44 protein-coding genes (2 of these 44 cut by a window edge) are annotated in these 57,671 nt (G+C 36.3%); 16 read left to right on the top strand and 28 right to left on the bottom strand.

What is annotated here, in order from left to right; translation table 11 throughout:
- Window positions 1-1,062, top strand: the 3' portion of a protein-coding gene (locus DU508_RS22765; RefSeq protein WP_115404971.1) for a hypothetical protein. The gene continues 315 nt to the left of window position 1, outside the view; only the last 1,062 of its 1,377 coding nucleotides appear in the window; its start codon lies off the left edge, out of view; the stop codon is at window positions 1,060-1,062.
- Between the two features lie 266 nt (window positions 1,063-1,328).
- Here DU508_RS22765 and glyA read toward each other — a convergent pair whose 3' ends face one another.
- Complete coding sequence (gene glyA / locus DU508_RS22760) at window positions 1,329-2,600, bottom strand: serine hydroxymethyltransferase (RefSeq protein ID WP_115404970.1); 1,272 nt, start codon at window positions 2,598-2,600, stop codon at window positions 1,329-1,331.
- 227 nt (window positions 2,601-2,827) lie between these two features.
- Window positions 2,828-3,571: a segregation and condensation protein A gene (locus DU508_RS22755; RefSeq protein WP_115404969.1), complete on the bottom strand. Its 744-nt coding sequence runs from the start codon at window positions 3,569-3,571 to the stop codon at window positions 2,828-2,830.
- A gap of 548 nt (window positions 3,572-4,119) precedes the next feature.
- On the opposite strand from DU508_RS22755, the gene dxs reads away from it, so the two are divergent.
- From dxs to DU508_RS22710, 9 genes are all read left to right on the top strand, one after another.
- Window positions 4,120-6,048: a 1-deoxy-D-xylulose-5-phosphate synthase gene (dxs, locus tag DU508_RS22745; RefSeq protein WP_115404967.1), complete on the top strand. Its 1,929-nt coding sequence runs from the start codon at window positions 4,120-4,122 to the stop codon at window positions 6,046-6,048.
- 220 nt (window positions 6,049-6,268) lie between these two features.
- A complete protein-coding gene (locus tag DU508_RS24280; protein ID WP_317047860.1) occupies window positions 6,269-6,910 on the top strand; it encodes a mannose-1-phosphate guanylyltransferase in 642 nt (213 codons plus the stop codon).
- Between the two features lie 124 nt (window positions 6,911-7,034).
- Window positions 7,035-7,352, top strand: coding sequence for a hypothetical protein (locus DU508_RS24275; RefSeq protein WP_317047859.1), 318 nt, complete (start codon window positions 7,035-7,037; stop codon window positions 7,350-7,352).
- 130 nt (window positions 7,353-7,482) lie between these two features.
- Entirely contained in the window at window positions 7,483-8,595 is a 1,113-nt protein-coding gene (gene gmd, locus DU508_RS22735; protein WP_115404966.1) for a GDP-mannose 4,6-dehydratase, read from the top strand.
- Between the two features lie 19 nt (window positions 8,596-8,614).
- Complete coding sequence (locus tag DU508_RS22730) at window positions 8,615-9,559, top strand: GDP-L-fucose synthase family protein (RefSeq protein ID WP_115404965.1); 945 nt, start codon at window positions 8,615-8,617, stop codon at window positions 9,557-9,559.
- A gap of 107 nt (window positions 9,560-9,666) precedes the next feature.
- Complete coding sequence (locus DU508_RS22725) at window positions 9,667-10,656, top strand: UDP-glucuronic acid decarboxylase family protein (protein ID WP_115404964.1); 990 nt, start codon at window positions 9,667-9,669, stop codon at window positions 10,654-10,656.
- 288 nt (window positions 10,657-10,944) lie between these two features.
- Entirely contained in the window at window positions 10,945-11,685 is a 741-nt protein-coding gene (locus DU508_RS22720; RefSeq protein WP_115404963.1) for a WecB/TagA/CpsF family glycosyltransferase, read from the top strand.
- A 1-nt stretch (window position 11,686) separates the two neighbouring features.
- Entirely contained in the window at window positions 11,687-12,691 is a 1,005-nt protein-coding gene (locus DU508_RS22715) for a Gfo/Idh/MocA family protein (protein WP_115404962.1), read from the top strand.
- A gap of 4 nt (window positions 12,692-12,695) precedes the next feature.
- Window positions 12,696-13,580 (top strand): aldo-keto reductase family protein, encoded by an 885-nt coding sequence (locus DU508_RS22710; RefSeq protein WP_115404961.1) that lies wholly within the window; start codon window positions 12,696-12,698, stop codon window positions 13,578-13,580.
- Window positions 13,581-13,854: 274 nt separating this feature from the next.
- Here DU508_RS22710 and DU508_RS22705 read toward each other — a convergent pair whose 3' ends face one another.
- From DU508_RS22705 to DU508_RS22655, 11 genes are all read right to left on the bottom strand, one after another.
- Entirely contained in the window at window positions 13,855-18,966 is a 5,112-nt protein-coding gene (locus tag DU508_RS22705; protein WP_158542237.1) for a right-handed parallel beta-helix repeat-containing protein, read from the bottom strand.
- A gap of 272 nt (window positions 18,967-19,238) precedes the next feature.
- Window positions 19,239-20,381, bottom strand: coding sequence for a glycosyltransferase family 4 protein (locus DU508_RS22700; RefSeq protein WP_115404959.1), 1,143 nt, complete (start codon window positions 20,379-20,381; stop codon window positions 19,239-19,241).
- A 3-nt stretch (window positions 20,382-20,384) separates the two neighbouring features.
- Window positions 20,385-21,509 carry a glycosyltransferase family 4 protein gene (locus DU508_RS22695; protein WP_115404958.1) on the bottom strand — a complete coding sequence of 375 codons (1,125 nt, stop codon included), beginning with the start codon at window positions 21,507-21,509 and terminating at the stop codon, window positions 20,385-20,387.
- A 7-nt stretch (window positions 21,510-21,516) separates the two neighbouring features.
- Entirely contained in the window at window positions 21,517-22,374 is an 858-nt protein-coding gene (locus DU508_RS22690; RefSeq protein WP_115404957.1) for a glycosyltransferase family 2 protein, read from the bottom strand.
- Window positions 22,371-23,849 (bottom strand): O-antigen ligase family protein, encoded by a 1,479-nt coding sequence (locus DU508_RS22685; RefSeq protein WP_115404956.1) that lies wholly within the window; start codon window positions 23,847-23,849, stop codon window positions 22,371-22,373. The genes DU508_RS22690 and DU508_RS22685 overlap by 4 nt, the downstream gene beginning before the upstream one ends.
- A 2-nt stretch (window positions 23,850-23,851) precedes the next feature.
- Entirely contained in the window at window positions 23,852-25,075 is a 1,224-nt protein-coding gene (locus tag DU508_RS22680; RefSeq protein ID WP_115404955.1) for a glycosyltransferase, read from the bottom strand.
- Between the two features lie 3 nt (window positions 25,076-25,078).
- Window positions 25,079-26,020: a hypothetical protein gene (locus DU508_RS22675; protein ID WP_115404954.1), complete on the bottom strand. Its 942-nt coding sequence runs from the start codon at window positions 26,018-26,020 to the stop codon at window positions 25,079-25,081.
- 10 nt (window positions 26,021-26,030) lie between these two features.
- On the bottom strand, window positions 26,031-27,338 hold the full coding sequence (locus DU508_RS22670) for a lipopolysaccharide biosynthesis protein (protein ID WP_115404953.1): 1,308 nt from the start codon (window positions 27,336-27,338) through the stop codon (window positions 26,031-26,033).
- Window positions 27,331-28,260, bottom strand: a complete 930-nt coding sequence (locus DU508_RS22665) for a glycosyltransferase (protein WP_115404952.1) — start codon at window positions 28,258-28,260, stop codon at window positions 27,331-27,333. The genes DU508_RS22670 and DU508_RS22665 overlap by 8 nt, the downstream gene beginning before the upstream one ends.
- Window positions 28,261-28,293: 33 nt before the next feature.
- Window positions 28,294-30,678, bottom strand: a complete 2,385-nt coding sequence (locus tag DU508_RS22660; protein ID WP_115404951.1) for a GumC family protein — start codon at window positions 30,676-30,678, stop codon at window positions 28,294-28,296.
- A gap of 5 nt (window positions 30,679-30,683) precedes the next feature.
- Window positions 30,684-31,433 (bottom strand): polysaccharide biosynthesis/export family protein, encoded by a 750-nt coding sequence (locus tag DU508_RS22655; protein ID WP_115404950.1) that lies wholly within the window; start codon window positions 31,431-31,433, stop codon window positions 30,684-30,686.
- A gap of 840 nt (window positions 31,434-32,273) precedes the next feature.
- Here DU508_RS22655 and DU508_RS22650 point away from each other — a divergent pair.
- From DU508_RS22650 to DU508_RS22630, 5 genes are all read left to right on the top strand, one after another.
- Complete coding sequence (locus tag DU508_RS22650; RefSeq protein WP_115404949.1) at window positions 32,274-33,380, top strand: glycosyltransferase; 1,107 nt, start codon at window positions 32,274-32,276, stop codon at window positions 33,378-33,380.
- 503 nt (window positions 33,381-33,883) lie between these two features.
- Window positions 33,884-34,702 (top strand): glucose-1-phosphate cytidylyltransferase, encoded by an 819-nt coding sequence (gene rfbF / locus DU508_RS22645; RefSeq protein WP_115404948.1) that lies wholly within the window; start codon window positions 33,884-33,886, stop codon window positions 34,700-34,702.
- A gap of 27 nt (window positions 34,703-34,729) precedes the next feature.
- Window positions 34,730-35,818 (top strand): NAD-dependent epimerase/dehydratase family protein, encoded by a 1,089-nt coding sequence (locus DU508_RS22640; RefSeq protein ID WP_115404947.1) that lies wholly within the window; start codon window positions 34,730-34,732, stop codon window positions 35,816-35,818.
- Window positions 35,819-35,828: 10 nt separating this feature from the next.
- Complete coding sequence (gene rfbC / locus DU508_RS22635; RefSeq protein ID WP_115404946.1) at window positions 35,829-36,380, top strand: dTDP-4-dehydrorhamnose 3,5-epimerase; 552 nt, start codon at window positions 35,829-35,831, stop codon at window positions 36,378-36,380.
- A gap of 23 nt (window positions 36,381-36,403) precedes the next feature.
- Entirely contained in the window at window positions 36,404-37,747 is a 1,344-nt protein-coding gene (locus tag DU508_RS22630; RefSeq protein ID WP_115404945.1) for an NAD(P)H-dependent oxidoreductase, read from the top strand.
- Window positions 37,748-38,343: 596 nt separating this feature from the next.
- On the opposite strand, the gene DU508_RS22625 is transcribed toward DU508_RS22630, so the two are convergent.
- On the bottom strand, window positions 38,344-39,750 hold the full coding sequence (locus DU508_RS22625; protein WP_115404944.1) for an exopolysaccharide biosynthesis polyprenyl glycosylphosphotransferase: 1,407 nt from the start codon (window positions 39,748-39,750) through the stop codon (window positions 38,344-38,346).
- Window positions 39,751-39,890: 140 nt separating this feature from the next.
- Window positions 39,891-40,541: a response regulator gene (locus DU508_RS22620; RefSeq protein ID WP_115404943.1), complete on the bottom strand. Its 651-nt coding sequence runs from the start codon at window positions 40,539-40,541 to the stop codon at window positions 39,891-39,893.
- 353 nt (window positions 40,542-40,894) lie between these two features.
- On the opposite strand from DU508_RS22620, the gene DU508_RS22615 reads away from it, so the two are divergent.
- The gene (locus DU508_RS22615) at window positions 40,895-41,701 is read left to right on the top strand and encodes a sensor histidine kinase (protein ID WP_115404942.1); all 807 of its coding nucleotides are present in this window, start codon (window positions 40,895-40,897) and stop codon (window positions 41,699-41,701) included.
- A gap of 33 nt (window positions 41,702-41,734) precedes the next feature.
- On the opposite strand, the gene DU508_RS22610 is transcribed toward DU508_RS22615, so the two are convergent.
- The 13 genes from DU508_RS22610 to DU508_RS22550 all read right to left on the bottom strand — a co-directional run.
- Window positions 41,735-42,301, bottom strand: coding sequence for a serine acetyltransferase (locus DU508_RS22610; protein WP_115404941.1), 567 nt, complete (start codon window positions 42,299-42,301; stop codon window positions 41,735-41,737).
- The gene (locus tag DU508_RS22605; RefSeq protein ID WP_115404940.1) at window positions 42,298-43,455 is read right to left on the bottom strand and encodes a DUF1972 domain-containing protein; all 1,158 of its coding nucleotides are present in this window, start codon (window positions 43,453-43,455) and stop codon (window positions 42,298-42,300) included. Before DU508_RS22605 ends, DU508_RS22610 begins: the two co-directional genes overlap by 4 nt.
- 646 nt (window positions 43,456-44,101) lie before the next feature.
- The gene (locus tag DU508_RS22600; protein ID WP_115404939.1) at window positions 44,102-45,715 is read right to left on the bottom strand and encodes a gliding motility protein RemB; all 1,614 of its coding nucleotides are present in this window, start codon (window positions 45,713-45,715) and stop codon (window positions 44,102-44,104) included.
- Between the two features lie 5 nt (window positions 45,716-45,720).
- Complete coding sequence (locus tag DU508_RS22595; RefSeq protein ID WP_199562769.1) at window positions 45,721-47,661, bottom strand: nucleoside-diphosphate sugar epimerase/dehydratase; 1,941 nt, start codon at window positions 47,659-47,661, stop codon at window positions 45,721-45,723.
- A gap of 109 nt (window positions 47,662-47,770) precedes the next feature.
- A complete protein-coding gene (locus DU508_RS22590; RefSeq protein WP_115404937.1) occupies window positions 47,771-48,679 on the bottom strand; it encodes a nucleotidyltransferase family protein in 909 nt (302 codons plus the stop codon).
- Between the two features lie 1,054 nt (window positions 48,680-49,733).
- Window positions 49,734-51,149, bottom strand: a complete 1,416-nt coding sequence (locus DU508_RS22585) for an undecaprenyl-phosphate glucose phosphotransferase (RefSeq protein ID WP_115404936.1) — start codon at window positions 51,147-51,149, stop codon at window positions 49,734-49,736.
- 205 nt (window positions 51,150-51,354) lie between these two features.
- Entirely contained in the window at window positions 51,355-52,749 is a 1,395-nt protein-coding gene (locus tag DU508_RS22580) for a nucleotide sugar dehydrogenase (protein ID WP_115404935.1), read from the bottom strand.
- Window positions 52,750-52,766: 17 nt separating this feature from the next.
- Window positions 52,767-53,843: a mannose-1-phosphate guanylyltransferase gene (locus DU508_RS22575; protein ID WP_233509712.1), complete on the bottom strand. Its 1,077-nt coding sequence runs from the start codon at window positions 53,841-53,843 to the stop codon at window positions 52,767-52,769.
- Between the two features lie 364 nt (window positions 53,844-54,207).
- The gene (locus DU508_RS22570; protein WP_115404933.1) at window positions 54,208-54,681 is read right to left on the bottom strand and encodes a glycosyltransferase; all 474 of its coding nucleotides are present in this window, start codon (window positions 54,679-54,681) and stop codon (window positions 54,208-54,210) included.
- A gap of 17 nt (window positions 54,682-54,698) precedes the next feature.
- Complete coding sequence (locus DU508_RS22565; RefSeq protein WP_115404932.1) at window positions 54,699-55,160, bottom strand: glycosyltransferase family protein; 462 nt, start codon at window positions 55,158-55,160, stop codon at window positions 54,699-54,701.
- Window positions 55,161-55,282: 122 nt separating this feature from the next.
- Window positions 55,283-56,299, bottom strand: a complete 1,017-nt coding sequence (locus DU508_RS22560) for a glycosyltransferase (RefSeq protein ID WP_115404931.1) — start codon at window positions 56,297-56,299, stop codon at window positions 55,283-55,285.
- 8 nt (window positions 56,300-56,307) lie between these two features.
- The gene (locus DU508_RS22555; RefSeq protein ID WP_115404930.1) at window positions 56,308-57,456 is read right to left on the bottom strand and encodes an EpsG family protein; all 1,149 of its coding nucleotides are present in this window, start codon (window positions 57,454-57,456) and stop codon (window positions 56,308-56,310) included.
- 34 nt (window positions 57,457-57,490) lie between these two features.
- Window positions 57,491-57,671 carry the 3' end of an alginate lyase family protein gene (locus DU508_RS22550; protein ID WP_147273674.1) on the bottom strand. Its footprint extends 1,052 nt past the window's final position, so the window shows 181 of its 1,233 coding nt (coding positions 1,053-1,233); the start codon falls outside the window, past its right edge; its stop codon occupies window positions 57,491-57,493.

Below are 57,671 nucleotides of genomic sequence, written 5' to 3'. Positions count from 1 at the left end.
TTCGTTAAGGTTACCATTAATCCAAACACAAACGGATTACCTTTCATTGTGCAAGATTCGATCATATTCAACACGAATGGAAACAGGCAGGTTATTCAATTGGCTGCTTATGGACAAAATGCTGTTTTCATTAATGGTTCATCAATCAATACCAATACCACCTGGACAGATGATCTACCATATATCATTAATGGGGCGGTAACGGTTAGAAGCAACTCATCATTAACGGTACAGCCTGGTGCCCGGCTTTATTTCCATAAAGATGCAAGCTTGAACATTGAGGGCAATCTAATCGCCAATGGATCGATTAATAAGCCTATATTATTTTGTAGTGATAGGCTGGAAAGCTTATATAGTAATGAGCCGGGACAATGGAAAGGAATCTTTTTAAAAAGAACCGGTAGCGGTGAGATCAAATACGCTACCATCAAGAATGCATCAGTAGGTATAACCTCAGATTCACTTTCAATAAACGCAAATCCGAAGTTGATCCTGAGTAATACAATTATAAAAAACATGCAGGTTGCTGCATACATAGGATATCACTCAGAGTTATTAGCTTTTAATAACCTGTTTTACAATTGTGGTAATTACTTAATATATGCTGTTGGGGGTGGCCATTATAATTTGAAGCAAAACACCTTTGCGGGTTATAATTTGAATTTTCCACGTAAAACCGCAGCGCTGAGCTTTTCAGATTACTTATCTACAAAAGCCTACAACAATCTTAGCCTGGATTTAACCAATAATATTATCTGGGGTTCATTAAGTAATGAGTTAGATATCCAGCAAAAAACTTCAGCCATTGTTCAGAGCAATATTTGGAATAATCTAATCAAGACCACAGTTACCACTTATGCCAGCAATGACAATATTTTAAACACAGACCCGGCATTTGTATCGCAGCGCTTAGAAAATTTTGAGTTAACAAGTGGTAGTCCGGCTTTAAAAAAAGGATATGACCTTAGTACCGATGTTTATTTTAACAGCTATCTTAACAGGGATATAAAAAATATGACCAGATTTTTTCCTTCGTCGCTAGGTTGTTATGAGAAAAATTAATTTTTTTTCATTTCTCTCAAAACAATTTCTGTCTGAAGCCGTTTATATATTCGAGAGCGTTAATTTAGATGGTAAGGGTCGATATTTCTTCAAAAGAATATCGGCCCTTTACTTTTAGACCAGGATTTTAAGATTGTAGGATTACCATGATCTGTTCAATAGTAGGATCATTTGCAAAAAGGACTTAACACTTCTTTTGTGCACAAAAAAGCAGCTACAAACTAATGTAACTGCTTTCTTTATGTATCTAAAGTATATATATAATATTATTTATAAAGTGGAAATGCACCAACCAGATTGATCACTTCTGCTTTAACTGCATTGATATTTGCTTCATCTTCAGGATTTGTTAAAACCTGATCGATCAAATCAACGATTTTCTCCATTTCAGCTTCTTTTAAACCGCGGGTAGTAATTGCAGCAGTGCCTACGCGAATACCGGAAGTAACAAATGGCGACTTATCATCAAACGGAACCATATTCTTATTAACGGTGATTTCAGCTCTTTCCAAAGCATTCTCTGCAACTTTTCCGGTGATGTTTTTATTTCTAAGATCAATAAGCATTAAATGGTTATCAGTTCCGCCAGAAATAATTCCGTAACCTTTTGCCACAAAAGCTTTAGCCATTGCTTGCGCATTAGCTGCTACCTGTTTAATATAAGTACCGTATTCATCAGTTAATGCTTCTCCAAAAGCAATTGCTTTTGCTGCTATGATATGCTCTAATGGACCACCCTGAGTTCCAGGAAAAACAGCCATATCCAATAGATTACTCATCATACGGGTTTCGCCTTTAGGCGTTTTCAATCCCCATGGGTTTTCAAAATCTTTGCCCATCATAATCATCCCACCACGAGGGCCACGTAAAGTTTTATGTGTAGTAGTTGTAACAATATGACAATGTGGAAGTGGGTTGGCCAATAAACCCTTAGCGATTAAACCCGCCGGATGTGAAATATCTGCCAACACCAAAGCACCAATTTTATCGGCTACAGAACGGATAAAAGCGTAATCCCACTCACGTGAATATGCTGATGCACCGCAGATAATTAATTTTGGTTTCTCTGCTAATGCAACCTCTTCTAATTTTTTATAATCAATTAATCCGGTTTCTTTCTCTACCCCATAAAATAATGGTTGGTATAATTTACCCGAAAAGTTAACCGGCGAACCATGTGTTAAGTGACCTCCGTGAGAAAGATCGAAGCCTAAAATTTTATCTCCGGGTTGAAGAACAGCTAACATAACCGCTGCATTTGCCTGCGCGCCAGAGTGAGGTTGAACATTAACCCACGCTGCTCCAAATAACTCTTTTGCTCTATCAATTGCAATTTGTTCCACTACATCCACCACCTGACAACCACCATAGTAACGTTTACCTGGTAATCCCTCTGCATATTTATTAGTGAGTACAGAACCAGCAGCTTCCATTACCTGCCTGCTTACAAAGTTTTCAGATGCGATAAGCTCTAATCCGTGCTCCTGGCGGTTAAGTTCTTTATCAATAAGTTCAAAAATTTGGGTGTCGCGTTTCATCCTTATATAGGTTTGTATTTTTTTGGCAAAAGTAAGAAATTAATCGCTAATACAGGGGTTGAATATGAGTTAATTACAAGGAGTGTCGGAAGTCAGGTGTCAGATGCCCGATGTTTTGGGATTTGATTATCTATCCTTGTTCGGTAGCTTACCAAACAGATCAATCAAGCTAGGCCTGTAAATAGTTGGTAAAACCTGTAAATGGTTGGTAAGCCACTACCATGAAGTTATGTTAGCGATTTCACTTTGAAATTATTGAATCCGCTACCTATGGTTATCTCTACGATCTGCTGTTGCAGCATTTCTAAAATCGCTAAGAAATTATAAACGAAATGTACTTTATTCTCTGAATTCTTAAGCACCAGGGCAAAATCAATCTGCTTATTAATATCAAGTAAATTCGCTATAAAATGTTTTTGTTGTTCAATGGTATAAGGGTATTGAACAACGGTATGTTTAACCTCCTCACTTCGCAGTTCATATTTTTGCATTGTTCGGTGATAAACCGTTAAAAGTTTATATAAGTCAAGCGACAAAAGTTCATCTTGATGTGAAGAGGATTCAGCAGCCAATGTTAAATCGTATTCAATGTTACCTCTTCGCTCCTGTTTCATCCTTGCTTCCTCAAAAACCTTCATTTCTTCAGCAGCAGATTTGAATTGTTTATAAGCGATCAGTCTGGCGATCAAATCCTGCTCCGGGTTAATTTCATTTCCTGCCTCATCAACCTCAATCCGAGGCAAAAGCATTTTAGATTTTATTCGCATTAAGGTAGCAGCAACGAGAATGAACTCGCTTGCCACTTCTACGTTTAGAGCCAGGAGTTGATGGATATAAGCCAGGAAATCATTGGTGATCTTTGCAATTTCGATATCTTGAATATTTAGTTCATCACGCTCAATAAAGAACAAAAGTAAATCGAAGGGGCCTTCGAAAACCGGAAGTTTAATTTCAAAATTCTCTGACTGCATTTATACAAAAATAAAAAAAAGCCAGAAAGAAACAGTGATAATGAAAACATTACACTGTTTGATAAGATTTTCGAAGATTAATTACTTCCAGTTAATATATAAATTGTTTGATTCGTATCTAATTGAAATAGATATTCCTTCAAGTCGTTAATTACTGCTTTTCTAATTTTCACAACTTTTCCAGAAGAATAGTAGTCATCAATGATCTCATCACCAATTTTTACACTGTTAAGTTTTCGTATCGGAGTGTTTTGCGTTAAATTTATCATACTTCTAAATTGAGCTTTTATAAATAAAATTATAAACAAAGTAGATTAGCGCCGAACACTAGTCGAAAAAGCAAACAAGATAATAGATAAAGAGATACCAAAATCTAAATTTAAGTAGTATTAATAATACATGATTATTGCTTGTAAATATGCTTTAATCAATTTAATTTATTTGGACATGGCTTGCTCCGGAGCTAGCTGAATTTAGCCTCAAGATTTTTTTTTGTATTAAAACAAAAATACCTTACTTTGTATCTTATTTTTTTACCCAACCACTGAATGCAAGTTAAAGCTGGCCCCCTATTATCTAAAATCAACTATCCTGCTGACTTAAAGCAACATAGAGAATCTGACTTAGAACAAATAAGCCAAGAATTACGTCAATACATTATTGATGTTGTGAGTGTGAATGGAGGCCATTTTGGCTCCAGTTTAGGTGTTGTTGAATTAACAGTTGCCCTGCATTACGCACTGAATACCCCATATGATAAATTGGTTTGGGACGTGGGGCACCAGGCTTATGGACACAAAATCCTTACTGGCCGCAGAGATTTATTTCATACCAACCGTATTTATAAAGGTATAAGTGGGTTTCCGAAAATTTCAGAAAGTGAATACGACACCTTTGGTGTGGGTCATTCTTCAACTTCTATTTCCGCAGCTTTAGGAATGGCTGTTGCGTCTCAGTTAAAGGGAGAAACAGACCGGCAGCATGTTGCAGTAATTGGAGATGGCGCAATGACTGCTGGTTTGGCTTTTGAAGGATTGAATCATGCTGGTATTGAAAACAGTAATGTGCTGGTTATTTTGAATGACAATTGCATGTCGATTGATCCAAATGTTGGTGCATTAAAAGAATATTTAACGAGCATTACCATCTCAAAATCCTATAACCGGTTTCGCGATGATATTTCAAATGTATTGGCTGGCCTTTCCAAGCTTGGTCCTAACGCACACAAATACGTTAAAAAAATTGAGAAAAGTATAAAAGGCACGCTTTTAAAACAAAGCAATTTATTCGAAGCATTAAACTTTAGATATTTCGGGCCCGTTGATGGCCACGATGTTAAACGTTTAGCACAAACGATAAAAGATTTATCTGCTATTCCGGGTCCGAAATTATTGCATTGTATTACTGTAAAAGGCAAAGGATTTGCATTAGCTGAAAAAGATCAAACAAAATGGCATGCGCCAGGTCTTTTTGATAAGATAACAGGCGAAATTAAGAAGAGCGTGCCTGATAAACCTCAGCCACCCAAATATCAGGATGTTTTCGGGCATACCATGGTGGAATTGGCAGAGGCAAACGATAAAATTGTTGGGATTACACCTGCCATGCCTTCAGGTTCATCACTAAATATCATGATGAAAGCGATGCCAAAGCGTGCTTTTGACGTGGGTATTGCTGAACAACATGCAGTAACCTTTTCTGCAGGTTTGGCTGCACAAGGTTTAGTGCCTTTTTGTAATATCTACTCTAGTTTTATGCAAAGGGCCTATGATCAGGTAATACATGATGTTGCCATACAAAAACTAAATGTTGTTTTCTGTTTAGATAGAGCAGGTTTGGCTGGTGCAGATGGTGCAACACACCATGGTGCTTATGATATTGCTTATATGCGATGCATTCCAAATTTGGTGGTTTCTTCTCCAATGAATGAAGAAGAACTACGCAACCTTATGTTTACTGCACAGCAAGAGAATATTGGACCATTCGTGATCCGCTATCCTCGCGGCAATGGTGTAATGCCTGACTGGAAAAGACCTTTCAAAGCGTTAGAAATTGGAAAGGGACGAAAGATATGCGACGGTGATGATGTGGCCTTGTTAACCTTAGGCCATGTAGGTAATTTTGCTGTTGAAGCACGTACTGAATTAAATAGTGAAGGGATTTATCCGGCACACTACGATTTAAGATTCGTGAAACCACTGGATGAAGAAATGCTGCATGAAGTATTTTCAAAGTATAAACATGTGATTACTGTTGAAGATGGATCACTCCAGGGTGGAGTTGGTTCAGCTGTGCTGGAGTTTATGGCTGATAACGGTTATTCAACAAATGTAATTCGCCTTGGTATTCCTGATCAATTTGTTGAGCATGGAGAACAACCTGAGTTATGGGCAGAATGTGGGTACGATAAGGATTCAATTATAGAAACGGTAAGAAAAGTAGGATTTAAAAGAGTAACGGATAGTATGGTGGGTTAATCTGAGATTCAATCTTCTAAAAAAGGCAATAACTTAAGTGTTATTGCCTTTTTTTATTGCACATAGAGTTTACTTTTTTGGGCAATGCTTAGTCATAAAGGGCCATTGCCAGGCCCGTTAAATTAATGGTTCTTTGTAAAAAGATGAAACTGTGATCAATAAAAAATGTAATTCAACAACAAACCGTTTTACATCATATCACAAGATTTAAACTCATAAGATGCAGACACAAGATAAAAACACTTATGTTTTAATTATGGCAGGTGGCGTTGGGAGTAGATTTTGGCCAAAAAGCAGAAATAATTTTCCCAAGCAGTTTATCGATATTTTGGGTAGTGGCAAATCTTTACTTCAATTGACTTACCAGCGATTTTTAAAAATCTGTCCAAGTGAAAATATTTACATTTTAACGAATGAGATTTATACAGATATTATTGAAGAGCAAATTGGTATCCAGGCAATTAAAAATATTATCTCCGAACCCTGCAGAAGAAATACAGCCCCATGTATAACCTATGCAACATTCAAAATTGAAGCCTTAAATCCTGATGCAAATATTATTATTGCACCATCCGATCATCTGATATTAAATGAAGAGGTTTTCATATCCAGCTTAGAAAAAGCTGTTGATTTTGCCACTCATAATGATGCACTAATAACTTTAGGGATTACCCCTACCAGGCCAGATACAGGATATGGCTATATTAAATTCGAGCCAGGTAATGGAGATGTTTATAAGGTAGCAGAATTTTTGGAGAAACCCGCTTTGGAAAAAGCCACTGCGTTTGTAAAAAGCGGAAAATACGTTTGGAATGCAGGGATATTCATTTGGAATGTAAAAATCAATCCTTTCAGCTATTGAAAAATATGCTGAAGAACTTTTTACAATTTTCAATCAGAAAAACATCTACAATACTGATAATGAACATGAATTCATTGCTAAGAACTATCCCCTTTCAAGCGATATCTCTATTGATTATGCTGTTATGGAAAAGGCTGACAATGTTTATACCATTACGGGCGATTTTGGCTGGTCGGATTTAGGCACTTGGGCATCTTTACATGAAGTAATGGAAAAAGATTTAAATAGTAATACATTTTCGGGGAAAGCCTCAGTGCTGGAAGATACTCAAAATTGTCTCATTCAATTACCAAATCAAAAAATTGCAGTGGTAAAAGGCTTAAGCAACTTTATTGTTGTTGATGATGGACATGTGTTACTAATATATCCTAAGCCCATGGAGCAAGAAATAAAAAAGATTTCTAATGCAGTGGTTGCTAAACTGGGTTCAGATTACCAATAAAATCAAGTCATAATTAACTGAACGTAAACCACATAGTAACAAAGGGCTATTGTTCGATTTATAAACTATAAATACTTTAGTTTTCTAAATAAAGGCCTTCAACAAAAAACCAAAAAAATTATCTCATAAAATGAAAAAAGCGCTTATTACAGGAATTACCGGTCAGGATGGAGCATATTTAGCTGAACTGTTATTGAAAAAAGGATACGAGGTGCATGGTATTAAACGTAGAAGTTCAATGTTTAATACTGATCGTATCGATCATCTTTATCAAGACCCTCATGAAATCAATATCAGATTCAAACTACACTACGGCGACCTTAGTGATTCAACAAATCTAATTCGCATCGTTCAAGAAGTTCAACCAGATGAGATTTATAATCTTGGAGCGATGAGCCATGTAAAAGTTAGTTTTGATACTCCTGAATATACTGCAAATGCAGATGGTATTGGAACATTACGTCTCTTAGAGGCTTTACGCATTCTTGGATTAGAAAAGAAAACACGTATCTATCAGGCATCAACTTCCGAATTGTACGGTTTAGTTCAAGCAGTTCCACAAAGTGAAACCACACCTTTTTACCCTCGCTCGCCTTACGCTGTAGCCAAAATGTATGCTTACTGGATTACTGTGAACTATCGTGAAGCCTATGGAATGTTTGCTTGTAATGGAATACTTTTCAACCACGAAAGTCCGTTAAGGGGTGAAACATTTGTGACACGAAAAATCACAAGAGCAGTTTCTAAAATAGCCCTTGGCCTTCAGGATAAATTATTTCTGGGAAACCTTGATGCAAGAAGAGATTGGGGACATGCAAAAGATTACGTTGAAGCAATGTGGCTGATTTTACAACAAGAAACTGCTGAAGATTATGTAATTGCAACTGGTGTAACCACAACGGTTAGAGATTTTGTGAAAATGTCTTTCCGGGAGGTTGGTGTTGAATTGGAATTTATTGGAGAGGGTGTAGATGAAAAAGCTTACGTAGTGTCTTGCTCAAACATAGATTTCCAACTGGAAATTGGTAAAGAAGTAGTGGCAGTAGATGCCGCTTATTTTCGCCCTACAGAAGTGGATCTTTTAATTGGCGACCCTACCAAATCCAAAACAAAATTGGGTTGGGAACCAAAATATGATTTACCTGCTCTGGTTAAAGAAATGATGACTTCAGATGTTGAGCATTTTCAAAAAGAACTGATGCTTAAAGATGCAGGCTACCAGGTAAAAAATCAATTCGAATAAAACCATTAAGCACTTAACTTTGGAAAAGAACGCAAAAATATATATTGCTGGTCATCGTGGTATGGTTGGGTCAGCCATCTACCGCAAACTTGAAAGAGAAGGTTACAGTAATATAATCACAAGGACATCACTTGAACTTGATTTACGCAATCAGCAACTCGTTACTGATTTTTTCGAGCAGGAAAAGCCTGACTATGTATTTTTAGCAGCGGCAAAGGTTGGCGGCATTGTTGCAAACAATACGTACAGGGCAGATTTTCTATATGAAAATTTAGCTATCCAAAATAACATTATTCATCAATCTTATTTAAATAAGGTTAAAAAACTGATGTTTTTGGGATCAAGCTGCATATACCCAAAATTAGCACCACAACCTTTAAAGGAAGATTATTTACTAACCGGTTTGCTTGAAGAAACAAATGAACCATATGCTATTGCTAAAATTGCCGGAATAAAATTATGCGAGGCATACAGGGCGCAATATGGCTGTAATTTTATATCAGTAATGCCAACAAATTTGTACGGATATAACGATAATTACCACCCAGAAAATTCTCATGTTCTGCCAGCGCTGATTAGAAAATTTGATGAGGCTAAGAAAAACAATTATGATGCAGTGGAGATTTGGGGTTCTGGAAAACCAATGAGGGAATTCCTTTTTGCTGATGACTTAGCCGATGCCTGTTTCTTCCTGATGCAAAATTACAATGAGGCTGGCCTGGTAAATGTTGGCACTGGAGAGGATTTGACAATTAAAGACCTTGCCCTATCCATAAAAGAAGTGATTGGTTTTGAGGGGGAGTTAAAATTTAATGCATCAAAACCAGACGGCACACCGAGGAAACTGATGGATGTGAGTAAGCTTCATGGTTTAGGTTGGAAACATAAAACAGACTTAAGTAAAGGTTTAGCCTTAGCGTATGCTGACTATATCTCTGGAAATGAGATTATGAAAACAGCATAACGCTTAATCAAAAGTAATATTTGATGATCCGGATCTTTATAATCTCTAAAAGATGATTGACCGAGCTCATTTTTATAACAGCATTGGCAGAAAATTAATAGATTAACATGAATCGAAAAAGAATTTTAATTACAGGAGCTGCAGGTTTTTTAGGCTCACACCTTTGCGATCGTTTCATTGACGAAGGCTACGATGTTATCGGTATGGATAATCTAATTACCGGTAACCTGGCTAATATCGAACATCTTTTCAAATTAGAAAACTTCGAATTTTATCACCACGATGTTTCTAAGTTCGTACACATTCCAGGGGATTTAGACTACATCCTGCATTTTGCTTCACCGGCAAGCCCCATTGATTACTTAAAAATCCCCATACAAACGCTAAAAGTTGGATCTTTAGGCACCCATAACCTATTAGGATTAGCCCGAAACAAAGGCGCAAGAATGCTGATTGCTTCTACCTCTGAAGTTTATGGCGACCCGAGCGTAAACCCACAGCCAGAAGAATATTGGGGAAATGTAAATCCAGTAGGACCTCGCGGAGTATATGATGAAGCCAAACGCTTTCAGGAAGCAATGACAATGGCCTACCACACTTTCCATGGTGTTGAAACTCGTATCGTTCGTATTTTCAACACTTATGGCCCAAGGATGCGTCTAAATGATGGACGGGTTTTACCTGCCTTCATCGGTCAGGCATTGAGGGGTGAGGATTTAACGGTTTTTGGAGATGGCAACCAAACGCGTTCATTCTGCTATGTTGATGATTTGATTGAAGGTATCTATCGTTTATTGATGAGCGACTATGCACAGCCCATGAATATTGGTAATCCTGACGAAATTACGATTAAGCAATTTTGCGAAGAAATTATCAAATTAACCGGAACTTCTCAAAAAATAGTGTATAAAGAGTTACCTCAAGACGACCCCAAACAACGCAGGCCAGATATTACAAAAGCAAAAGTCATTTTAGATTGGGAACCAAAGGTTGACCGTGCTGAAGGTTTAAAAATAACTTATAATTACTTCAGGTCGTTGCCTGAAAATGATTTAGCTAAAATTGAGCATAAAGATTTTGCAATATATAACCGTTGAACCAAATATTCCTATTAATATTAAGAAATAACCTGGTTGAAAAATCAGGTTTTTCTTTTTAATGGCTTATCCTTAAAAGAGTATTTTAAAAGGTAAAACAGATTATTGACAAAAAACCACATCAGCCAAATAAAAAACTATTAATCAACAAGTTAATCAAAATAAAAACAAATTATAGCCCTATGGGGCTATTGTATTGCGATGTAAATAGTAAGACTTTAGTACTTAATAAGAGCAATGATTTATTGTTCTTGCAAACCTCTTGGGATTACCAAATATTAAAAATAAATGAACACGCCACTATTTGTAGATGTCTTAGATTTTAGAGTTTTTTCTGACGATTTGAATGCTATTGCAATTGGTAGTGATAAATGTCGGACGATTAATACGATCAGCCCAAATTCTTATGGCTTATCATTAAAAGATCAAGCCTTTAAAGCGGCTCTTAAAAAAACAGATTATTTGGTTCTGGATGGTGTTTATTTCGCATTCGCATCTCTAATGCTGAAAGGAAAAAATATTAAGAAAAACCAGGGACCCGATGTTTTTTATCATTTTATGGAGCGAGTGAACAAAAAAGGTGGAAAGGTCTTTTTTTTAGGATCAAGTCCTCAAACGCTTCAAAAAATGGAGAATCGTGTAAAAACAGATTATCTCAATATTGAATCCAAAAGCTATTCTCCTCCATTTAAGGAAAATTTTAGTGATGCAGATAACCAAGCGATGCTTGATGCCGTAAACGAGTTTAAGCCAGAGATATTATTTGTAGGCATGACTTGCCCTAAACAGGAAAAATGGGCTACAGAATTTAGAGGTAAAATTAACGCTGGCTTAGTGATTAGCATCGGAAATGTTTTCGATTGGTTCGCAGGTACGCAAAAAGCAATTCATCCTTTTTGGTTTAAGATTAGAATGGCCTGGCTAATCAGAATTTTTTACCGGCCTGAGATTTTCCGCAGGAATATTAAAAACCAAATGACCTTTTTCGGAGATGTAATAATGATTTTTTTAAAATTAAAGAGAATATAAAATGATAAAAGTTGCATTAGTAGGTGCAGGCAAAATGGGTGTTTCCCACTTGTCTATTCTTGGCGCCCACCCAGAAGTTGAAGTTGTTGGAGTTTGCGATACTTCTAAGATAGTTACCAATTTCTTAGAGCGCTACTCAAAGTTGAATTGTTATGCCGATTTTGAAAAAATGCTTGATCGGGTTAAACCTGACGCTGTATTTGTAGCCGTCCCAACCAAGTTCCATTATAAGCTTATCAAAATGGCAATGGATAAAAACATTCACGTGTTTGCTGAAAAACCTTTTTGCCTTAACACAACAGAAGGCGAAGAATTAATTGCTTTGGCAGCCAAAAAACAATTGATAAATCAAGTTGGCTATCACAACAAGTTCGTTGGCACTTTCAAAGAAGTGAAAAGAATTATCAAATCAGGAATGATCGGTAATGTGTATCATTTTGTTGCTGAATCTTACGGGCCGGTGGTAACCAAGTCCAAGCAAAGTTCATGGAGATCAAAACCAGAAGAAGGTGGTGGTTGCTTAATGGATTATGCTTCTCATGTAATCGACCTGGTAAATGATATCGTTTCACCAATAACCTCAGTTAAAGGTGCTACACTTGAATCTATTTATTCCAATACAGTAGAAGATGCAGTGTATTCGGTTATGAGTACCAATAGTAATGTGAGCGGAATTTTATCTGTTAACTGGAGTGAAGAAACCTACCGGAAGATGTCAACTACTGTTACCATTCTGGGTTCGAAAGGCAAAATAATTTCCGATGCAAATGAGTTAAAATTATACCTCAAAGATGAAAATAAAGAAGATTATACCAAAGGCTGGAATGTAAAATACATTACTGATTTAACTGATCAGGTAAACTTCAATTTAAGAGGGGAGGAATATTCGGCGCAGGTAGATTACTTCATTGACGCCGTAATGAAAAGAAAGCCCAATACCATAAATACCTTTCAGCAAGCTTGGGAAACCGATAAAGTGATTGAATTACTTAAACAACATAGATAACATTATGGATAGAATATTATTTGGCGATAACCAGTTCTTCGCCGTCAACCACATATCAGACGAAAAATCGCGTGCACAGTCTATACAATTTAAAAGTGACAATGCTATCATTAAAACCTTAGATAGCGCTCGTGAAGCCGGTTTAAATACTTTTATGTGTACCACCCATGACAGGATTATTGGGATCTGTGATGTGATTCGTAATAATCCTGAGAAATATGAGCATTACAAGATTTATCCCTGTATGCCATATGCACATAAGTATGCAAATGCAGCTACAGAATTGGGCATAGCAGGAACGATCAAACAATATGTTCCGGGTAATGTGTTCGGTTCCTTGTTTAAAGGCGGAATGGCTGTTCTAACCAAAGATTATATTTCATTGATTGAGCTGATGATCGATGCTGAAATGAAAATGTTTAAAGGCATCAATACACCAGTTATTTTTCTTCAAAATGTAATTACCGATTTATTAATTGGCTTAAGGGCCGAAGAAATTTTAATGGCTTTCTACAATCACGTAAAGAAAAAGTATAATGCCGAACCTGGTTTTATTACCATGTGTATGCCAAAACTTTATGAAATATTAGAAAGAAATGGCGTTGAGAATCCAATCATCTGCTCATCTATCAATAAAGTGGGTTTCAGAATGTCTGGAAGTAAAGAAGCATACGAAGAAGTATTAAGAACAAAAAGAGGTAGATTTATTGCCATGCAAGTTCTTGCAGGCGGAGCAATACCACCTGAAGAAGCCATTGAATACATTTGTGGTTTACCAAATATTGAATCCATTCTTTTCGGGGCATCCTCACAAAGAAATATCGAGAGTACGGTGTCTTACATACATAAATTTGATGAATTACAATTGACTACCGCTTTGGCAAGCTAGTTAGGGAACCGATCTTTAATACTATGGCAATGAATGTTAAAAAAGTGGCCTCAAATCAGTCATGACCGAAGATTTTTTTTCGACTTTTCATTAAAACAAATCTCAATATGTAAAATAAATAAATATCTGATTATAAGATATTTATTTATTTTAAATTAACATCTAGTTATATAAAATCAACAAGATATGGCAATATTTAAGACCAGTGCAAAACAACTACTCAAATCTTAGTCCACGTCATCCAACCCATGATGCAATTAAAGCTACATGAATGTTATTCTATTTTTATAAAGGTCTTTGCTAATTTGGTCATTCCATCAATAAAAATAAGAATAAATGTCCCCATCGGTAAATTAGAAACATCTATCTCCTCTAAAGTACTTCCTATATTTACTGGTACTTTCTTAACCTTTTGTCCGTTAGTAGAAATTACTTCAATATACCCAACATTGCTTACTTCCGGATGCTTTACATGCAAAATGGTTTGAACCGGATTTGGATATAAAAATAACTGATCCTTTGGCTGCAATGAACCTCCGTTAAAAGCCGGGCTGTTAACGGTTATACTTTCTTTCCTATTTACTCCGGAAGCTATTTTAAACTGCCAGTAACCACTCGGGCGGGCTACATCTCCCACAACAATTGCCCCATCGTATAACTTAAAACTGCCATTATTTTCACTGTATACAATATATTCCGGATATAACTCATGTGTAGCCACCAAAGTATTGGAAACATTATTTGCAATAAGCTTAGGAGGCGATGTTTCACCCGACATGCTAAAAGCGGGACTTGGTATCACTTCACTTTCTGCTCTGTTGGCTGAGGATTGAATTTTAAACCTCCAGTAACCTTCAGCCCTGTTAACATTACCTACATTAATCGTCCCGGCATAAAGTTTGTAACTTTTTCCGTTTTCACTTACCAGAATATCATTCCTGTAGAGCTCGTGCGTTGCAATTAAAGTGTTCTTAATGTCATCAGCAATAACTTTAGGACCACTGGGTATCCCCGGAATAGTGAATGCAGGGCTCGACATCACCGCACTCTCCATGCGTCCGGTAGCTGCTTTGATTTTGAATTTCCAGTAACCTACGGGTCGAGATACGTTCCCTACATTAATTATGCCCGTATATGGTTGAAAAATTCCATTATTTTCACTTACTACAATGTCATTCGGGTAAAGATTATGAGTAGCAGATAAGGTATTGGCAACATCATCTGCAAAAAGGCTGGGCGGGGTTGGAGTTTGAATAATAGTATAGGCGGGACTAAGTACCACTGAACTTTCGGTCCTATTTTCCCCAGCTTTAATCTTAAACTTCCAATAACCTGCTGGCCTGGCAACATTGCCCACGTTAATTGTACCATTATAACGCTGGTAGCTTCCACCGTTCTCGCTAACCACAATATCAGCGGGATAGTCACTATGATTAGCTGACAACGTGTTGGCGACATCATCAGCAGCAAGCAAGGGGGCACTTGGCGTGATGGCCTTCGTGAAGGCAGGGCTCGATGCCACGGCGCTCTCACTGCGCCCGGCAGCCGCCCTGATCTTGAACTTCCAGTAGCCTGCCGCCCTGGAAACATTGCCCACGTTGATCGTACCGGTGTAGCTTTGGTAGCTTCCGCTGTTCTCGCTGAACACAATCTCTGAAGAATATTGGTCGTGGGTGGCAGTCAGGGTGTTGGCTGTATCATCAGCGGTAAGCGTGGGAGATGTTGATGTTCCCGTGACGCTGAAGGCGGGACTTGGAACCACAGCGCTCTCACTGTGGTTCGTGCCCGTTCGGAGCTTGAACTTCCAGTAACCTGCCGGGCGGGCGACATTGCCCACATTGATTGTTCCGGTGTACAACCGGAAGGCACCTCCGTTCTCACTGAACACAATATCCCCTGCATAGGTATCGTGACTGGCCGACAGCGTGTTGGCAACATCATCTGCAGCAAGCACGGGGGCGCCTGGAGTGATGGCCTTCGTGAAAGCAGGGCTCGATGCCACCGCACTCTCACCGCGCCCGGCAGCCGCTCTGATCTTGAACTTCCAGTAGCCTGCCGCTCTGGAAACATTGCCCACGTTGATCGTACCGGTGTAGCTTTGGTAGCTTCCGCTGTTCTCGCTGAACACAATCTCTGAAGAATATTGGTCGTGGGTGGCTGACAACGTGTTGGCTATGTCATCAGCGGTAAGCGTGGGAGATGTTGATGTTCCCGTGACGCTGAAGGCGGGACTTGGAACCACAGCGCTCTCACTGTGGTTCGTGCCCGTTCGGAGCTTGAACTTCCAGTAACCTGCCGGGCGGGCGACATTGCCCACATTGATTGTTCCGGTGTACAACCGGAAGGCACCTCCGTTCTCACTGAACACAATATCCCCTGCATAGGTATCGTGACTGGCCGACAGCGTGTTGGCAACATCATCTGCAGCAAGCACGGGGGCGCCTGGAGTGATGGCCTTCGTGAAAGCAGGGCTCGATGCCACCGCACTCTCACCGCGCCCGGCAGCCGCTCTGATCTTGAACTTCCAGTAGCCTGCCGCTCTGGAAACATTGCCCACGTTGATCGTACCGGTGTAGCTTTGGTAGCTTCCGCTGTTCTCGCTGAACACAATCTCTGAAGAATATTGGTCGTGGGTGGCAGTCAGGGTGTTGGCTATGTCATCAGCGGTAATTTTCGGCAATATCGGGGTCACAGTAGCCATCGTAAAAGCCGGGCTCAATACCTCGGCACTTTCATTTCTTCCTGCAACGGCTTTAATTTTGAACTTCCAATAACCTACTGCCCGTGCAACATTACCAACTTTTATCGTATCTGTATAATTCTTGAACTCTCTCCCGTTTTCACTAACAATAATCTCATTCTGATATTGGTTATGAGTACTGATTAGATTGTTGGTATCATCATTTCCGGTAACTAGCGGGGCTGTGGGTGTAATTAGAGCCGAAGTTCGCATCAAAATTATTGAGGAATATGGTTGCAGGGTTACAGTTTTAGAATAAGAAACATTCTTAGGGTCCACATATGTTCCATCTAAGATTACTGACTTTGTTGCATCGCTAGCATTGTACTCAAATTTGATATAATCATCAGGTTTGGTCATCGTAACATCAGCTTCGTAAAATTCAACATCATCCAGCCAATAAGTAAAATCTCCATTATCTGATTCGATAGTTACAGACGTATTAGCCTCATCTATAGGGAAAGCAAATATACATTCGTAAATATTGGTTGTTTTTGTAAGTTTGAATGCACTAACGGTAGAAATTGTTTCATAGGGGGCATTCCAATGCCTCAGAAAAGCTGTTATAGTTGCATCTTTGCTCCCCGCGGCTTTAAACCGTAACATATATTTCTTAGATGCACTAACTGCACCGATATTTATAAAAAAATAAGATAGTGCATTGCTGTTTAGTCTAATTGAACCACCAGCGCCTAATTTATTTGTATTATCCCAAGATGAGGATGAGGTTCCATAGCCATAAAAAATCGGCCCGGTGATATCGCTGGAAAAATTACCGTTAGAAAATCTGTTTGTACCAATAACCTTATTGAAGATATAAGTTGGTAAGGATAAAGGAGATCTTTTTGAAGTCGCATCCTGTTTAAATTGCGATGACCAATCAGGTAGGCTATAATTGATTGAAGTATAGGATGGGCTATGAATAAATTGTTGCGTATGAATAACCTTATCATCATCAAAGGGCCTTTGATAGTAATTGTTATTCAATGTACCAATTGAGCCGATGTCATTCTTTTTTGAGGTAAGTTTAGAAACCCATTGTGTGGATTTCTTGGCAAAAAAGATATTATCAGTTACCTGAAGATTTGTGATGGGGTTTCCCAAATCATCATGTGCTGTAGAAAACTGAGCACCACAGTCAAATACCGTATTCTTAGTGATAGAATTATTTCTAGCATTGTGAACAAAAATACCAATATCACTGACGGTGCTAATACTGTTATTTAAAACATTGACACCAGTTACATTGTCATCTAAATAAATTCCAACAACACTGCTGTTTTCTGCAGTGGTTCCTTCTTTTACGCCAATTCCATTGGTAATGATATTATTAGTAATAGAGCGGTTTGTGAAATTGGTGTTAATAATTCCCGTAAATGTGTATATCCCACCGCCATCATCTTTTACGGAGCAGTAGTTATCCACGAAATTGTTTCTTACATGTGAGTTTTCTCCACCAAAATATATACCGATATAGCCTGTATTAGTAATTCTGTTATGATCGATAAGGGTATTATTTGCTGTTGCATAAATTGCAATACCATTGTGATCACCACTTTTACTCATACCCGCAAACGGCATGGTTTTATTGATAACATTACCTTTAATAATGGCACCGGTACAACGTTCAGTTAGCGCTATAGCATTGTTGTATGAATTTGAAATAGTACAATTTTCAACTGTAAGATTTTTAATATCGGTTGCATTTATTGACGTGTTACCAGTAAAATCAATATGACAATTTTTAATGCTAAAATTGGTTCCTAAGGCTAGTGAAAATGCATTTACATTTGCCCCTTTAAAGCTAATATTTTGGAATGATATATTAGATTGAACCCCATCAGTGGCATTAGATACTATGATGTTATCTATAGTACTTACTTCAACATTATAGGAAGATGGAGAATTATCACCAAAATAAACATACATTTTTCCGTTTCCGGCATTGTAATACCACTCACCAAACCTATCAAGAGTTCGCTGATCATTCTGAATAAAATAACCATAGTTATCATTGGGGGTATAATTACTAGAACTTCGATCGTAGACTAAAGTTGTACCGATTTGAGCGGTAATATGATGCCGATCTAAAATCCAATGCGTTTTCCTAATTACAACCTCCGCACCTTTCCAATTTATAGCAGAACCAAGTTCGCTATCCGTAATGGAGTTATCAGTTTTGGATTTAATTTTAAGATAACCTCTATTAGCAGAGTTGCTATTTGGGTATCTACCTAATTCTTGGGCTGCATCATTAATTAGTAACACATTTACAATTGCGCTTCTTAGCGCGTCTGTACTTTCATAAACTCCATCCCCTACAGCCCGCCACTGTTTAATAGTTGTTAATGCGCTGATTATTGGATTGATTCCCGTTCCATACGCAGTGAAAGATATGCCAGATGCTTTCAAGATAATAGATCCGGAAAAGACCTCATTTCTCTTAAATGATACAACATCGCCAGCCTTTAAACTTGGGAAAAAAGCATTTAACTTCTCAATGCTTTTCCAAGGGGTGTTTGGATTTTGAGCATCAGTAGCTGACCTGCTATCATTACCTGAAATGGAAGAAAAATAATATGTACTTGCGACGCAAAAATTAAAAGATAGAATAAAAACTGCGCAAAAGAAAATTCTTAGGCACAACAATTTGAGAGCACATAAATTTAGAAAATGATCTACGGGACGATTAATCATTTAATAAAAAGTTAATTTTGTTTGGTGGGTAAAACTAGTAAAAAATTAACCTTATGAACAAGACTTGAACCGTAGTTATTACATTACATTAGAAAATTGTTTTAAAATAGACATAAAAAGATATTCAAATGACAAAAAGAGAATACAAAAGCATAATCGCTTGTATTACTGTATTTTACTCAACACCTTTCAGGAATTGTATAAGAAATGATACAAAAAAATTAGTTTTGAATAGCTTTTGAACCTGCCTCACTGATAATTTTTGAAATGTTTTTTTCAAAATTATCGATTGTAAAGCGTGCATCAAAATGTTCCTTTCCTTTAGCGCCCATTACTTTGGCCATATCAGGATTGTCAATAAAATATTGAATTTTATTGGCTAGCTCTTCAGCATTTTTTCTAGGAATAAGAAAACCTGTTTCTCCTTCTGAAATCATATCTGGTATTCCACCTTCGGTTGTAGAAATAATTGGTAAACCATGTTGCATCGCTTCCAGATTAACAAGCGGAAAAGCTTCGTAATGGTAAAATGTTGGGAACACAAATACGTCAGCATTATTGAAAAAATTAAGCTTCTCCTCGGCATACTTTGGCCCATGAGCGAATACATGTTCAGAAAGATTATTTTCCATAACGAAATTTTCGAATTCACCGGGAGTAATATCCACCCAACCCCCAACAAAATTACAGATGAAAGGAACATTACTTTTTTTTAGTAAAACACAGGCCTCCAGAAGTACGTAAACACCCTTTTCAATCATCATATTTGACAGGTATAAGAGAGAAACCTTCGGATTATTTGTATTCTTTTGTGGTTTATTTTGGATATCGATAGTACTTGCCGGAATACCATACGAACAATAAAAAACTTGTTTCTCATTGACAAATTTATCTATATCTGAATACAAGTATTTTGATAGTAATATAGATTGAGTATTCTTAAAAGCGAACCTGTAAAGCAGATTATTAATTTTGGTTTGCTTAGCCAGGGCCACTCCCTTATTATGAAAATGATAAAGAATTTTTTTATTGGTTAATTTAAGTAGCGAAACTACAATGATATCCTTATAAAAAGCAGGGCCATTTGCTGTAAGAGACAAATAACATAAATCATACTTCTTGGTGGATATGAGTTTGACTACTTTTCCAAGAATAGATAAAAACTTAAATACCTTTTTAATACTTCCTTTACCCGTTTCGGCAAGAACAGTATTGGTAGCCAGGCTTACATAATCCGTATTATGATCATTATTAATGAGTTGGCTATTTTTGATATAATTATTAGCAATGGCAGCTCCATGTACCGGAGGTGGTAAATGAAGAATAAATAAAACATTTAGTTTTCTATGATCGGCGGTTGACATTGGTTAAGCAGTTATGGTGTTAGATTGTGTTGATTTATTTTTTTCAGCTAAAGCATAATTTACTGCATCGACAAGGCCCCCGGCGGCTTGTTGATGATTATAAGCTGCCACCATTGCTAATGCGTTGATAGAAAATTCATTATATAGATTGTCGTTCCCTAACAACTTCAAAATATGTTCTACCCAAATATTTACATTAATGGGAAGTATGTACCCGTTTATATTGTGAATGATTAAATCATTTGCTGCTCCAGCATCAACGGATGTAATTACAGGTGTACCGCTTGCACATGCTTCATTGGCCACAATCCCCCATTCATCATGCTTTGTTGTGAATAAGAATAATTTAGCCCTGCTGTAGTACTTTGGAAGTATTTTCTGATCCAAAAAGCCAGTGAATTCAAAGTCTACATTGTTCTGTTTTAATCTTTCTATCATCTCTTCCCTTTGTTCACCATCTCCAATGATCAGTGCTTTAAATCCAGGAATTTTTTTACTCAGCTCTATCGCAATATTTGCAAAAAAAAGCGGCAATTTTCTTTCAATTATTTGTCCTGAAAACATAATAGTAAACTCACGATCTCGAACTGGCAGATTGTCAAAAACGGAATTGTCGACACATAAGCAACTTCTAAAAATTTTATCATTACCAACTCCATAACTATTATACAGATCGTTAGTTCCCTTGCTAGGCGCCATAAAAGAAGATGCTACCCAGTAAACGAACTTTCTGATTTGTTTTTGGATCATAGAAATCGATTTCTCGGAATTAAAAGTTCCATCATTATATACAATAATTTTACGGCCATTTAGTAAACACCAAATAACCCCATAAAGCATTGTAGGCTTAAAGGCTGTAATAATTAACACATTAGGATTGAGTTTTTTTAATAAGGCCCATACGTTTGTATTATTGTGTCTAAAGGTTTTTGCTACATCTGTTAAAAAATGCATCTTGTAATTGCCATATTCTAATTCCCATTTCCGATTGGGCTCTAATTTTGCACAATATATTACATCATAAGAAAATTGATGATCTTGATGAATTAACTCATGCATACGTTCTCTATATGGAGCTGGTACCTGGCTCAGATATGCTATTTTAATTTTTCCGTCTTTAATATCCATAATTTGATTAATTAGTGCTTTTAAACTTGTCCCATACAATTGGAAATAAAGTTTTTAACCATAATTTCGCAAAAGCAAAAGGGAAAGAGGCTGGAAAAAAGGTCCATGTAAAATAAAGATATTCCTTATATGCAAGACCTTTTGGACTTTTTAAAAATTTAATCCTTTCAGTCAAAGTTGTATTTTGGGGTTTCCAGCTATTTCCATGATCATCGTTACAACTACCTAAAACTCCTGGGGCAACATATACTTTAAATTTGTTTCGTTTAGCTCTTAGCGTATAATCGTAATCTGCAATCCCATGAGTGTATGCTTTGGATAAAATTCCTATTTTCATTACAACCTCATTAGGAACTAACATTATATTTGCATTACCTAAATCGCATTCTAAAGTTTCCGTTTCATTGAATACCTTTTCGTATTTAATACTGAATTTAGAGGTCAATCTCTTACCACCATATGAAATTTGTGTTCCATTCAACTCACGGGTGCTACCCACTATAATTGAATTTATTTCGAGTTTATTTTTTAAATTATGATAGCAATTAATCATGGTAGAAAGGGCACTTTCAAATAAAAATGTATCATCATTAACCAAAAAAAAGAAGTCGAAGTTATGCTTTATCGCTTCACTCCACGACTTTCTCATGCCACCAGCCCAGAATAACTGCCCATTACCTTTAAAGATGTTTGCTTTAGGAAAAATCTTAAGTGCATCAATCACTGTATTATCTGAAGAACCGTCATCAGTTAAGAAGATTTCTAATTCGCTCTCATCAATTAGTATCTGATTTTTTAGGCTTTCAAGACATAGTATCGTTTTGTCTCGTCGGTTAAAGGTCGTTAGAAGCACTGCTATTTTCATAGTTTGTCCGTTGAATCTGTGTGGTAAATAATTTTTGTATTCGATAATAGATATATTAAGGAATTATAGAAAACCAGTATTAATAATATTAACATAAAATAATTGGCATCCCGAATAAACTGGATCTTAAACTGGTTGATCATCAAAAACAAAAAGAGTAAGTTAAATCCTAAAAGAAGATCAGTTAAATAATGGTTGTAAGCCCTCAGTTTATTATAAAGCGAAAAACCTCTTATCATGGTGGAAAAAAAGAGAAAAAGTAAAACAAATGCTCCGAAATATCCCCATAGTACAACTGAACTCATATATAAATTATGGTAGTCTGGTATATCATCTGTTCTTGGACTATCAAAGTGAGCAACAACATACTCAGTTCTTTTGGTAAAATAGCCATCGCCAAAAAACCCACCTGATCTTTCGATCTTCTTAAAACCATATTCAAAAATATCTCCCCGGTTCATATCTTTCCCACTTACAATACTTTTAACTGATAAACTATTCATGTTTACTTGTTCACTGCGCTTGGAAAAAACTTCAAAATCGAAAAATTTATAAGATTCATTTATAATAAAAAGCAAGAAAAGCCCAAATATTCCGCCAGCAATATTTATAATTTTGATTCTTTTTCCTAAAAAAACTATCGCTAAAACAATTAAAACAGGGAGTAAAAGTATAGAGGATCTCGTTCCAGATAATACGATTGCAAATAATCCTAACGATGAAACTAATATTGTAAAAATATAAAACCTATTACTGATCTTTTTAAATGTGCCACTTAATATTCCGGGTAAACATAGCGCGATTACAGAAATAGAATATTCAGCGTAAAACTCAAAATTCCCTAATGTTCCTGCAGATCGTGGTATATCAAGTTCCCAAACTGTGTCTTCGCCTAAATTTGGAAAAAATTCATACGGGGAGAAGAAAAAGTTATATCTCTGATTTAATGCATTAGCAAACATGTAAATAAAAAACACTCCGATGATTTCAATAATGGCAATATAATGGTTTTGGTTTAGGGTTATTTTTGAAGAATAATAAAACAGGAAAAAAAAGTTAAACAAAGTGATAGCAGAGCTCAATAACAAACTTAAAGGTGTGCTGCTATTAGCCAGACTAAGCACCTGAATTATACAAAATATAACAATGAAAAATACTGTGGTTTTAGTAAAACTGGTTTCAGAAAAAAAGCTCCTTCCATATAGAAACAAATAAGCTATTAGTGCTATTGATGCGGCTAAGTTAAATGTTCCTCCAATCTCATAACCATATGTAAAATGATTACAGATAAAAAGCTGCATTAAGAAAGAAAAATAATTCCTTTGATAAAGTGATATAAAAAATAAAAAAATCAATGAAACCATTGCAATAATAGTAACAGGAAGAGCGTATATAGAATACGTAAACGGTCCAATGATTACCGCAGCAGCAATTTTTATAAGAATTAAAGGAGTAGGGCCTAATTTCGCTTCCATATTTACCAAATTATTTCTTTATAAATTGCTTTATAGGCATTTGCTTGCACAATCAAATTATATTTCTTACCAATATCTTTGGAAATTTGCCTGCGATCGAAACTTTTAAGATTATAAGCACAAGACAACAATGCGTCACGAAGACCCTTGAGAGAAATTTCAGTTGCCAGAACTCCATTAACTCCATTTCGAATTAAATCCTTAAGCCCGCCGATATTAAAACCAACAACAGGGGTTCCAACAGCTAAGCTTTCAAGCATCACATTTGGTAAATTATCTTCCCTGCTTGGAAGAAGATAGATATCGGCTGCACTATATATAGCGCTAATATCATGCTGAGAATTAATGCTTCCTAAATATTTAATGTTCGCAAGTTTTTGGTTCATATTAATATTTCCAACAGCGATAAATTCGAATTTTGATGTAATCTCAGGATCATTAACGAGCTCGATGATAAAATTAAATCCTTTACGTATGCTTTTTACAGTTTCAGAAACAAACAGAACAGTAATCTTACCTTCAGATAATCCCATTTTTTGTTTAATGGAATGATTTTCTGTATACTTAAAAATAGATTGATCTATTCCATTTGGAATCAAAACATGTTTAAAACGTCCTAAATTTTCTGAACAAGATGCTTCATTATACATCCATTTAGATGGAGAAACTACAACCATATCCTTATCTTCCAGGTAGGAAAGTCCTGTTCTTTTACATTCATATTGTTCATGATCAATCTCTTTTAAATGTTCATTTCTTAAATTATCCTCCTTATAATGGAATCCGCCTTGAAAAGCATTCATATCATGCTGAGTCCACACAATTGGCTTTTTTAAAGTTTTAAAAAAAGAACTATAATCAACAAAATTCGGAACCCAATGCAAGTTAATTATGTCGCTGTCTCGCACAAGATGATGATTAACTAAATCTGAAAAAGATGTTTTAGCAAAAGAAAAAAACTCAAAGTGACCAGAAAAATTTCTATAGTCGTTATCATTTTTATGCTCAAGTGTTTGTGGAAATCCTATTTTTTTTAAGACCCTAATAAAAAGTAAAAAAATGATGTTCTTTTTAGGAAATTCGTAAATATCGTTTTCATCCCTGTTTTTCTTATTTAAAACAAGCATCTTACTTTCAATCCCTATTTGGAGCAAGCCCTTGTGCAATCGTACTGCTGCAGTTCCAGCACCACCACCATCAGAATAACATATATGCAGAACTTTCATTGTTTATGTTTTTTTGTACCTCATTGATCTTTGCATAAGCTTCCCGAATATCTGATCATAAAGTATTTTGAATCTACTTCTACCGCCTAAAAAAAACTTACGTCCATGGTAAGCATCAAATTTATATTCTGAATGGAAATATTCTGGTCTCGATAAATCACCTACTATCTCCGCCCTGACCCTGTGATGTGCGCTCGTTGCCTCAGAGAAGTGCTCACCCACATCTCCAATATTTGTAATTAAGTTTTGAATGGGTGTGATACACAAACCGTTGCCTTTAAATATGGCGAACTGCCATTGATAATCCCACGTATGTTTCAATTTCTGATTGTAAATATCATTGAACATATATTGCCATCTTTTTACCAAAGGAAAATAATTATCAAGGATTCTATCGAGCAACCTTTTTTCATCAAATTCTGGCCAATCCTTCATTTGAAAATCATAGGTTTGCCAAGCCCGTTTCCAAGTTGCCCATCCCCAAATGTGACCATATTTACTAAAAAAATAGTTTTTATTACCTTCAATTTTAAATTCCTCATTCCATCGGGTGCCAGCAATATGCATTACCCTATCATCTATTGCATATTCCTCAAGCAAGTGATCGCAGAAAGTGAAAAATGATTGAGAAGGCAAACAGTCATCCTCCAAAATAATTAACCGTTCTGTAGTTTCGAATGCCCAACTGATAGCCCCTGAAACCCCTGCCCCACACCCCTGATTTTCGAAAAGAAACCTGGTTACAACCTCACAATCCCAATCAACATGGGCTAATAAATTTCGGGTTTCATTAATCTTTGTGCTATCTGAATCATATCTATCTGTCCTTGGCCCATCAGAAAAAATATATAGCTTCTCTGGTTTATAATCTCTTATGGCTTCAAAAACATATTGGGTAGTTTCCGGGCGGCTGAAAGTAATGAGCAATACTGGCGTCTTCTTCATGTTGATACGGTTAATTCGACAATACTGGTTTATAATTACCAAACTTCTTTATAATAAAAATGCTTTGGAGCATAATTAGAAACATGTAAGATATGACTGAAGCAATAGCAGTCCCAATTTGCTTGAAGTAAATGCTGCCAATAAAATATGCACCAATACAAAAAACTGCTGTAGTTCCATTAATTATCAAATGCAATTTAGTTGCTTGAAGTGCATTAATAATGGCGTCAAACAGTGAGAAAACAATCATTAGGCCGCTCGTAACAACTAAAATGTTCGCAAATATTATGGCTTGAGGATATTTGCCTCCGGTTAAATAATTGATAATTATTGGAGAAACGGTCCAAAAAATGGCAATACTAAATAAAACTATACCTATTAGAAATAACGATGTGTTTCTAAGACCTTTGATATTCCTTTGACTGGTATATTTATAAATATCTGGTTCAAAGGTTTGAAAAAATGGGAATAAAGCGGTATATAAATATGCAGCTATTCCTTTTCCAATATTATAGAATCCCATTTCAACAGGCTGGTTTAATCTTTCTAAAACAAGATTGTCAAATCCAATAATGGGTATGTAAAGTAATGATGCAGGCAATAATGGCAATATAATTTTAATTGCACTTTTTAATATCTTCCGATCAATATTAAATTTCAATCCTTTATAGATATGGATCATAGACAGCAAAAAAAAGACTCCCTCTATAATGAGTAGTCCGAGCATCCTACCAGCTAGGTGCATATTCATTTCAATAATGAGATAAAGCCCTAAAATTATTGATGATATTCTATAACCGGATACAATGAAAAAATAGGATAGTGGCTTCTCTCCAAGTCTATAATTAACTTGTAAAAAACTCTTATAAACTCCTATCGATCCTGCAACAAAAGTCAAAATTGCAAATGGGTAAAACGGCACTTGTGAATTGGTAAACTTAAAAAATAAGATAAAACCCACATACACTATCGGAAGAAATACTAAATTCCACAAAATCAGAAATGATGTTAATGTTACAAGTACCCTTTTCCTGTCATGGTGACCATAATAAACAGACATATAGTAAGTTGTAAAGGAGAGGCTAAAGAAAATATTTATAAATCCTATCAATGATGTATAATAACCAAAATAACCAAATTCTTCTGCAGTTAAGTATTTTGCAAATAAGGGCGATGTGAAAACCGATACACTAAAATTAACAATGGGCACAAGAAGATAAAGCCCAGTAGTTCTTAATTTGGATCTAATTTTAGCTTTTATTGTCGGGTTAAATTTTAATGAATTTTTAAGATTCATTATTGCTTCTATTTTATTCATTAGCTATCAGTGAATCTAGGGTGACAAACCTTTCAAGTGGATTTGTAAATAAAGATTTCATGATGTTCTCTCCTGATAATTGTTCATTGGTGTATTTCTTATGCTGATCAAGAATAGCCTGAACATAATTTTCTCTATCATGATTTAACTTAATTAAAGTTTTTTTTCTGATATATTCCGGATCAACCTGTTTTGCTATCATGGCTTCAACTCCTTTTCTTATTGAACCTGGATTATCATCCACAATTATTGCGTAATCAGGATCGTAATATTCCTTTCTACCTCCCGAGCTCTTTGTGCTTACTACCGGGATTCCAGATAACATATACTCTAAACTTGCAAGCATTGGGCCTTCCTCTTTTGAAAGACATAACCCTACCTTTGATTGGTTGAACAATTCATTTTTTTCAGAAACGTTTTTCCAGTTTTTATTAAATTCAGCATGCTTCATTTCAGGATAAGCTGAATGCAAATCATTCTCTTTCATTCCAGCACCCTGGGTATAGGTAAGAATATAAATACTCTTGATTTCTCTTGCTAAGCCGATTCTTTTGAAAGGAATAATTTGAGCTGCATAAATTGCGTCGTATTTTTTTTCAACAGCATCAACAAAATAGTCATTTTCATTAGTATATATATATATAGGACATTTCATCCCCGCAATGTTAAACATATTCCTATAGTTATCTTCAGAGACAGAATTACACATCATCATTGACTGGACACCCAACTTTTTTAGTTTCATAAAAAAAAGTTTTTTCTGAAGCATTTTATAAATCTTAGCATGATTCCATGTAAGATGGACAAAAGCAATAATATTGCCTTCTTTGTTGTTCACAGCAATTTTCTCCAAAGCATCATAATCCTGTATACCTATGATCCTTGGATAATCATTTAATTTATAAGCGCCTTTGAATAACATTGTTTGTTTGATTTATTGTCTATAATTAAAATACTAAAACCTACTTTTAAAGTCGCTAAATAAATGCTTTAGAAAACCTCTCTTAGCATTATTATTATAGTAAGATTCATCATAACTGTATCCATATCCATGCTTTACTCTTTCAATAGAATTAAACACCACATAAGTATTTTTTAAATGATCTTCATCCTTAAGTGATTTTAGAAATTTTATTTCTGATTTCTCTGTATAGCCTTGTCTGATAACATAAAGTGTTACATCGCTTAACCTTGATAGAAGTATGGCATCGGGTACAAGATGAACCGGAGGACTATCAATAATGATATCATCATATCGCTCTTTCAAATCCAAAATGAGACTTTCTAATTTTTTTTTCTCAAGAAGCTCAGATGGGTTTTCTACAATTTTGCCAGATGGGATAATATCTAGATATTCATTTACCGAGGTTTTCTGAATGATTTCATCAATGTTAGCCTTATCATTCAGATAATCACTTAAGCCCATTTTATCCTGCGGTAAATCAAAATACCTCGTAATCTTGGGCTTTCTTAAATCGAGCTCAAGGATTACCGTTTTCTTTTGAGCCAATGATAATGCACTTCCCATATTTACGCTAATAAAACTCTTACCTTCATTAGAAACACTAGATGTTATGAGTGTGACTCTTCCTGATTCAACTTTATTATGCAGATAATAAAGTTTAATTCTTAGTGCTCTCAATTGTTCGCTTATAGCGCTAAGACTATTCCTCCTAATTGCAATTGGTTCTCCCCCATCTTCATATGGTATTTCACCAATTACTTTTACATCGGCAACCTTTGTTATATCATCTAGGCTTACAACTTTATCAGATAAAGCATTTCTTCCGTAAATAAGACCTAAAGGCATTCCGACCACAAAAACCAGGGATAACAAAAACACAAATGGTTTTGGGCTTTTAGGGATTTCCGAATAAGCATCATCAACAATTCTATTATTTGATAGATTTGAGGCATATTTAATGGCTACCTCCTCTCTTTTTTGCAGCAAATAGGTATAAGTATTTTCCTTGCTTGATTGCTGTCTTTTAATATTCACAAATTGGCGCTCATCAGAAGGAATATCCCTGATAGAAGATTCAAATTTGTTATTGTAAATTTGCAACTTGTTTCTGGTATCAAGCAAATTGTTCCTGATATTCTTTACATTTTCTTTAATCAAAGCCCTGGTGGTCTTAATCTGTCTGTTAATCGGATCAAACTCAGGGTTGCTCTCAGGCATATTGGCAGCCATTTTATCATGCAGCAATTGAAGGTTCGCTAACTTTTCAATTGAGCTGGATAGTGCTGCATCATTAATGCCAATTGCTGAAGGGATTTTATTACTGTTCGTTCCTGAATTCACATAGTTATCAATTCCGTTAATCACGCTCAATTGTAAATTCGCCTCATTTAATTTAGCATCATTGGCTTGCAAATTTTCCAGGCTGATTTTTGTTTGAGAACTGATATCTGTTAAGCCTTTGCTACTTTTAAATGTTTCAATTCCTGTTTCAGCAGTTGATAGTTCCCCATTCAACGATGCCAATCTTTGATCTAAAAAATCAAGGGTATTCTTTAACTCTCTGTTTTTTTCATCAGATGATGAAGCATAATATTCTGAAATCAATCCGTTCAAAATATCTTTACCTCTTTCATCATTGATATCAGAAACTGCCAAATCTATAGATGTACCTAACTTGCTCGATAAACTTGCATCTAGGGATCGCTGTAATTCTAACGTTTTTGTTTCAGGATCGGCAATTGCCATAAACAATACTTTGCCTTTTGATTGAAGAATATTTTTCGAAGGAATTAATTTCCAGATGCCAAAAGAACTTGTAAAAACTTCATTAAAATACGCTGTTCTTGTACTCTTATCTGGCAAGTATATGGTAAACGATTTTCCATCGATAATCCTGATTTTTACGCCCGCATTATCCAGCTTTCCGGTTTGTTTTTCCAGTACAAATTTAACCGGCGAATCTTTATACATATCAAGTGAAAAAAGGCCGTCATTTTCTGAAAATAATCCGTCTTTTCGGTAATAATTTACCCATAGACCTAAATCATCAACAATTCTGCTTACCAGTTGCCTCGATTTTAACACCTTGATTTCGTTTTCAATGAGCTGCGAATTATTGGTCAACCCGATGTCATCAAGCTGTGCTTTTGTATTGGTAGATTTGCTATCATCTTTAACAATCAGGGTAGCCCTAATTTGATATACTGGTTTATATCGTTTTAAATAAACAAAAGCGAGCAACAAAGCAAATACTAAAGCAATTAAAAATAATGGCCAATGAAAAAGATATTTTCCCAATATTCCTTTCCAGTTATCTTTCGATTTCCCTGTTTCCCCAATCATGTAGGTGGTAAACTGTGCCTGTTGTGTAATCATAAAGTTTATCTATAAATATTAGAAAGAACAATAGCTATTATCGATAAACCAGAAAGAACAAGTGTTGCCGTTCTGTAACCTCGATCTACTGTGGCATATTTCGTGCGGTCTGGCTGCACATATATTTCATCATTGTTACGAACATAATAATATGGTGATTCAAATATTTTTTTTGAAGTAAGATCTATTGGGATAAACTGTCTTTTGCCATCCTCTTCTCTAACTAAAATGACGCTCTTGCGCATTGCCGTAATATTTAAATCGCCAGCTAAACTTAATGCTTGTGTTATTGTAGTTCGCTCGTTTTGAAGGGAATAAACGTTCGGCCGTTCTACGTCTCCGTAAACACTAACTTTAAAATTCAATATCCTTACGTTCACTACAGGATCGTTGTAGAACTTCAACAGCATCACGTTTAGCTTTTCTTGAAGCTCAGTTGTGGTTAGTCCCTCTGCTTTTACACTTCCTACTATTGGCAAATGCACATTGCCTTTTGTATCTACCTGATAACCGGGAATAGCATTTTGTTGATTATTTGGTTCATAACTAAATATTGATGAAGATTCAGGGGTTCTGCTGGTTACCTTAATAGCCAGGATATCAGTTGGCCTGATGGTTAACGGAGAATAGTTTTTAACCTGGTCCACAGTAGGGATATCGCGGTTAAGATCCTGATAATAAGGGATATTTTTATATGAGCCACACGAGCTCAATAATGATACAATTGCAAGCAAAAAACAATAATTTTTATTCATATTAGGTGTTTGAAATAAGTACAAGGTAACTTTGTTTTATTTTGAATTACCAATACGAAAGTCCTGTATTATTGGTTTTAAAGCAATAGCCCCATAGGGCTATGCCTATTATTCAACAGCTTCATCGTAGGATAAGTAATACAATTTCTAGAGGGTTTTGACACTTTATTTTTAGTCCTTTTTTATCTAAAATGTTAAAAAAAATAAGATTTCAAATTATTACTTAACATATAAATAATTAAGCTAATGCAATCTTAAAAGCACTTTTTTTGAAATTCAAGGTTGAGAAATTTAAGCTAGTACATAAAGAATGAAGAACACGATTAAGCTTTGATGTTCAATTCTTGTTGATGGCCTTTTTCAAATACTTACATTTAAGTATTCTGTATTAGAATTCATAAAAGTGATGAATATCTGCTTGTAGACTTTATACCTTTAGTCTATATTTGCCATATCTATTAACTTAATAAAGAAAAACATAGCTCCACAAATTCAGTTTCTTTCTATTTTATAAAACAATCGACCAATGTCGGGAAAGTATGAGAAATAAATAATCAACCAGCAGGGCAGTTTTAATTTGATAAGCTTTAGATCGTAAGGAATTATCACATATATTAGTTTGAACACCACCTCTAACCATTTGTAATGCTGCTCCAACTTTTTACCGATAATTTTTGAATGAATATTGTGCACCGATGATTGTGCTGAGCATGATAACTTGTTTGCTTCAAATCGTTTGTACACATAATAATAGCCCTAAACAGCAAGCATTTTTCGCGAAATGTTTCTGTAAAAGGTGATTAATTACTAAGAATTTTGAAAAATTTAGCCTTTTAGCCTATGAACGTGCTATTCTATCATCGTTTTTTAAAACGTACAGATGCAGCTTCTCTTCCCCATCATTTCTTTTATGGCGCATTAGATCTTGATAATTTTGATGTTAATGTATCTTTTCTTGAAGATGCATCAATGGGTAATAGAATTGTTCTGGCAATAAAAATGGCTTTTAAAATTATTTTTTTTAACCAATCACATGACCTTATTTATGCTTCTACACCATACGGCCTGGAACTTTTGGTTCTCTTAAAAGCTATTTGTTTATTTAACAAACCCATCGTTGTTTGGCAACACCGGGCACTTAGATCATCAACAAATCCTTTCAAAAAGTGGCTTTTAAAAGTTTATTATAGCGGTTTTAGTAAGATGATTATGTTTAGCGATCTTCATGTTCAGGAAACCCTCGCTACTGGCATAACAAAGCGAGATAAATTAATGCAAATGCACTGGGGACCAGACACCAATTATTTCGACAAAATAATTGCCGAAACGGATAACAATGCGGTTCCAAGATATTTTTGTTCTACCGGAAGAGAAAACAGAGATTTCCCCACCTTAATTAAGGGTTTCGAAAATGCTCCAGAAAGTATCCTCAGAATTTATACCACTAAGCGGCATGGCAATATGAACAATGAAAAGCTTTTGTTAGCTTATGCCGATAAACACAAAAACGTGGAGGTTAATATTATTGAGAACAAACCCACCTTAAACAAATTTTTGTCAAAAGAGGTTTACAAGAGCCAATGTGCCATTATTTCTTGTCATGAACATAAATATACAGTGGGCTTAACTTCTCTTTTGGAAGCCATGGCACTTAAAAAAGTGGTTATTATTTCCGACAATCCTTATTTCCCTATTGATGTTGAAAAACAAGGCATAGGTATTAAAGTGCCTTACAACGATCCTAACGCTTGGACAAAAGCCATCAACTTCATTATGCAGAACCCTGAACTCGCTTCTGCTATGGGCGAAAAAGCAAGAAAGTTTATTGATGAGGAATGCAATGCTGATATTTTATCTTATAACGTTGCAAAATGTCTGTATGAAGTTGCCGGAAGAAAATTTTCAGAACCATCAATTTTAAAAGTACAAAATATGGTTAAAGCATAATTACCTCCCTAATTTTTCAATAACATTTATTCGAAATTCAATACATTTTCTCAAAATCACTTTTCATTATCCGCAATGTAAATACATTCCCTTTTTCGTATTTAAGTAAATCAAAATGATCAGTTCATAAAGTCAGAATCGGGTAGGTTTGCCATAATTTTTCTAACCACACCCCTTGTCAGTTACATTAACCATAAGGGCTTCAACTCTTTAAAATCAATTTATAGTCTTAAAGGGCTATTGTAGTCGCCTTGCAGAAGGAATAATTTAGTGTTGCGCTCTTAAAATCAAGAAACCAGCCAGCAACATTCTTTTTTAGCCTTTTTCCTAAAAAAGTGGTAATCAAGTGAGTCTTTATTTCCAGTAGCTGTAGAGTTAAGCAGGTCCTTCAGCGTAAAAAAATTGAGTGATAATGTAGATATAGCTTTACTGATGAGAATTAATTAAGCGCATTAATATCTCAATAATGGGTATTCCTAACAAGAACTAAGAAAAATAAAATTATGAAAGCAGTAATTATGGCTGGAGGGTTAGGTACCCGTATCAGCGAAGAAAGTGGGGTAAGACCCAAGCCTATGGTAGAAATTGGGGGAAAACCAATTCTTTGGCACATTATGAAAATTTACTCATGCTACGGCATTAACGATTTTATCGTTTGCTGTGGATATAAGGGGCATGTAATTAAAGAATATTTTGCCAATTATTGCCTTAACAACTCTGACGTTACATTTAATATGAAAACCAATTCAATGGAAATTCATAAGAATGAAACAGAACCCTGGAAAATCACGTTGGTAAATACTGGTTATAACACCATGACCGGCGGCAGATTAAAAAGAGTTGAAAAATATCTTGATAACCAAACTTTCTGTATGACTTATGGAGATGGCTTGAGCGATCTCGATATTACCCAAGCTATCAATGCCCATAAAAGAGCCGGCAAACTTGCAACATTAACGGCTGTTCAACAACCAGGTAGATTTGGAGTATTTAACCTTGGCGAAGGAGAAAATTCCGTTAAATCTTTTCAAGAAAAACCCGATGGTTCTGAAATGCCCTGGATCAATGGGGGCTTTTTTGTCTTAGAGCCGGAAATCTTCAATTATATTAAAGATGATGACTCTGTATGGGAAAAAGAGGCGATGGAAAATCTGGCAAAAGACGGACAACTAAATGCCTATAAACACACTGGATTTTGGCAACCAATGGATACATTGCGAGATAAGACTGTTTTAGAAGAGCTTTGGCACCAAGGAAAAGCCCCTTGGCATTGGGAATTATTATTGCACAACATTGCCTTAACTAAAATGAGTGCCATTTAACAAGTTTCTTTCAAAATATATCAAGATATGAAAATACTGATTACAGGAAATATGGGCTACATTGGTCCTGAAGTAACCGCTCTCCTTCGCAAAAATTACCCTGAAGCCACATTAATTGGCTACGATATGGGTTACTTTGCTTCTTCCCTTACCCACACGGCATTTTTACCCGAAAACCAGCTAGACCAACAAATATTCGGCGATGTAAGATCACTGGATCCGGCAATATTGATCGGGGTAGATAAAGTTATCTATTTAGCTGCCATTTCAAACGATGCAATGGGTAATCGTTATGAAAATGTGACTTATGATATTAATTACAAAGCGGCCATTACCATTGCATCTCAGGCAAAATCGGCAGGCGCCAGTTCATTCGTATTTGCATCTAGTTGTAGTATGTATGGCAAAGCTGATGGAGATGCTAAAACCGAGCTTTCGCAATTAAATCCTCTTACTGCCTACGCTAAGTCCAAAGTATATGCCGAGCGTGATCTGGAAACTTTAGCTACAGAGAACTTTACCATTACCTGCTTAAGGTTTGCAACTGCCTGCGGTATGAGTTCACGCCTGAGACTTGATTTAGTTTTAAATGACTTTGTTGCCGGCGCTGTAAGTAGTGGGAAAATCAAAATTCTCAGCGATGGAAGTCCGTGGCGACCTTTAATTCACATTAAAGACATGGCTAGAGCAATTAGCTGGGCAATTACCAGAGAAACCACCACTGGCGGCGAATTCCTGGCCGTTAACGCTGGAAGCAGCAGATGGAACTATCAGGTAATCGATTTGGCTAAAGCGGTTTCATTAGCCATTCCCGGACTGCAGATCGATCTCAATAAAAATGCTACGCCAGATGAAAGATCGTACAAAGTAAATTTCTCTCTTTTTGAAAAACTTGCACCAGAGGCACAACCAGTTTGTAATTTGGACAATACCATTGAAGAACTTTACAATGGATTGATTGCGATGGAATTTGACAATATTAACTTCCATAACTCACCATTTATGCGCTTAAAAATCCTCAATGGTTTACAGGAGAAGGGGTTTATTAACGAGGATTTGCAATGGAATTTTAAATCTGTTGCAACAGAAAAAAATCAATCAATTCTAACTTCATAGTTACTGAAAAATGAACTTTACTGAAACAAAATTAAAAGGTGCTTATATCATCGATGTAAAACCAATTACTGATGAGCGTGGATTTTTTTCAAGATCATACTGCAGCGATGAATTCAGAGAATTTGGCCTAAACACCAATGCGGTGCAAAATAATATTAGTTACAATATTAAAAAAGGCACACTCAGAGGTATGCACATGCAAAAGGCCCCTTTTGAAGAAACTAAACTGGTGCGTTGCACCAGAGGAGCAATTTATGATGTCATTGTTGACATGCGGGAGGATTCGGAAACTTTTAAACAATGGATTGGCGTTGAACTTACGGCAGATAATTATAGAATGCTTTACGTGCCGGAGGGTTTCGCTCATGGATTTATAACGCTCGAAGATAATACTGATGTTACTTATCAGGTTACTCAATTCTATACTCCGGGTTTCGAGCAATGTTTCCGTTGGGACGACCCATCGTTTAATATCGAATGGCCAATCACACCTGTTGTAATTTCCGCTAAAGATCAGTCGCACGCCTTAATTAGCGATGGCGTTAGTGAATCCAATAATTAATGAAAATTTAAATTAATCTATCCATGATTATCGTTGATAATGCCCTTGCCAGGCTAGAGGCTCAAAATAAACCCATCAAAGTTGGCCTTGTCGGCGCTGGCTTTATGGGTAAAGGTATCGCATTGCAAATTTGTAAATACGTACCGGGAATGGAATTGGTGGCTATAGCAAACCGCAGCTTGGATAAAGCTAAATTTGCATATAACCAAGCAGGGATCGAAGAAAGTATAGAAGTAACTTCTTCTGCACAGCTCGATAAAAACATTCTTAATGGCTTATACAGTGTAACCACCGATCCGATGTTGTTGTGTAGAGCGGCTGGCATAGACGCCATAATTGAAGTAACCGGTGCAGTAGAATATGCTGCAAAAGTAGCCATGTGTGCCATTGAGAATAAAAAACATATTATATTAATGGACGCCGAATTGGATGGTACTGTAGGTCCGATTTTAAAGGTATACGCCGATAAAGCGGGGGTTGTTTTAACCAATGCTGATGGTGATCAGCCGGGCGTGATGATGAATTTATATCGTTTTGTTAAAACCCTGGGTGTAAAACCAGTTCTTATTGGTAACATCAAAGGCTTACATGATCCATATAGAAACCCAACTACACAAAAAGGGTTTGCCGAAAAATGGGGACAAAATCCTGTTATGGTAACATCATTTGCTGATGGCAGCAAAATTTCTTTCGAGCAGGCAATTGTGGCCAACGGAACGGGTATGAGGGTAGCTAAAAGAGGAATGATTGGGCCAACAGTGCCGTCTGGAACCCATTTAAAGGATGTACTGGATAAATACCCATTAGAGGAGCTTACCGAGGGGCCAGGAATAGTGGATTATATTGTTGGTGCAGAACCTTCTCCTGGCGTATTTGTATTGGGAACCCATGATGATCCCATTCAACAACACTACTTAAACCTTTATAAACTCGGCGAGGGACCCCTTTATTTATTCTACACACCATATCACCTGTGCCATTTTGAGGTGCCACAAACTGTGGCCAGAGCCGTACTATTTAAAGATGCGGCACTTACCCCTATGGATAAACCGTACGTAGAAGTAGTAACTGCAGCTAAAATCGATCTTAAAGCCGGCGAAATTCTGGATGGGATTGGCGAATACATGACTTATGGTCTTTGTGAAAATGCTGATACCACTTATCTTGAAAATCTACTTCCAATAGGTGTAGCGGAAAATTGTATACTGAAACATAATATCCAAAAGGATCAGGTACTAACCTATGATGATGTTATTCTTCCTGAAGGAAGACTGATCGATAAACTCAGAAGGGAGCAAAATGAATATTTTAAAATGGAAGAATCTGTAAATGATGTCAAGGGAGAATCCGATGAAATTTTAATTTAATCGCGTACACCTCCTATCCGTGTATACTTAGAGGTTGGTTCATAATTTATATGGATCAGCCTCTTTTCTTTTGAAAGAAATCTCATCCTTTATTTGCGAATAATTTTGCTTCAGCCTCGTTTGATATTTCGTAGAACAACTATAGTGCCGGTACAACAGCAATCAATCTGCAGGAATTCGTTAAACTCAAAAGCATTTAGAAATGGCGCAGGCGATCATTATAGATTATTAAATCTAACAGGGCCATGAGGATCTTTGCAAAATAGAGGTCAGGAAATAAGCCTGGAAAATATAAGCTGATGGCATTACAACTTGATTAGGAGTTAAAACGCCTTGACAGGAATTAATGCCTTTTCAGGTAGATTTCGCTCCCGAAGCAATGGATGGATAGTGAATCAATTAAACGGTAATATTCGCTTCAACAGCAACGAAGAACTTTTGAATAGATGTTTGTGTAGTTACGGTTAAAAAATAAGCGCCTTATAAGAGCAGATAAAGTGCCCTCGGCTTACACCTTGCCACAAACAATGCCCTTTCCTCTGGCCTTAAATTAAAAAGCCGAATTCGGGCAAGAAAGCGATGATGTATAAGGTTGGCTAAAAAGCATTCTCTTCACCACCCAGCACATTGGTTATCGTTTTGGTTATAATTTTGAAATCTTGCAACAGCGTCCAGTTTTCCATATAGGAAATATCGTGTTTTACACGCCCCAGCATCTGTTCTGTTTCCTTTGTTTCTCCGCGAAAACCATTTACTTGTGCCTGACCTGTGATGCCGGGTTTTAAAAACTGACGAACCATATACTGATCTATAATTTGGCTGTACTCTTCAGTATGCTTAAGCATGTGAGGACGTGGTCCTACAACGCTCATTTCACCCAACAATACATTAAAAAACTGCGGCAATTCGTCCAGGCTGGTCTTACGCATAAAAGATCCGATTTTAGTTACCCTTGGATCATTTCGTGCCGCTTGCTGAGTGTTACTGTCGGCATTTATCCTCATGCTTCTAAATTTGAAGCAATAAAACGGCTTGTTATCTCTTCCCGATCGCAACTGCATAAATATCGGGTTTCCTCTGGATTCAATTAAAATCAGCAAAACAAGCAAAGGAAAAAGCCAGGAAAGCACAAATACAATTACTGCCAGACTAAATAAAACATCAAATCCCCGTTTAATAATACGGTTTCTTAATTTTGTTAGCGGTTCTCTCCTGTTTACTAAAATTGGGATCCCGTCATAATAACTGGACAGCCTGTAATTAGAATTTTTAAAATCTTCTTCTTCTCGTTTATACTTGATAAAAGAGGTGACAAATTTAACCCGCACACAATGTTTTTCCGCCAATGCAATCACTTCATCAAGTTCTACACATTGTTCAGGAAATTCAGTGGTATAAACTTCATCCAGATGATTTTCAATTGCATAACGAATGGAAGTCTGCAAACGATGAATAGGCTGCTCATCGATCAAAACTTCTTCGTTCAGATTTTTAAATGAGCCTCTGAAGTTAACCGTTAAACGGTTGGTTAAAAAGAATTTTTCTAATCGCGTACCCAAATCATGATTTCCAATGATTGCAATGTTTTTTTTAAACATATCCATCTTTAAATAATATCGCTCAAAAACATAGGTCATGAACCGAATGCCACTAACAGCAATTAATTCTAGAGAAAAAACATAAATTAAGGGCGGAGTGATATTTAACTGTGGTAGGAATAGATAAGCAATTAATGTAAGTAAAACAATGTGTAAAATAAAAGTGAACGCACCTTTTTTATATAAAACCTCCAATTTCTGAACATTCTTAAAGGTGTATGCTCCATTAACTATCGCTGAAATCATCCAGGTTAAATTAATCAGGATCAAGAACTGCGCAGCTCCACCAAGATTAGTGTCCTTTAAAAGGCCGGAAAAAAAGATGATCGCAAATGAACAATTGATTGCCAGCGCATCAAATATGGTTAAGATAGTAATGAATATAAATACATGACGGCTCTTCATAATAATCAGGGCTTAATAATGTTCTGTATTTTAAAACCATACATAAGGGAATAATTCAATTGGTATATACATGTAAATTGAGGGGTTTTATTCTGATAAAACAATAGCCCGAAAAGACTACCATAAATCAGGAAGAAACATTAGCTAAATGCGTAAGAATTTGAGTTCGTTGTGTAGTGATTGAATTTATTGAGCGCTTCTACTTTATTCTGAACATGTAACCTTTTGTAAATATTTTTGCAATGGTTCTTAACGGTGTTCGGGCTAATGGATAATTGATCTGAAATTTCTTTATACAACAAGCCTTTGCCAAGAAGAGACAAAACTTCCAGTTCTCGTTCACTTAAACCAAAAGTAGTGGTATTGCTTTGTTTGCCATTTAATAAGCCAATTACACGTTTGGCAATATACGGGCTCATTGATGCTCCACCATTATGAAGTTCAGTAATTGCAGAATGGATTTCCTCAAAGCTTGAGCCTTTTAAAATGTATCCTGAGGCACCTGCTTTTAACGCATTAAACACATTTTCATCATTTTGATAACTGGTGCACATCAAAAACTGCGTAAAAGATAGAAAGCTTTTCGCCCGCTTAACAAAATCGATCCCTGATAGAGACCTTAATTTAATATCAACAAGGGCAACATCAGGTTTATCAAGATGCATTTTCGATAGCGCTTCTTCAGCAGATGAATAAATTCCTTTTATTGTAAATGCTTTATTAATTTCAAGCACTTTAACAAGTAAATTCCTGTACTGTTCGTGGTCCTCAACAATTGAAATAGAAATCATATTATATAAATTAGGGATAAAATAATATATTAGCTTCTATTGTCCCTCTTTTGATATGCAGGAAATTAATCTGCAAGCGCTGATTAAATCAATCTTTCTTGAAATAAGCGTTTAAAATAAAGACAACAATTATCCGAGGGAAATTCGGGACCACCTCGAAATTTTTACTAAGATAGAACGATTGATAGATGAAGCAAAATTTTTATATGTCCTTTTAAATCACCCTATTAGTAAAAAAAAACGGCAGATATATATAGACAAAAATCGAATCATTTATATAAATTACTATTACAAAATAATACTCATAAAAATAAAATTGTGTATAAATTATTCTACAAAAAATCATACGCCTAATGGACTCATCTACAGCGATTTCTCAGCTTCTATTCCGCTTACCTATATGCGCAAGCCTTAATTTTTCATGGATAAATGGACTAATTTTATTGGTTGTTTTATTGGCTGTCGGCTATATAGCGTACATTTTATACAAAAATTACAAATTTGGGAGTGCGCGAAAGAATGAGTATATAGCACAAAGTCAGGCCATAAAATTAGAAAGACAAAGAATCAGCAGCGAAATACACGATGAACTTGGCTCAGGTCTCTCCGCAATAAAATTATATTCTGAATTAGCGGCCAAAAACCGACCTGAAATTATTGAATTACAAGAGCTTAATGAGATGGTTAAAGAAATTTCAACCAAGATTAATGACATTATTTGGACAACAAGTACCGAAAATGATCACCTTGATAGCGTTATTTTTTACATTCAGGAGCAAATAGGGAAATTATTTAGGCATTCTGAGATAAAATTTGAATCAAATTTACCAGAATACATTCCAGCAATCAAATTTAAGAGCGAAAGCAGGAGAGATTTCTATCTTTTGTCCAAAGAAATTGCACATAATGCACTAAAACATTCCAATGCAGACCTCATTACTGTAAACATTTCGTTAAATCCAGAACTGATTACCTTAAGTATCAGGGATAATGGTGTAGGGTTTGATCCCCTGCTTGACAAAAAGAATGGAATGGGTTTATCCAATATTAACCAACGTGTAGAAAGACTTAATGGAAGCTTAACAATCGAGAATTACAAGGGCACTAAAGTACTTGTAAACATACCGATTTTGGGTAATTTTTACGAAGAAGCTGAATAGCAAAGTGAGGGGTCTGAAACACCAGAAGGCATATTAGAGAATGACAGACCCTTTAACTATAGATAAATTTTCATCGAGCGGAAATTTATAAACCATTTTAATTACTACAGCAGGATTACCGCCAATCACGCAATTATTTTCTACATCTTTAGTAACAACGGCGCCGGCGCCAATGATTACGTTATTACCGATCTTGATGTCGCCGATTATGGTTGCATTTACTCCGATATCCACATTGTCACCAATTACCGGTGCGGGACTGGAGGTGCCGTCTTCTAACATTTTACAGGTAATGGTAGTCAGATGACGCAAAGTACAGTTCGTACCTATGGTAGTTGCACCATCAATCACACTACCGTATCCATACACCAGCTTTAAACCAGGCCCAATGCGTACCCTCGCACTAATATCAATGTTCAAAATCCATCCGATGATGAACTTGTATAAAAGTAAGTACCAGAAAAATATAATCCTTAAAATCAGATTCCGCCTGATGAGGGAAGCACATCTGAAAAAAACCATGAGCACTCTACCTTTGAGGTTATGATGGTTTGCGGCCCAATCCTGAAAAACATCACGCTTTTTGTTTATATAGCTCATTTATTTGGAATAACATGATACCGGTTACTTACACCAGGATCGTTGTGCTGCAGAATCATCCTCTTCACAAAAAGCGATTTTAAATGATCATGAAATTGATTTATGGCATTTTGCCAATTGTAAACCTCGGTAAGCTTACCGATGTTATTATCAATTTTGTTTCGGTAATTAACCATTTTATTTTCAGTAGAAAGCAGTTGCCGGGTCACATCAGTTGAACTTGTAAAGTAAAAAGAATCACTGCCCAGAATTTGCCTGTTTGCAGGATGGTCATAAGCCGAAATAAGGCAACTTGCCGCCATGGCTTCCAAAATTAAATGTGTTGTTCCACCACCGGCATCCCCATAAAAATACAGGTTTGAAAAATATCTTAAATTATTGAGTTTGGCAGGATCATACATGCTGCCCAGAAACTTAATATGGGTATCATTTTTATATTTAAACTTTAAATATTTACCGAACTCATGCGTATGGCCACCAATTACAATAAACGGCCGCTCCATTTTAGCAGTTGCAACTCCATCCAGAATCTGTTCTATACCATTATCAGGCTCCAAACTACCAATATACAAATCATAGTTAAAAGGCTTGAGCTGATTAAATCCTAATATATCATTACTAGGATTGGTAAACAAATCAACTCCCTGCGGAATAAATCTGGCTCTTTTTTGGTACTTCCCGGTCAGATACTGAGTAATGTTTTCCGAATCGGAAATCAGCGAATGGCTATAACGAACGGCCGTGCTTTCAGCTAGCCGAAGAAACGTTGACGTGAGCCCATGATATCGATTGCGTTTCCATTCTATCGTTGCTATATTGGAAATTAATTTTGATTTCTTAGCAAGCAGCCATGACCAGATGGAACTGGAGCAACCGAATTGAATGATCAGGTCACAGTTCCTTGTTATCACATCTCTAACACAGTTCAGATCGTAAATAAAATTACCTGTTACCCCCATTTTATATTCCGGATCGTAAACATGGATCAAATTGATTCCACACCATTCAGATTTTTGGTAAGAATGGTTATGTGAACTGTATACCATTACTTCGTGCCCTTTATCAACCAAACCTAAGGCGATAAACTGGGCACTTTTCTCAAATCCCCGGTAAAAATCGGGAATACCTCTTGTACCTATAATAGCAATTTTCATCGATTTTTAGCTTGAGTGTGATGGATGATAAGGTGAATAACCACACCACGATCCTGTAAATAATATTGCTAAAATTATTTAAAGCCCCTCCCTATATCAATAGCCCTTAAATACTACTTTTTATATATATGAGACTCCTAGGCACTAAGTAGCTAAATAAACCAGCTATTTACGAGGGGCTTCGGTTAACCTGATCAGGAATATTTTGGCGTTGCGTGTGTTTAATTCCCCTCTTCCAGAGGGGTGTCCGCAGGACGGGGTGTTTCTGGCCAGATCAGCTCTCAAGGCAGGCCTATCGGGCTGACGCAAATTCATAGCTTGCGCGTTCCATGAAAACGGGAACCACGCAACTGCTCATCGAGATGCTTAATGCTGCATACAAGTTCAATAAACCTTTCCATAGCTTTATCTATCGGTTGGCGTCTCACTAAACGCAATTAAAGAAGTTTACTGGCTTTTTAAATGTCTTCAGTCGGTGAGGAGCACCGACCGATCGAAGAAAATACTTGTCATTCTGAACCCAGTGAAGACCGCGAAGCCACTACGAAGTAAATCCCTGACCTACAAGCATTGTACCTGGTTTACTGCTGCCATTGAATTTCCCACCTGCGTGGGAATGACGGAATACATTATATACAGGTTGTTATTAAAAATCGTGATAGATATTTCTGAATGAACTTCTTAACCCAATGGTTAACAAACCCGTTTTATTTGATCCAAGTTCATTGCTTTCTTTTCGAAATGTTCCGGCAACTTCTAATCTTAAATTGTATTTAGGATTTAATAAATAAGCCACCTGACCTTTCATATAATATAAATCCGTGCCAATTCCCTGTCCTATACGACTGCCGTAGTCTACCGCCCTGGTTTCATAACTTTTAAAAATATCTCCTCCATAATTCATTCCTTCGGGATCTAAGCCATAACGGGAATACAGGGCCTGCCCCTGAAGATCAAAACGTTTATAGCTATAATTTAGAATCCCTAAAAACTCTCTGAAGTTTGCCCCTTTCGGATGAGCAAGCGACTGATTATAATTCGCATAATTGGAAATCCGGTCAAAATGAGCATAAGTATAAGGTCTTGCTGTATTAAATTCAGCTAAATAATTCAGGCCTTCAACCTTGAAAAGGTCCGAACCCCTGACACCAAACTGAATCGCATATTTATTGGCCCAATAACCGTTGCCGGCAAAAAACTCTTTTGCCGTAAATTCATCAAACATAAATTGGCCATATAGGGCCGTCTTATCCAGTATCTCATACTTTAGGTTAATCCCTAAACGCATTTTATCCGGAGAGGTAGTATTAGTGTTTTCAACCGGGCGTAAGAAAATAAAAGGATGAACATAATTGAAGTCAAATCCTCTTTTGCCTTCCGCCTCTGCATCCGCCCATGTTACGGCCTGAAAGAAACCGACAGAAAAGCGTTTGGTCGCATTCCAGTCTACATAGTGTGCCGCCATCCATTTTCCTCTGTCTCCTAAACGCCTGTCAGTAGTCAATTTTTCTGCTCCCGGATCTAACATATAAGCAAATATGGTTTGATACTGCACACTACCTAAAGTAGCCCGAGCCCTGAAAAAAGAATAATTCGATGAAACATCAGATAATAACATTGAACGGTAACCATCGCCAATGAAGTTTTTATCATAACCCAAAGCAAAATTTAAATATTTACTGGGGGTATAGGAAAGTAATGCAGTAACATAAGACCAGTCTTGTTTGTCTGTACCCAATTTACCATAACCCTGTCCGGGTACAACCTGGTTCGCTACAATAAAATTGTTAAGGTAATCTGCAAACTTACCTTGATTTTCAAATCCATTCAGGTAGAAGGAAAATTGCTTTCCAACATTTCCTCCGATCTGGAATCCTCTGGTATTTAACCAGGTTGAGCGGTTACCACTAAAATCTTTTCCAATTTGGAAATCAGGAAGAAAATCTGCGTAGATATTGTAGTCATCGCTTTTGAATTCTAAAAGATGTTCCTGAAACAATTTGCGATGCACCCAACTCCTGTTATTCAAACTATCCTTACCTGCATTCATTAGAGAATCGTAGCGCATTTGCAAGGCACTGTCATCAGCATAAAAACCTTTAATGGAAGAGTGAAATTTCAATTCAGGATTATATACCTCCCTGTTGAGTTTCTGATAAAATTGATAATCATATAGGATGTTGCGATTTGGGGTGGCATCCTGTGCTTTTACGCTTAATGCAAAAATGGCCATCACGGCCATATAAAAGAGTTTTCTCATTAAATTTAGTCGTTTATAACTTTATCAAGTTCCTCAAAGATCGAATTTTTACTTTTAAATTCGGGAACCAATTTCTTCATATTAATCACAACCTGCATATCATCATTCTGCGTTGCAGAATGAATAAGATCCGCAATATCACCGGCCACCTCATCAAACACATATTCCCTTACCTTACCAATCATAATTTTTTCATGATGAGTGGGCATTGTATTTTCATTATCATTTAACAGTTCCTCATAGAGTTTCTCACCCGGGCGAATGCCAGAAAATTCTATTTTAATATCCAGGTTAGGTTCAAGTCCGGCAAGTTTAATCATCTTCTTCGCTAAATCAAGAATTTTAACCGATTTACCCATGTCAAAAATAAATATTTCTCCTCCATTTCCCATACATCCCGCCTCCAGTACCAACCGGCATGCTTCTGGAATGGTCATAAAATACCTGGTGATATCAGGATGAGTAACAGTAACGGGACCACCCTTTTCAATCTGTTGCCTAAAACGGGGGATTACAGATCCGTTAGATCCCAGAACATTTCCAAACCTGCTGGTGATAAACTTTGTTGCAGGCCGTTTCTCCAAACGATTGATATAACTCAGCCCGTTACTAAAAACAAAATCTTTCTTACTCAGTGAATTATTCAGCGATTGAACATAAATTTCTGCAATTCTTTTAGAAGCGCCCATAACATTTGTCGGATTCACGGCTTTATCGGTCGATATCATTACAAATTTCTGAACACCATATTTCACAGCTTTATCTGCAACGGTTTTTGTACCCAGCACATTGGCCTTAATGGCTTCTGCCGGATTATCTTCCATTAAAGGAACATGTTTATATGCCGCAGCATGATAAACATAATCAGGCCTGTACATCTTAAAAAGTTTATCCATCCGCTGTTCATCCCGAACATCACCTATAAAAGCCTGATAATTTTTTGTTCTGTCACCTTCATCGAGTTCCAGAAAAAGGTCGTGCAATGCTGTTTCTGATTGGTCGCACAGTATAATCAATCCCACTTCAAATTTTGACAGCTGCCTGGCAATTTCACTTCCTATTGAGCCAGCGGCTCCGGTAATCAGAATTCTTTTCTTGTGAAGCATGTTTCCGATTCCCTGAATATCTATGTTGATCGTTTTTCGGTTTAACAGATCTTCAATATTTAACTTCTGAATTTGCGCTGGTTGCAATTTACCATTAGTCCATAAATCTGCAGGGGGAATATTAAGTACCTTGATGTCATGTTCCAGACATAAATCCACTATAGCATCCCTTTTATCAGCAGGAATGGTATAGGAAGCAAAAATTATCTCATCTATTTCGTACTTAACAATCAGGTGCTCCAGATTTTCTGCATCCAGAATTTTAACTCCATCTATTGCTTTACCAATTTTACGCTGATCGTCATCCACAAATGCAACAATATACTTATTTACCTTTACATCATGATCAAAAGTCCTTTTTGTTGCCATTCCCGCTTCCCCGGCTCCATAAATAATGACCTTTTTCTTATCCAGTTTCAGGTTTTTTATGTACATAAAAAAAAACTTAATAAAAACCCGGTAGGTAATCAGAAAAAGAAAACTGAACAATCCATCAATGATCAATATAGTATTGGAAATGACAGGCTTATATAAAATACTGATCGCGAATAGGTTAATGATAAAAAAAACACTGGTGGATATGATCACTGACGATAATATACGAAAAGAATCCTGTGCACTGGTATATCTGATTATACCAGAATAACTCCTCGTAATGAGAAAAACGATCGAATTGATCGCCATAAATAACAGCAGGTTTCTCGATAGTTCAGGTATATTAACGGATGTCAGGTTTAAATTAAACTTTAACATATACGCAAACACCAACGCACATGAACAACATGTAAGATCGAGCGCAAAAATAATCCAGCGGGGGACGATGTTAATTTGAGTAAACAATTTTTTATAGGCTAAGTAATAATTCTATGACAATATTCAACCAGCAATAATCCTGCCATTTCCGCTGCTTAAATTGACATAAATAAGGAGCTATTTTTAAGGCCTTTCATTACAACCAGAGGTTTCGGGGATATTCTCCCGCTAAAGTTAACTGCTCAAGCTTCGATTTTACAATTCCCGCATCTTCTTTGAAAGTTACACCAAACCACTTCGCATCGGTTTTTACAAGGCTCACGACTCCTTCGCCGCTCCTGATCAAGCTATCCACCACTTCCGGAATTAGAAACTCTGCTTTCATGTCATCGTCATGCTGATCTAAAAAACGGTAATATTCCTGTTCACTCCACTCAACAAAAGACGGTGTAAAGCAGAAAAAATTCATGCTTACCGGTGTAGCTGCATCCATTTCAACTTCCTGTTCTCCAGTTACCCGAAATGCCATATTGTCTCGCTTAAAGATCTCTTTTCTTTCTGTTATTCCGATAATATAATCCTGATCGTCAACGTTTATTTCTCCGCGGGTCACTGCACCATGATCGCTCAGGGTATTCTTCAACTCATAACCCAGGCAGGCGTACCTTCCATCATTTACCGATTGCGTTAAAAACGCATAAGCTTTTTCAAAGGCATCAAACCCATAAAAATCATCTGCGTTAATCACTGCAAAGGGTGCATCAAGAACGTCTTTACAACAAAGCAGTGCATGTTGGGTTCCATAAGGCTTTGAACGCCCTTCAGGCAAGGGCCTGTCTCCCCTGAACTTTTCCAGGCTCTGATAAACATATTCCAGCTTCACTTTCCCGGCAAGTTTTGGTTCTATTGCAGCCTTGAATGATTCTGCAAATTCTTCCCTGATGATAAAAACAACTTTATCGAAACCTGCCTTAATAGCATCATAAATAGAGTACTCCATAATGGTTTCGCCCGAAGGCCCAAAAGATTCAGTTTGTTTACTGCCGCCGTAACGACTGGCCATACCTGCTGCTAAAATAACTAATGATGGTTTTGAATAATGCATGTAATCTAGATTTTAATTTTAAATTCTGTAAATGAATCTCTTTAACTTCTCTTGTATATCTCAACAAGTTCGCAATGCTTAAAAAACTGCTAAGTTAAGATATTTCAAAACAAATAAACAGTAAACAGTAAAAATCATAAAAAAAATGGAGCAAGAAAAAAAAGCAAAATCAAATAAATTAACATTTCAATAACATTAAAAAAAATATTAAGACAGCTAAATACATCAAACCAATTCTATTTTTACCAAAAACCGAAGAAAAATCAATAGAAAAAACATAAATAAGAAGAAAAACTATAAAATTAACAAATCATTAACATTAAAAACACATTAATTCAATCAGATACACAAGAACAATGACGTTCTAACTAAAAAAAACACAGCACATTTAAAATATTTGTAAAAAAAACATAAAAAAAAGCCTAAAAAAAGTATTTTTACCTATCTTAGCATTAATTAGTAAAGCCATCCCCATTTCTTTATTTTAAGTACGATGAATCAATCTGCAGAGCATCATGTCAGATTAAAGTGTCCCAAATGTAAGAATCCTGAAATCAACAGGATTCCAAGGACTTTCTTCTTCAAATCGGTAGTCCCATGGTTACCCATCAGGCACTTTATATGTTATCGGTGTAGATATAAATTTTATAAGCTTTTTTAATTAACTTGAGTTTTGACATTAAGAAATCAAGCATACTTAATGTTCTAACTTCTCAATGGCCAGAGAAATAATGCCTCGGGTTTAATGGCCATTTCATATCAGAAATCGTCATTGCTAGGAGGCACGACGAAGCAATCTGTTCTATCAATGTAATCCCAATTGAAGTATCGGAAAGATTGCTTCACTCCAACGCACATGTCTTTTCTTCAGTTCGCAATGACGAACGTTTCAAAAATTTTAACCAACTCGTTAATAACAAAGCCGCAAATTCGCTGATTATATTCAATTAAAAATCTGCGGCTAGCCCTACTTCGTGGTCAGCATCTTTTTTGTTATGCGTTCATGCCATTGTCTCAAACAAGTTCAGGTGATGACCGCCCGTAACACACCCAATTAGTAGGCATTATCTTCTCCCCGAAAGACGTTGATTACGGTCATGAAAATAATTCTGATATCGAGCATAGAAGTCCAATTTTCTAAGTAATAGATATCAAATTTAACCCTGTTTTCCATCGCCCCGTTTTCTTTAGTCTCACCGCGAAACCCATTTACCTGGGCCCAGCCCGTAATACCAGGCTTTAAGAAATGGCGAACCATAAACTGGTTGATGATTTTTTTATATTCTTCGGTATGCTTCAGCATGTGCGGCCTGGGACCTACCACACTCATTGAACCGTAAAACACATTGAAAAACTGAGGCATTTCATCCAAACTTGTTCTCCTTAAAAAATGGCCGATTTTCGTGATCCGGTCATCGTCTTTGGTGGCCTGCTTTTTATCGCTCTCATTATTTACCCGCATGCTCCTGAATTTCCAGCACCAGAATGGCTCATCGTTTCTTCCACTTCTCAACTGCTTAAACAAAACAGGGCCGGGGCTTTGGATTTTAATAAGGATTGCAATGATCGGGTAAAGCCAGCTTAACACAAAAATGATGACCAGGCTGCTAAAAACCAGGTCAAATGCACGCTTTTTAAACCGGTTTCCGATAATTTCCAGCGGTTCATTTCTCAGGGTAATGATTGGAAACTCACCGCCCATATACGAAATGGTGTAAGGTGAGGCAAGCGTACCTCCAATATCCGGAATAAACTTCAGGCGAATACATTGATGATCAGCCGCAGCAACCAGCCTGGTCACATCATTCATTCTATGCGGTGCCACCGCTACATAAATTTCTTTCACGCCCGAATCGGCCGCTTCTCCCAATGTGCCCAGCACTTTATCCTGAACATCATCTGAATCGTTATCCTGAACATCGTCTGGATCGTAAATATCCTCATCATCCCCCACAAAACCACAAAAATCCAGGCTTCTTTGCTTTTGTATATATTGCGAAAGGCGCAGCGCAGTTGGATTAGATCCCATTACCGCCACTTTTTTCGCCGCTTTAAATTTATTGAGAATCACATATTGAATGTACGTTCCGGTAAACCTGTTTAAAATAAAGGCGATACCCAGTAATAGATAAAAAACAATTAAAAAAGTCCTCGAAAAATCATCCTCAGCTGAGAAAAGAAGATAGGATATATATAATACAAAATGCATGACCAGGCTCCGGTAAGTACCCCGGTAAATGCGTTCCAGTTTTCGGGAACCATAAGAGGTATAAAGGCCAAAAATCGCCGTTGAAAACAGCCATATTAAATTATAGACGACTACATGATGACGGTCAATCTCACCATGCACTTCCTTTCCCAGCAACGGCGTTAAGTAATAGGCCAGGAAATAAACCAGATTCAGCATTATTACATCTGTAACCGGTAAAATGTACCTTAGTAGATAAAGGTATCGCGTTGAAGAAGTCATAAGGAATGAAAATTGGATTAGGGAGATACAAAACTAAACAATTTGTTAGCAATACAGCTTTTAAACTGTTACAAGGCAAAAATCTAAAAAAAAGAATAATTATCATAAAAAATCGATTTTTCTATGATAATTACTAATAGTTGCAAGTCATTCATTATAAATACTGGCATATCTAATAAATAACTAAGAAAGTTCTAAATATATCTTACATACCAATACCACTTACTTTAAAACCAATCGCTCGGAGTTTTTTGTGATCCAGAATGTTTCTGCCATCAAATATTTTAGCCGGCTTAAGCATCCCGTCATAAATACGCTGCCAGTCGTAGTCTATAAATTCATCCCATTCAGTCAGAACTGCAATGGCATGCGCATCAGCACAGGCAGCATAAGGGTCTTCTGATACCGTTACTCCCTTTTTATTTAAATCGGGGCTTCTGGTGCCTAAGTAATCAAGATCTGCATAAATCTGTTTATCTTCAACTTTAGGATCATAAACCTGTATAGTGGCCTGCTCGTTTAAAAGTTCGTCGGCCACATAAATGGCTGCCGATTCCCTGGTATCGTTTGTGTCTTTTTTAAAGGCCCAGCCTAAGAAAGCGATCTTCTTGCCCGATACCGTATTATATAAGTCTTTTACAATATTTAGTGCAAAGCGCTTTTTCTGGTGATCATTCATAATGATCACCTGCTCCCAGTAATCTGCAACTTCCTGCAAACCAAAGGAACGGGAAATATAAACCAGGTTCAGGATATCCTTCTGAAAACATGAACCCCCAAAACCTACAGAAGCTTTTAAAAATTTAGGGCCGATCCTGCTGTCTGTACCAATAGCCCTCGCAACTTCATTCACATTTGCCTCTGTTTTTTCACAAAGTTCAGAAATGGAATTGATAGAAGAGATCCTTTGTGCCAGGTAAGCATTGGCTACCAGTTTAGATAATTCAGAAGACCAGACATTTGTGGTTAAAATACGCTCTCTTGGAATCCAGTTGGCATAAACATCCACCAAAGCCTGCACAGCCTCTTGTCCTTCCGGGTTTGCATCTCCGCCGATCAATACCCGGTCAGGATTCAACAGGTCATCTACAGCAGTGCCTTCTGCCAAAAACTCCGGATTGGATAACACCTGAAAATTAACACCATTTCCAGTGTTGTGTAAGATATCTCTTACGGCCTCTGCGGTACGCACCGGCAATGTAGATTTCTCTACAATAATTTTATCTGTTTTAGATACCCTGGCAATCTGACGGGCACACAATTCGATCCACTTTAAATCTGCCCCCATCCCTTTACCAGCACCATACGTTTTGGTTGGGGTATTTACGGAAATAAAAACCATCTCCGCTTCTTCAATTGCCCGGTCTACATCCGTAGAAAAAAATAAATTTCTGCCCCTGGCCTCTGCCACCACTTCGCTTAAGCCTGGCTCGTATACGGGAATGTTATTCACATCAACGTCATTCCAGGCTGCAATTCTCGCTTCATTTAAATCTACAATGGTAACCTTAATGTGTGGGCATTGTTTGGCTACAACCGCCATAGTAGGTCCTCCAACGTAGCCTGCACCGATGCAGCAAATGCTTGTAATTTTAGTCATTGGTAATTAAATTTAGATTAAGAAAACTGTTTACCACAAACAGCTACGATATTTTTTGATACTTCTTTTATTTCCTGCTCCTTATTTTTCGGATAAATGAGCAATACATCCCCATCATCGACCACAATATAGTTATCCAGCCCTTTAATAACCGCAATTTTGTGTTTAGGTAACTGAATCATGCAATTACGTGTATCCTGTAAATTCACATTATAGCCATGAAATACATTGTCCTGTTCATCTTTATCCAGTACCTCATAAAGTGAGGCCCATGTACCAAGATCAGACCAGCCGAATTCTCCTGGAATGGTGTATACATTATCTGCCTTTTCCAGGATGGCATAATCGATAGAAATGTTTGGAGAAAGGGGATAATTCTCTTTGATGAATTCCTGTTCCTGTGGTGTGTTGTAAAACTCCGCACCTTTTAAAAACAGGGTATAGATGTCATGTGCATGCTTTTTCAGGGCATCCAAAATGCTCGATACTTTCCAGATGAAAATCCCTGCATTCCAGAGGTAATCCCCGCTGGACAAGAACTCCTTTGCTTTTTCAAGATTTGGTTTTTCCAAAAATCTCGCTACTTTATATATTGTGCCTTGAGTCTCCCGTTTGTAGTTAATGTAACCATATCCGGTATCTGGCCTGCTTGGGCTGATGCCAAGGGTCAGCAATGCCGGATTTTGCTCTGCAAACTCCAAAGCTTCCTTAATTTTGTTCACGAAAACATCTTCTCTCAAGATCAAATGATCAGAAGGAGCTACAACAATATTGGCTGCCGGATTGAGGTTGGCAATCTTAAAAGAAGCATAAGTTATGCAGGGTGCCGTATTGTTCCTGCTGGGTTCTGCAATGATATTTGCAGCAGATAATTCCGGAAGTTGTTCTTTAATGACTCCCACATACTGGTCATTGCTCAGGATGTAAATTTGATCGGCCGGACAAATGTTTAAAAAACGCTCATAAGTCAATTGTAATAATGACTTGCCAATCCCAAGGATATCAATAAATTGTTTAGGGAAATTATTGCGGCTTTTCGGCCAAAAGCGGCTGCCGACACCGCCAGCCATAATTAGAACGTAATTATTCGTCATAATTTTTTAAATTTCAGTAATTTGTTATTGTTCGGTTAATCGACCACCTACTGCAATCTCACGAAGTATTACATTACTTTAGGTCGTTGGTTAAAATAAATTAAAAATAGGCTATCATTAAGTTTTCATTATCTCTAAACCATTATATATTTACGGGAATCTGCCAAATATACTTAAACTCTCAATACGCCTCTTTTCTCAAAACTAAACCTGATGCTTACTTATACAAAACACTAATTTTTAAGTTTTTCATAATTAATATATTTTTCAATAGAGAAAATCCCTGATGTTAAATTATTCTCTCTATTTCGAGGTCTAATAATGTTTATGAACACAAGTACTAATAACTCTAATTTTGCGTTTTCTAATTCTTGTTCAACGAATTAATGATAAAATTAATCATATTATTTGAAGCATCCTGATTCAATTTTTTCAACGGTTTCAAATCATTGTTTAATATCAATGCTTTAAGTTGTTTTTTGTCGTATGCTACATGCACGTACCCTAATTCATTCATCCTCATGGCAGTAACCATTTGATGATCGTTTCTATGCTCTCTTAAAGAGGCTATACGCGGAAAAATAATAATGGGTTTTTCATATTTCAGTGCGGATAAAACAGTGCCCATACCAGCATGACCGACTATTAAACGTGCACCTTCCATCAATTTATTAAATTCATCAGGATTCAAAAAATCAACTGTCTTCACATTTTTAGTTTGATAACCACCTTTAATTCCCTGAACGATAATAGGTTCATCTATCAAACCGGCAATTTCATCAATCGCTTCTATAAAACGATCAAACGAAATTTGTGTACCTATTGTAACGAATATCATACAAATTTATTGATTAATTATTGTTCTAAAACGTTCCCAGCATATAAAATTTTATGGGTTTTAAGCGATTCCCATTGTGTAAAGGTCCGAGTTACAAATCTAGAAGCAATATTGCCACTTAATGACAAATGTTGTACATTGGCTATACTATCTATCCAAACGGTCTTTTTCCCCAACAGTTTAGCAGCAAGTAAAACCACAAGACCAGGGGCGGCGCCTGTAGAAACAACTATATTAGGACGCTCTTTTTGAATTATTTTTAAGGCCTTAAAAAACGTAGGGATTAATTTATAAAAGTTCCAGCGACTAAAATCTGTAATGGCATAAAATTTTTGACCTTCAACCATAATCGCACATTTAGGATGGGTAGATAGATAAGTTACGCTAATTTCTGCATTATCAGGACTGACAATACGAAGCAATTGTACCCAATGTCCTCCAATTGAGGCAACGGCTAGAAGTTTGACTTTATTTCCCATAAGTGTATAGTCATTATATTTCTCTTAGTCTAAATATCTTTGAGCAAGAAAACTCTATATTAGAATCATTCTCTATGATTTCCTGCTACTTTTACCAAATGAATTTCGAGCGATTAAATTTTTTATCTCCTTAATTGCCTAATGTGTACGGAAATTGCATTTACCCTTTCAACTAAATCGCCTGCCATTTTTTCCCACTTTTGAATTCTTTCGGTTTTCAACTCTTTGACTTCATTTTTTAATTTCTTCCTATTATCTAGAGCTTCCTTAATTCCATTTGCTATAGATTGTGAATTCAAGGTTTCTACGTAGACGGCCCCTTTGTTAAATAAATTCCTTAAAAGCGGGGTATCGGATATTACCATTGGAATTTCAAAACCGGTTGCTTCATTGGCTACACTTAATTGGATATGATCCTCTGTCGTTAATCCCAAAACGGCATCTGCACTACGGAATACTCTCTCATAATCCTCTAAAGACAGGTAACCAATCAATTGTACATTTTCGGGTCTTTTTGAAAAATCGAAAAGTAATTCACCTTTGTCTTTTGGTCCTGAAATTAAAAAATCTATTTCCGGAATTTGCGATGCTGCTTCAAACACCACATCAATGGGTTCGTCCGCATTAAAACTACAAGGCATTAAAACAGTTGTTTTTTTTGAAGGCAAAACATCCCCTTTAAGACTAGAATTCTTGATTGCTGGTTTATCTTCCAAGATTACCAATTTTTCCTTATCTAAACCAAAATCTTCTGCAATTTCCTTTATTAAATAATTGTGAACTAAAATTATGTCGAATTGATTTAGCTTATCTACACTTAGGTATTTCTTCCATTTTCCCCAAAATACTCCATTGTGGCAATCCACTATTAGAATTGCATCTTTATTGATCTTTTTGTAAAACAAAGCGATGTATAACAAAGGACTTGGGGGTAATTGTAACCATAAAACTGTTGGTTGCTGTATGATTAAGCTGCCTAATGTTTTGCAAGATTTTAACATATAGTCCAAAGGTTTCAGCACCTTTTTTTTCAAGTTGAAATCTATAAAATTTAACTCATAACCTAAAGATTCTTGCATTGATGCTGCTCTTCTTTGATACTTTACCCAGGCGTAAAAAATATTGTTACTTTTTTTCATATAAATAATTAAAAGGCATAGTCAAATATGGATTTATAAGGAAAATGAGCTGCAGGATATCCTCCAAAAAACAAGGAATACGACCTAAATAATGCATAAAATATTAACCCAAAGGTTAAAAATACGCTCAGATAAGGATAGATTTTTTTATTACGATAAATGAAATAAGAAAACAGCAAAGGAAATGCAAACATAAAATAATTCTGCAACCTTCTTAATCCTGCCATAGCATCACCCTGAAATACTATCGAAATCATAACGAATACAAAAAATGTATTGAATAGAAAAGTGAAATAAATTTCGCTTTCTTTATAAGAAGAGATTTTAAGTACCTTATCAATCATTTTCCCAAATAAAAACAATAATATAATGAAAAGAACATTATTAATCATTCCACCTACAGCTATAATTGCACCTTTTTTGACAATATCAAAATCCAAATAATTATCGAACTTATGGGCTATATCATCACCCAAAAAATCAATGTTTTCAGAAATAGTGGTCAAAAAGGTTTTAAATAAAGGGGTTTCCCCTAAAATGAGAAAACCTATTGCAACCCCAACTGCTAAATTTGTCGAAGGCTTAAATCTTCTAGTACCTAAAACAAAAACAGGAGCAAAAATAATGGACGATGAATGTACGGTAAATGCTAAGAAGGTAAAAAACAAACCTTTCTTAACATTTAATTTAGAAAGATCAAACAGTCCAATCATTAGTATCCCTACCGCAATACCAATCCTCACAGGAAAAAACTGTGTACTGAACATAATTAACACAAAAACCATAATAGGGGTTTTTGAATTCGTCACAGAAAATTTGTAATAAGCCCATAGCACCAGCAAATTCGTCAATAATAAAAATATTGTGTAATTCCCTCCAAGTACCTTTACAATGGCGTTAATAAAGACATATCCTGGCTCCATACTAATGGCACCGCCATTTCTAGCATAGTTAAAGATATTATCCATTCTTGAAGCCTGAAAAACGTGTAAGTACTGATCCCAATCGGTACCTGTATCCCATCTAAGGCCTCTAAATAAGGTAAAAATTATTACCCACCAGATTAGGATTTCCTTTTTGGATTTTAAAGATACCCCTTCCGTGTCAAAAAAAACTGAGAATAAAAGTAGCCCGTATAAAATTATGTAAATAGTCATTTAATTCTTTTTGAAAGAAAAAGCTAATTATTATTTATTTTAGTTTATTTCTAGACATAAAATAGGTTGCCAGTAAATTATCGTTTTTTCTATTAAGCACTGTATTATCCACTTGTAAACCTTTTATTCTCGGAATGGCACGCATGTATAAATCCCATAAAGTAGTTGATGTTATTGTTTCATAATTAGCGTTTACCCTAATATTTTTAGAACCT

The organism is Pedobacter chinensis, from assembly GCF_003339865.1.
In the GTDB taxonomy this organism is placed as follows: Bacteria; Bacteroidota; Bacteroidia; order Sphingobacteriales; family Sphingobacteriaceae; genus Pedobacter; species Pedobacter chinensis.
The sequence above is the reverse complement of the archived record's forward strand: the minus strand, read 5'-3'. Positions and strand labels throughout refer to the sequence as shown.

Excerpts from the sequence above, each read along its gene's own strand:
- glyA (WP_115404970.1), bottom strand. The coding sequence starts at position 2,600 with ATGAAACGCGACACCCAAATTTTTGAACTTATTGATAAAGAACTTAAC.
- DU508_RS22755 (WP_115404969.1), bottom strand. The coding sequence starts at position 3,571 with ATGCAGTCAGAGAATTTTGAAATTAAACTTCCGGTTTTCGAAGGCCCC.
- dxs (WP_115404967.1), top strand. The coding sequence starts at position 4,120 with ATGCAAGTTAAAGCTGGCCCCCTATTATCTAAAATCAACTATCCTGCT.
- DU508_RS24280 (WP_317047860.1), top strand. The coding sequence starts at position 6,269 with ATGCAGACACAAGATAAAAACACTTATGTTTTAATTATGGCAGGTGGC.
- DU508_RS24275 (WP_317047859.1), top strand. The coding sequence starts at position 7,035 with ATGGAAAAGGCTGACAATGTTTATACCATTACGGGCGATTTTGGCTGG.
- gmd (WP_115404966.1), top strand. The coding sequence starts at position 7,483 with ATGAAAAAAGCGCTTATTACAGGAATTACCGGTCAGGATGGAGCATAT.
- DU508_RS22725 (WP_115404964.1), top strand. The coding sequence starts at position 9,667 with ATGAATCGAAAAAGAATTTTAATTACAGGAGCTGCAGGTTTTTTAGGC.
- DU508_RS22720 (WP_115404963.1), top strand. The coding sequence starts at position 10,945 with ATGAACACGCCACTATTTGTAGATGTCTTAGATTTTAGAGTTTTTTCT.
- DU508_RS22715 (WP_115404962.1), top strand. The coding sequence starts at position 11,687 with ATGATAAAAGTTGCATTAGTAGGTGCAGGCAAAATGGGTGTTTCCCAC.
- DU508_RS22710 (WP_115404961.1), top strand. The coding sequence starts at position 12,696 with ATGGATAGAATATTATTTGGCGATAACCAGTTCTTCGCCGTCAACCAC.
- DU508_RS22700 (WP_115404959.1), bottom strand. The coding sequence starts at position 20,381 with ATGTCAACCGCCGATCATAGAAAACTAAATGTTTTATTTATTCTTCAT.
- DU508_RS22695 (WP_115404958.1), bottom strand. The coding sequence starts at position 21,509 with ATGGATATTAAAGACGGAAAAATTAAAATAGCATATCTGAGCCAGGTA.
- DU508_RS22690 (WP_115404957.1), bottom strand. The coding sequence starts at position 22,374 with ATGAAAATAGCAGTGCTTCTAACGACCTTTAACCGACGAGACAAAACG.
- DU508_RS22685 (WP_115404956.1), bottom strand. The coding sequence starts at position 23,849 with ATGGAAGCGAAATTAGGCCCTACTCCTTTAATTCTTATAAAAATTGCT.
- DU508_RS22680 (WP_115404955.1), bottom strand. The coding sequence starts at position 25,075 with ATGAAAGTTCTGCATATATGTTATTCTGATGGTGGTGGTGCTGGAACT.
- DU508_RS22675 (WP_115404954.1), bottom strand. The coding sequence starts at position 26,020 with ATGAAGAAGACGCCAGTATTGCTCATTACTTTCAGCCGCCCGGAAACT.
- DU508_RS22670 (WP_115404953.1), bottom strand. The coding sequence starts at position 27,338 with ATGAATAAAATAGAAGCAATAATGAATCTTAAAAATTCATTAAAATTT.
- DU508_RS22665 (WP_115404952.1), bottom strand. The coding sequence starts at position 28,260 with ATGTTATTCAAAGGCGCTTATAAATTAAATGATTATCCAAGGATCATA.
- DU508_RS22660 (WP_115404951.1), bottom strand. The coding sequence starts at position 30,678 with ATGATTACACAACAGGCACAGTTTACCACCTACATGATTGGGGAAACA.
- DU508_RS22655 (WP_115404950.1), bottom strand. The coding sequence starts at position 31,433 with ATGAATAAAAATTATTGTTTTTTGCTTGCAATTGTATCATTATTGAGC.
- DU508_RS22650 (WP_115404949.1), top strand. The coding sequence starts at position 32,274 with ATGAACGTGCTATTCTATCATCGTTTTTTAAAACGTACAGATGCAGCT.
- rfbF (WP_115404948.1), top strand. The coding sequence starts at position 33,884 with ATGAAAGCAGTAATTATGGCTGGAGGGTTAGGTACCCGTATCAGCGAA.
- DU508_RS22640 (WP_115404947.1), top strand. The coding sequence starts at position 34,730 with ATGAAAATACTGATTACAGGAAATATGGGCTACATTGGTCCTGAAGTA.
- rfbC (WP_115404946.1), top strand. The coding sequence starts at position 35,829 with ATGAACTTTACTGAAACAAAATTAAAAGGTGCTTATATCATCGATGTA.
- DU508_RS22630 (WP_115404945.1), top strand. The coding sequence starts at position 36,404 with ATGATTATCGTTGATAATGCCCTTGCCAGGCTAGAGGCTCAAAATAAA.
- DU508_RS22625 (WP_115404944.1), bottom strand. The coding sequence starts at position 39,750 with ATGAAGAGCCGTCATGTATTTATATTCATTACTATCTTAACCATATTT.
- DU508_RS22620 (WP_115404943.1), bottom strand. The coding sequence starts at position 40,541 with ATGATTTCTATTTCAATTGTTGAGGACCACGAACAGTACAGGAATTTA.
- DU508_RS22615 (WP_115404942.1), top strand. The coding sequence starts at position 40,895 with ATGGACTCATCTACAGCGATTTCTCAGCTTCTATTCCGCTTACCTATA.
- DU508_RS22610 (WP_115404941.1), bottom strand. The coding sequence starts at position 42,301 with ATGAGCTATATAAACAAAAAGCGTGATGTTTTTCAGGATTGGGCCGCA.
- DU508_RS22605 (WP_115404940.1), bottom strand. The coding sequence starts at position 43,455 with ATGAAAATTGCTATTATAGGTACAAGAGGTATTCCCGATTTTTACCGG.
- DU508_RS22600 (WP_115404939.1), bottom strand. The coding sequence starts at position 45,715 with ATGAGAAAACTCTTTTATATGGCCGTGATGGCCATTTTTGCATTAAGC.
- DU508_RS22590 (WP_115404937.1), bottom strand. The coding sequence starts at position 48,679 with ATGCATTATTCAAAACCATCATTAGTTATTTTAGCAGCAGGTATGGCC.
- DU508_RS22585 (WP_115404936.1), bottom strand. The coding sequence starts at position 51,149 with ATGACTTCTTCAACGCGATACCTTTATCTACTAAGGTACATTTTACCG.
- DU508_RS22580 (WP_115404935.1), bottom strand. The coding sequence starts at position 52,749 with ATGACTAAAATTACAAGCATTTGCTGCATCGGTGCAGGCTACGTTGGA.
- DU508_RS22575 (WP_233509712.1), bottom strand. The coding sequence starts at position 53,843 with ATGACGAATAATTACGTTCTAATTATGGCTGGCGGTGTCGGCAGCCGC.
- DU508_RS22570 (WP_115404933.1), bottom strand. The coding sequence starts at position 54,681 with ATGATATTCGTTACAATAGGTACACAAATTTCGTTTGATCGTTTTATA.
- DU508_RS22565 (WP_115404932.1), bottom strand. The coding sequence starts at position 55,160 with ATGGGAAATAAAGTCAAACTTCTAGCCGTTGCCTCAATTGGAGGACAT.
- DU508_RS22560 (WP_115404931.1), bottom strand. The coding sequence starts at position 56,299 with ATGAAAAAAAGTAACAATATTTTTTACGCCTGGGTAAAGTATCAAAGA.
- DU508_RS22555 (WP_115404930.1), bottom strand. The coding sequence starts at position 57,456 with ATGACTATTTACATAATTTTATACGGGCTACTTTTATTCTCAGTTTTT.